General features: G+C 50.1%; 61 protein-coding genes. 31 read left to right on the top strand and 30 right to left on the bottom strand.

The annotated features are described in order from the left end of the window. Positions 1 to 339: 339 nt before the first annotated feature. Entirely contained in the window at positions 340 to 954 is a 615-nt protein-coding gene (gene tdk, locus AAIR21_RS22660) for a thymidine kinase (RefSeq protein ID WP_025203928.1), read from the top strand. A 65-nt stretch (positions 955 to 1019) separates the two neighbouring features. Here the strand turns inward: tdk and adhE are convergent, their stop codons facing one another. Then, positions 1020 to 3698 (bottom strand): bifunctional acetaldehyde-CoA/alcohol dehydrogenase, encoded by a 2679-nt coding sequence (gene adhE / locus AAIR21_RS22655; RefSeq protein ID WP_025203929.1) that lies wholly within the window; start codon positions 3696 to 3698, stop codon positions 1020 to 1022. A gap of 479 nt (positions 3699 to 4177) precedes the next feature. Between adhE and AAIR21_RS22650 the strand changes: the two genes are divergently transcribed. From AAIR21_RS22650 to AAIR21_RS22620, 7 genes are all read left to right on the top strand, one after another. Beyond that, complete coding sequence (locus tag AAIR21_RS22650) at positions 4178 to 4825, top strand: YchE family NAAT transporter (RefSeq protein ID WP_014170449.1); 648 nt, start codon at positions 4178 to 4180, stop codon at positions 4823 to 4825. Positions 4826 to 5597: 772 nt separating this feature from the next. Continuing rightward, positions 5598 to 7229, top strand: a complete 1632-nt coding sequence (gene oppA, locus AAIR21_RS22645) for an oligopeptide ABC transporter substrate-binding protein OppA (protein WP_020882381.1) — start codon at positions 5598 to 5600, stop codon at positions 7227 to 7229. Positions 7230 to 7312: 83 nt separating this feature from the next. Then, positions 7313 to 8233 (top strand): oligopeptide ABC transporter permease OppB, encoded by a 921-nt coding sequence (gene oppB, locus AAIR21_RS22640; RefSeq protein ID WP_014170447.1) that lies wholly within the window; start codon positions 7313 to 7315, stop codon positions 8231 to 8233. A gap of 14 nt (positions 8234 to 8247) precedes the next feature. After that, positions 8248 to 9156 (top strand): oligopeptide ABC transporter permease OppC, encoded by a 909-nt coding sequence (oppC, locus tag AAIR21_RS22635; protein ID WP_014170446.1) that lies wholly within the window; start codon positions 8248 to 8250, stop codon positions 9154 to 9156. Between the two features lie 11 nt (positions 9157 to 9167). Beyond that, complete coding sequence (locus AAIR21_RS22630; RefSeq protein ID WP_014170445.1) at positions 9168 to 10181, top strand: ABC transporter ATP-binding protein; 1014 nt, start codon at positions 9168 to 9170, stop codon at positions 10179 to 10181. Continuing rightward, the gene (gene oppF / locus AAIR21_RS22625) at positions 10178 to 11182 is read left to right on the top strand and encodes a murein tripeptide/oligopeptide ABC transporter ATP-binding protein OppF (protein ID WP_014170444.1); all 1005 of its coding nucleotides are present in this window, start codon (positions 10178 to 10180) and stop codon (positions 11180 to 11182) included. The genes AAIR21_RS22630 and oppF overlap by 4 nt, the downstream gene beginning before the upstream one ends. Before the next feature lie 14 nt (positions 11183 to 11196). Next, a complete protein-coding gene (locus tag AAIR21_RS22620; protein ID WP_044866074.1) occupies positions 11197 to 12066 on the top strand; it encodes an ion transporter in 870 nt (289 codons plus the stop codon). A 31-nt stretch (positions 12067 to 12097) separates the two neighbouring features. Here AAIR21_RS22620 and AAIR21_RS22615 read toward each other — a convergent pair whose 3' ends face one another. Together AAIR21_RS22615 and cls are read right to left on the bottom strand one after the other, a co-directional pair. Further along, positions 12098 to 12427 (bottom strand): HI1450 family dsDNA-mimic protein, encoded by a 330-nt coding sequence (locus AAIR21_RS22615; RefSeq protein ID WP_006810881.1) that lies wholly within the window; start codon positions 12425 to 12427, stop codon positions 12098 to 12100. Positions 12428 to 12460: 33 nt separating this feature from the next. Then, positions 12461 to 13921 (bottom strand): cardiolipin synthase, encoded by a 1461-nt coding sequence (cls, locus tag AAIR21_RS22610; RefSeq protein ID WP_025203931.1) that lies wholly within the window; start codon positions 13919 to 13921, stop codon positions 12461 to 12463. 144 nt (positions 13922 to 14065) lie between these two features. On the opposite strand from cls, the gene AAIR21_RS22605 reads away from it, so the two are divergent. The 4 genes from AAIR21_RS22605 to leuE all read left to right on the top strand — a co-directional run bounded on the left by AAIR21_RS22605 (position 14066) and on the right by leuE (position 15612). Further along, complete coding sequence (locus AAIR21_RS22605; protein WP_086463573.1) at positions 14066 to 14239, top strand: YciY family protein; 174 nt, start codon at positions 14066 to 14068, stop codon at positions 14237 to 14239. Positions 14240 to 14355: 116 nt separating this feature from the next. Then, a complete protein-coding gene (locus AAIR21_RS22600; RefSeq protein ID WP_014170440.1) occupies positions 14356 to 14484 on the top strand; it encodes a KPN_01571 family protein in 129 nt (42 codons plus the stop codon). 12 nt (positions 14485 to 14496) lie between these two features. Continuing rightward, positions 14497 to 14907 (top strand): Exc2 family lipoprotein, encoded by a 411-nt coding sequence (locus AAIR21_RS22595; RefSeq protein ID WP_025203932.1) that lies wholly within the window; start codon positions 14497 to 14499, stop codon positions 14905 to 14907. 69 nt (positions 14908 to 14976) lie between these two features. After that, complete coding sequence (gene leuE, locus AAIR21_RS22590) at positions 14977 to 15612, top strand: leucine efflux protein LeuE (protein WP_020882385.1); 636 nt, start codon at positions 14977 to 14979, stop codon at positions 15610 to 15612. Between the two features lie 35 nt (positions 15613 to 15647). Here the strand turns inward: leuE and AAIR21_RS22585 are convergent, their stop codons facing one another. After that, complete coding sequence (locus AAIR21_RS22585) at positions 15648 to 15944, bottom strand: YciI family protein (protein ID WP_014170437.1); 297 nt, start codon at positions 15942 to 15944, stop codon at positions 15648 to 15650. 221 nt (positions 15945 to 16165) lie between these two features. Here AAIR21_RS22585 and tonB point away from each other — a divergent pair, with 221 nt between their 5' ends. Further along, entirely contained in the window at positions 16166 to 16888 is a 723-nt protein-coding gene (gene tonB / locus AAIR21_RS22580; protein WP_025203933.1) for a TonB system transport protein TonB, read from the top strand. 38 nt (positions 16889 to 16926) lie between these two features. On the opposite strand, the gene yciA is transcribed toward tonB, so the two are convergent. From yciA to AAIR21_RS22560, 4 genes are all read right to left on the bottom strand, one after another. Continuing rightward, complete coding sequence (gene yciA / locus AAIR21_RS22575; protein ID WP_014170435.1) at positions 16927 to 17322, bottom strand: acyl-CoA thioester hydrolase YciA; 396 nt, start codon at positions 17320 to 17322, stop codon at positions 16927 to 16929. A gap of 104 nt (positions 17323 to 17426) precedes the next feature. After that, positions 17427 to 17966: a septation protein A gene (locus AAIR21_RS22570; RefSeq protein ID WP_020882387.1), complete on the bottom strand. Its 540-nt coding sequence runs from the start codon at positions 17964 to 17966 to the stop codon at positions 17427 to 17429. Positions 17967 to 18018: 52 nt separating this feature from the next. Beyond that, positions 18019 to 18762, bottom strand: coding sequence for a YciC family protein (locus AAIR21_RS22565; RefSeq protein WP_020882388.1), 744 nt, complete (start codon positions 18760 to 18762; stop codon positions 18019 to 18021). A 25-nt stretch (positions 18763 to 18787) separates the two neighbouring features. Further along, a complete protein-coding gene (locus AAIR21_RS22560; protein ID WP_032680849.1) occupies positions 18788 to 19192 on the bottom strand; it encodes a YkgJ family cysteine cluster protein in 405 nt (134 codons plus the stop codon). A gap of 282 nt (positions 19193 to 19474) precedes the next feature. Here AAIR21_RS22560 and ompW point away from each other — a divergent pair, with 282 nt between their 5' ends. Next, positions 19475 to 20107 carry an outer membrane protein OmpW gene (gene ompW, locus AAIR21_RS22555; RefSeq protein WP_014170432.1) on the top strand — a complete coding sequence of 211 codons (633 nt, stop codon included), beginning with the start codon at positions 19475 to 19477 and terminating at the stop codon, positions 20105 to 20107. A gap of 217 nt (positions 20108 to 20324) precedes the next feature. Here ompW and AAIR21_RS22550 read toward each other — a convergent pair whose 3' ends face one another. Beyond that, complete coding sequence (locus tag AAIR21_RS22550; RefSeq protein ID WP_305962069.1) at positions 20325 to 20531, bottom strand: hypothetical protein; 207 nt, start codon at positions 20529 to 20531, stop codon at positions 20325 to 20327. Positions 20532 to 20654: 123 nt separating this feature from the next. Here AAIR21_RS22550 and AAIR21_RS22545 point away from each other — a divergent pair, with 123 nt between their 5' ends. After that, positions 20655 to 20993 carry an energy transducer TonB gene (locus AAIR21_RS22545; RefSeq protein WP_183516272.1) on the top strand — a complete coding sequence of 113 codons (339 nt, stop codon included), beginning with the start codon at positions 20655 to 20657 and terminating at the stop codon, positions 20991 to 20993. 29 nt (positions 20994 to 21022) lie between these two features. Here the strand turns inward: AAIR21_RS22545 and uspF are convergent, their stop codons facing one another. The 4 genes from uspF to AAIR21_RS22525 all read right to left on the bottom strand — a co-directional run bounded on the left by uspF (position 21023) and on the right by AAIR21_RS22525 (position 23767). Then, the gene (uspF, locus tag AAIR21_RS22540; RefSeq protein WP_183516273.1) at positions 21023 to 21457 is read right to left on the bottom strand and encodes a universal stress protein UspF; all 435 of its coding nucleotides are present in this window, start codon (positions 21455 to 21457) and stop codon (positions 21023 to 21025) included. Positions 21458 to 21599: 142 nt separating this feature from the next. Continuing rightward, on the bottom strand, positions 21600 to 21833 hold the full coding sequence (yedF, locus tag AAIR21_RS22535; protein ID WP_014170428.1) for a sulfurtransferase-like selenium metabolism protein YedF: 234 nt from the start codon (positions 21831 to 21833) through the stop codon (positions 21600 to 21602). Beyond that, complete coding sequence (yedE, locus tag AAIR21_RS22530; protein WP_014170427.1) at positions 21830 to 23041, bottom strand: selenium metabolism membrane protein YedE/FdhT; 1212 nt, start codon at positions 23039 to 23041, stop codon at positions 21830 to 21832. Before yedE ends, yedF begins: the two co-directional genes overlap by 4 nt. A 177-nt stretch (positions 23042 to 23218) precedes the next feature. After that, positions 23219 to 23767, bottom strand: a complete 549-nt coding sequence (locus AAIR21_RS22525) for a TetR/AcrR family transcriptional regulator (protein WP_032681991.1) — start codon at positions 23765 to 23767, stop codon at positions 23219 to 23221. Positions 23768 to 24007: 240 nt separating this feature from the next. Between AAIR21_RS22525 and AAIR21_RS22520 the strand changes: the two genes are divergently transcribed. The 4 genes from AAIR21_RS22520 to AAIR21_RS22505 all read left to right on the top strand — a co-directional run bounded on the left by AAIR21_RS22520 (position 24008) and on the right by AAIR21_RS22505 (position 27135). Then, complete coding sequence (locus tag AAIR21_RS22520) at positions 24008 to 24787, top strand: SDR family NAD(P)-dependent oxidoreductase (RefSeq protein ID WP_183516274.1); 780 nt, start codon at positions 24008 to 24010, stop codon at positions 24785 to 24787. Positions 24788 to 24885: 98 nt separating this feature from the next. Further along, positions 24886 to 25704, top strand: coding sequence for an oxidoreductase (locus AAIR21_RS22515; protein WP_183516275.1), 819 nt, complete (start codon positions 24886 to 24888; stop codon positions 25702 to 25704). Positions 25705 to 25708: 4 nt separating this feature from the next. Then, complete coding sequence (locus tag AAIR21_RS22510; protein WP_032680854.1) at positions 25709 to 26119, top strand: hypothetical protein; 411 nt, start codon at positions 25709 to 25711, stop codon at positions 26117 to 26119. Beyond that, a complete protein-coding gene (locus AAIR21_RS22505) occupies positions 26116 to 27135 on the top strand; it encodes an NADP-dependent oxidoreductase (RefSeq protein WP_183516276.1) in 1020 nt (339 codons plus the stop codon). Before AAIR21_RS22510 ends, AAIR21_RS22505 begins: the two co-directional genes overlap by 4 nt. Before the next feature lie 87 nt (positions 27136 to 27222). On the opposite strand, the gene attM is transcribed toward AAIR21_RS22505, so the two are convergent. Beyond that, positions 27223 to 28014, bottom strand: coding sequence for an AttM family quorum-quenching N-acyl homoserine lactonase (attM, locus tag AAIR21_RS22500; protein ID WP_183516277.1), 792 nt, complete (start codon positions 28012 to 28014; stop codon positions 27223 to 27225). A 161-nt stretch (positions 28015 to 28175) separates the two neighbouring features. Between attM and AAIR21_RS22495 the strand changes: the two genes are divergently transcribed. Next, complete coding sequence (locus tag AAIR21_RS22495; RefSeq protein ID WP_286079664.1) at positions 28176 to 29075, top strand: LysR family transcriptional regulator; 900 nt, start codon at positions 28176 to 28178, stop codon at positions 29073 to 29075. Between the two features lie 160 nt (positions 29076 to 29235). On the opposite strand, the gene AAIR21_RS22490 is transcribed toward AAIR21_RS22495, so the two are convergent. Then, complete coding sequence (locus tag AAIR21_RS22490) at positions 29236 to 30138, bottom strand: LysR family transcriptional regulator (RefSeq protein WP_151712368.1); 903 nt, start codon at positions 30136 to 30138, stop codon at positions 29236 to 29238. A gap of 98 nt (positions 30139 to 30236) precedes the next feature. Here AAIR21_RS22490 and AAIR21_RS22485 point away from each other — a divergent pair, with 98 nt between their 5' ends. Beyond that, positions 30237 to 30959 (top strand): SDR family oxidoreductase, encoded by a 723-nt coding sequence (locus AAIR21_RS22485; protein ID WP_014170418.1) that lies wholly within the window; start codon positions 30237 to 30239, stop codon positions 30957 to 30959. A 142-nt stretch (positions 30960 to 31101) separates the two neighbouring features. On the opposite strand, the gene AAIR21_RS22480 is transcribed toward AAIR21_RS22485, so the two are convergent. From AAIR21_RS22480 to AAIR21_RS22470, 3 genes are all read right to left on the bottom strand, one after another. Beyond that, a complete protein-coding gene (locus AAIR21_RS22480; RefSeq protein ID WP_020882399.1) occupies positions 31102 to 31848 on the bottom strand; it encodes an SDR family oxidoreductase in 747 nt (248 codons plus the stop codon). A 102-nt stretch (positions 31849 to 31950) separates the two neighbouring features. Beyond that, entirely contained in the window at positions 31951 to 32832 is an 882-nt protein-coding gene (locus tag AAIR21_RS22475) for a helix-turn-helix domain-containing protein (protein ID WP_020882400.1), read from the bottom strand. Between the two features lie 18 nt (positions 32833 to 32850). After that, complete coding sequence (locus AAIR21_RS22470; RefSeq protein ID WP_071605444.1) at positions 32851 to 33516, bottom strand: NADPH-dependent F420 reductase; 666 nt, start codon at positions 33514 to 33516, stop codon at positions 32851 to 32853. A gap of 75 nt (positions 33517 to 33591) precedes the next feature. Between AAIR21_RS22470 and AAIR21_RS22465 the strand changes: the two genes are divergently transcribed. After that, on the top strand, positions 33592 to 34482 hold the full coding sequence (locus AAIR21_RS22465) for a LysR family transcriptional regulator (protein WP_434682350.1): 891 nt from the start codon (positions 33592 to 33594) through the stop codon (positions 34480 to 34482). A gap of 46 nt (positions 34483 to 34528) precedes the next feature. Here the strand turns inward: AAIR21_RS22465 and AAIR21_RS22460 are convergent, their stop codons facing one another. Then, positions 34529 to 35305: a MipA/OmpV family protein gene (locus tag AAIR21_RS22460; protein ID WP_020882403.1), complete on the bottom strand. Its 777-nt coding sequence runs from the start codon at positions 35303 to 35305 to the stop codon at positions 34529 to 34531. Positions 35306 to 35410: 105 nt separating this feature from the next. Between AAIR21_RS22460 and AAIR21_RS22455 the strand changes: the two genes are divergently transcribed. Continuing rightward, the gene (locus AAIR21_RS22455) at positions 35411 to 36097 is read left to right on the top strand and encodes a response regulator (RefSeq protein ID WP_183516281.1); all 687 of its coding nucleotides are present in this window, start codon (positions 35411 to 35413) and stop codon (positions 36095 to 36097) included. Then, positions 36094 to 37296: a sensor histidine kinase gene (locus tag AAIR21_RS22450; protein WP_020882405.1), complete on the top strand. Its 1203-nt coding sequence runs from the start codon at positions 36094 to 36096 to the stop codon at positions 37294 to 37296. The genes AAIR21_RS22455 and AAIR21_RS22450 overlap by 4 nt, the downstream gene beginning before the upstream one ends. A gap of 247 nt (positions 37297 to 37543) precedes the next feature. Here AAIR21_RS22450 and AAIR21_RS22445 read toward each other — a convergent pair whose 3' ends face one another. After that, positions 37544 to 38434, bottom strand: coding sequence for a GNAT family N-acetyltransferase (locus AAIR21_RS22445; protein ID WP_020882406.1), 891 nt, complete (start codon positions 38432 to 38434; stop codon positions 37544 to 37546). A 248-nt stretch (positions 38435 to 38682) separates the two neighbouring features. Between AAIR21_RS22445 and AAIR21_RS22440 the strand changes: the two genes are divergently transcribed. The 3 genes from AAIR21_RS22440 to AAIR21_RS22430 all read left to right on the top strand — a co-directional run bounded on the left by AAIR21_RS22440 (position 38683) and on the right by AAIR21_RS22430 (position 41162). Further along, positions 38683 to 39030, top strand: a complete 348-nt coding sequence (locus AAIR21_RS22440) for a MerR family transcriptional regulator (RefSeq protein WP_020882407.1) — start codon at positions 38683 to 38685, stop codon at positions 39028 to 39030. Positions 39031 to 39067: 37 nt separating this feature from the next. Beyond that, positions 39068 to 39820, top strand: a complete 753-nt coding sequence (locus AAIR21_RS22435; protein ID WP_183516282.1) for a glucose 1-dehydrogenase — start codon at positions 39068 to 39070, stop codon at positions 39818 to 39820. 136 nt (positions 39821 to 39956) lie between these two features. Then, positions 39957 to 41162, top strand: coding sequence for an NAD(P)/FAD-dependent oxidoreductase (locus AAIR21_RS22430; protein ID WP_183516283.1), 1206 nt, complete (start codon positions 39957 to 39959; stop codon positions 41160 to 41162). A gap of 39 nt (positions 41163 to 41201) precedes the next feature. On the opposite strand, the gene AAIR21_RS22425 is transcribed toward AAIR21_RS22430, so the two are convergent. After that, a complete protein-coding gene (locus AAIR21_RS22425) occupies positions 41202 to 42098 on the bottom strand; it encodes an AraC family transcriptional regulator (RefSeq protein WP_183516284.1) in 897 nt (298 codons plus the stop codon). A gap of 174 nt (positions 42099 to 42272) precedes the next feature. Between AAIR21_RS22425 and AAIR21_RS22420 the strand changes: the two genes are divergently transcribed. After that, the gene (locus AAIR21_RS22420) at positions 42273 to 43214 is read left to right on the top strand and encodes an MBL fold metallo-hydrolase (protein ID WP_073971023.1); all 942 of its coding nucleotides are present in this window, start codon (positions 42273 to 42275) and stop codon (positions 43212 to 43214) included. Positions 43215 to 43320: 106 nt separating this feature from the next. On the opposite strand, the gene AAIR21_RS22415 is transcribed toward AAIR21_RS22420, so the two are convergent. Beyond that, on the bottom strand, positions 43321 to 44088 hold the full coding sequence (locus AAIR21_RS22415) for an alpha/beta fold hydrolase (RefSeq protein ID WP_020882412.1): 768 nt from the start codon (positions 44086 to 44088) through the stop codon (positions 43321 to 43323). A gap of 75 nt (positions 44089 to 44163) precedes the next feature. Beyond that, a complete protein-coding gene (locus AAIR21_RS22410) occupies positions 44164 to 44985 on the bottom strand; it encodes an alpha/beta fold hydrolase (protein ID WP_014170403.1) in 822 nt (273 codons plus the stop codon). Positions 44986 to 45125: 140 nt separating this feature from the next. Here AAIR21_RS22410 and AAIR21_RS22405 point away from each other — a divergent pair, with 140 nt between their 5' ends. Continuing rightward, the gene (locus AAIR21_RS22405) at positions 45126 to 45605 is read left to right on the top strand and encodes a MarR family winged helix-turn-helix transcriptional regulator (protein WP_025203961.1); all 480 of its coding nucleotides are present in this window, start codon (positions 45126 to 45128) and stop codon (positions 45603 to 45605) included. Positions 45606 to 45786: 181 nt separating this feature from the next. Here the strand turns inward: AAIR21_RS22405 and AAIR21_RS22400 are convergent, their stop codons facing one another. The 4 genes from AAIR21_RS22400 to AAIR21_RS22385 all read right to left on the bottom strand — a co-directional run bounded on the left by AAIR21_RS22400 (position 45787) and on the right by AAIR21_RS22385 (position 49906). Beyond that, on the bottom strand, positions 45787 to 46935 hold the full coding sequence (locus tag AAIR21_RS22400) for an MFS transporter (RefSeq protein WP_040017661.1): 1149 nt from the start codon (positions 46933 to 46935) through the stop codon (positions 45787 to 45789). A gap of 62 nt (positions 46936 to 46997) precedes the next feature. Continuing rightward, positions 46998 to 47981 carry an adenosine deaminase gene (gene add, locus AAIR21_RS22395; protein ID WP_040017659.1) on the bottom strand — a complete coding sequence of 328 codons (984 nt, stop codon included), beginning with the start codon at positions 47979 to 47981 and terminating at the stop codon, positions 46998 to 47000. Then, a complete protein-coding gene (locus AAIR21_RS22390) occupies positions 47971 to 48936 on the bottom strand; it encodes a nucleoside hydrolase (protein WP_044867516.1) in 966 nt (321 codons plus the stop codon). The genes add and AAIR21_RS22390 overlap by 11 nt, the downstream gene beginning before the upstream one ends. Positions 48937 to 49240: 304 nt before the next feature. Beyond that, complete coding sequence (locus tag AAIR21_RS22385; RefSeq protein WP_020882419.1) at positions 49241 to 49906, bottom strand: Crp/Fnr family transcriptional regulator; 666 nt, start codon at positions 49904 to 49906, stop codon at positions 49241 to 49243. 254 nt (positions 49907 to 50160) lie between these two features. On the opposite strand from AAIR21_RS22385, the gene AAIR21_RS22380 reads away from it, so the two are divergent. Further along, positions 50161 to 50694, top strand: coding sequence for a hypothetical protein (locus AAIR21_RS22380; RefSeq protein ID WP_025203966.1), 534 nt, complete (start codon positions 50161 to 50163; stop codon positions 50692 to 50694). Positions 50695 to 51011: 317 nt separating this feature from the next. Here the strand turns inward: AAIR21_RS22380 and AAIR21_RS22375 are convergent, their stop codons facing one another. After that, the gene (locus AAIR21_RS22375; RefSeq protein ID WP_073397467.1) at positions 51012 to 51617 is read right to left on the bottom strand and encodes a transporter; all 606 of its coding nucleotides are present in this window, start codon (positions 51615 to 51617) and stop codon (positions 51012 to 51014) included. Between the two features lie 589 nt (positions 51618 to 52206). Between AAIR21_RS22375 and cspE the strand changes: the two genes are divergently transcribed. After that, complete coding sequence (gene cspE, locus AAIR21_RS22370) at positions 52207 to 52419, top strand: transcription antiterminator/RNA stability regulator CspE (RefSeq protein ID WP_014170400.1); 213 nt, start codon at positions 52207 to 52209, stop codon at positions 52417 to 52419. Positions 52420 to 52585: 166 nt separating this feature from the next. Here cspE and AAIR21_RS22365 read toward each other — a convergent pair whose 3' ends face one another. Next, positions 52586 to 53842 carry a mechanosensitive ion channel family protein gene (locus AAIR21_RS22365; protein ID WP_020882422.1) on the bottom strand — a complete coding sequence of 419 codons (1257 nt, stop codon included), beginning with the start codon at positions 53840 to 53842 and terminating at the stop codon, positions 52586 to 52588. Between the two features lie 314 nt (positions 53843 to 54156). After that, a complete protein-coding gene (locus AAIR21_RS22360; RefSeq protein WP_014170398.1) occupies positions 54157 to 55026 on the bottom strand; it encodes an aldo/keto reductase in 870 nt (289 codons plus the stop codon). Positions 55027 to 55093 lie beyond the last annotated feature (67 nt).

Below are 55093 nucleotides of genomic sequence, written 5' to 3'. Positions count from 1 at the left end.
TGTGACATTTGCCTCAGGAATTATAGTTGCGGCGGATAAATATCAGCCTTTTGTATTAGTTTACACCGGGTATGTTAAGGCAGAAATAGTTAATAAATAGTGAATTTTAATGAACGATGATTCCACTATAAAATGAAGTGTTATGTTTGGCTGACCCTATAACATATTGGCTGGGCTGGATGCGTTTACTTCATGTTTTAACGCATTATTTTTACAAAATGCCGGCGGTAAACCTCGCGCTGAACCGCATAGTCTGTGCGTCGTATCGCTGATAACCAGACAAAATATGGTACAATGAATCATCGGTAATATTACACATTGATTAGGGTTTTACGGCCAATGGCACAACTTTATTTCTACTATTCGGCAATGAATGCCGGGAAATCGACAGCGCTACTGCAATCCTCATACAATTACCAGGAACGTGGGATGCGTACCGTTGTTTATACGGCTGAAATTGACGACCGCTTTGGTGCAGGGAAGGTGAGTTCCAGAATAGGCCTCTCATCGCCTGCGAGGCTGTTTAACCCGCAAACTGACCTGCTGGAGGATATCCGCACAGCGCATGCTTCACAGCCCATCCATTGTGTTCTGGTTGATGAAAGCCAGTTTCTGACGCGTGAGCAAGTTCATGCGCTTTCAGAGGTTGTCGATGAGCTTGATATTCCCGTTCTGTGCTATGGGTTGCGCACTGACTTTCGTGGTGAGCTATTTGCCGGCAGCCAGTATTTACTTGCGTGGTCGGATAAACTCGTTGAACTTAAAACCATCTGTTTTTGCGGCCGTAAAGCCAGCATGGTGCTTCGCCTCGACCAGGCCGGAAAACCCTATGCTGATGGCGAGCAGGTGGTCATAGGAGGCAATGAGCGCTACGTATCGGTGTGCCGTAAGCATTATAAGGAAGCGTTGATTGTCGGCTCACTGACGGCGCTTCAGCCTGACAACCGCAAATAATCCTTCATAGTAAAATGCAGACATAAAAAAACCCGCCAGAGGCGGGTTTTTTATCAGGCTGTCAGTTACGCGTTTTTCTTCGCTTTCTTGTCAGCTTTAATGACAGGTGCGTCTACTTTCACAGCAACAGTGTCATTTTCTTTGAACTCGCGGCCGTAGAAGGTATCCAGCAGGATCTGTTTCAGCTCAGAGATCAGCGGGTAGCGCGGGTTGGCACCGGTACACTGGTCATCGAATGCATCTTCAGACAGCTTATCAACATGCGCGAGGAAGTCAGCTTCCTGAACGCCCGCTTCACGGATAGATTTAGGAATACCCAGCTCAGCTTTAAGACTTTCCAGCCATGCCAGCAGTTTCTCAATCTTCGCCGCAGTACGGTCGCCCGGTGCGCTCAGACCCAGGTGGTCTGCGATTTCAGCGTAACGACGACGTGCCTGTGGACGGTCGTACTGGCTGAAAGCAGTCTGCTTGGTTGGGTTGTCGTTCGCGTTATAACGGATAACGTTGCTGATCAACAGGGCGTTCGCCAGACCGTGAGGAATGTGGAACTGTGAACCCAGTTTGTGTGCCATTGAGTGGCAAACACCCAGGAAGGCGTTAGCAAACGCGATACCGGCGATGGTTGCTGCACTGTGAACACGTTCACGGGCAACCGGGTTTTTAGACCCTTCATTATAAGACGCTGGCAGGTTTTCTTTCAGCAGTTTCAGAGCCTGCAGAGCCTGACCGTCAGAGAACTCAGAAGCCAGGACGGAAACGTAAGCTTCCAGGGCGTGAGTCACTGCATCCAGACCACCGAACGCACAGAGTGATTTCGGCATTTCCATGACCAGGTTGGCATCAACGATAGCCATGTCTGGCGTCAGCGCGTAGTCAGCCAGTGGGTATTTCTGACCGGTTGCATCGTCGGTTACAACGGCAAACGGCGTGACTTCTGAACCTGTACCGGAAGTGGTGGTAACGGCGATCATTTTCGCTTTTACGCCCATTTTCGGGAACTTGTAGATACGTTTACGGATGTCCATAAAGCGCAGCGCCAGTTCTTCGAAGTGTGTTTCTGGGTGCTCGTACATAACCCACATGATTTTCGCGGCGTCCATTGGGGAACCACCACCCAGTGCGATGATCACATCGGGTTTGAAGGAGTTCGCCAGTTCAGCACCTTTACGCACTACGGTCAGGGTTGGGTCAGCTTCAACTTCAAAGAACACTTCAGTTTCAACGCCAGCCGCTTTCAGAACAGAAGTGATCTGATCTGCGTAGCCGTTGTTGAACAGGAAACGGTCAGTCACGATGAGCGCACGTTTGTGGCCATCAGTAATCACTTCATCCAGCGCGATTGGCAGAGAGCCACGGCGGAAGTAGATAGATTTCGGAAGTTTGTGCCACAACATGTTTTCAGCTCGCTTAGCAACGGTTTTCTTGTTGATCAGGTGTTTTGGACCAACGTTTTCAGAGATGGAGTTACCACCCCAGGAACCACAACCCAGAGTCAGGGAAGGTGCGAGTTTGAAGTTGTACAGGTCACCGATACCACCCTGAGAAGCCGGGGTGTTAATCAGGATGCGCGCAGTTTTCATCATCTGACCGAAGTGAGCAACGCGCTCTGGCTGGTTATCCTGGTCGGTGTACAGGCAAGAGGTATGACCGATACCCCCCATTGCAACCAGTTTCTCCGCTTTTACTACCGCGTCTTCGAAATCTTTCGCACGGTACATAGCAAGCGTAGGCGAGAGTTTTTCGTGAGCGAACGGTTCGCTTTCGTCGACAACTTTAACTTCGCCGATCAGAATCTTGGTGGTTGCCGGAACGGTAAAGCCGGCGAGTTCAGCGATTTTATAGGCTGGCTGACCAACGATGGCGGCGTTCAGTGCGCCGTTTTTCAGAATGATATCCTGAACGGCTTTCAGCTCTTTGCCCTGCAGCATGTAGCCGCCGTGGCTGGCGAAACGTTCGCGAACCGCATCATAGACGGAATCTACAACAACAACGGACTGTTCAGACGCACAGATAACACCGTTGTCGAAGGTTTTAGACATCAGTACAGATGCAACAGCACGTTTAATATCGGCCGTTTCGTCGATAACAACAGGCGTGTTACCCGCACCTACACCGATAGCCGGTTTACCGGAGCTGTATGCTGCTTTAACCATGCCAGGACCACCGGTTGCCAGGATCAGGTTAATGTCCGGGTGGTGCATCAGGGCGTTAGACAGTTCAACAGACGGTTGGTCGATCCAGCCGATCAGATCTTTTGGCGCACCCGCAGCGATAGCAGCCTGCAGCACGATATCCGCTGCTTTGTTGGTAGCATCTTTAGCACGTGGGTGAGGGGAGAAGATGATTGCGTTACGGGTCTTCAGGCTGATCAGCGATTTGAAGATGGCAGTAGACGTTGGGTTAGTCGTTGGAACGATACCGCAAATAATACCGATAGGTTCAGCAATGGTGATGGTACCGAAGGTATGATCTTCAGCCAGGACGCCGCAAGTCTTCTCATCTTTATAGGCGTTATAGATATACTCTGAAGCAAAGTGGTTTTTGATCACTTTATCTTCAACGATACCCATGCCGGATTCAGCAACGGCCATTTTAGCGAGAGGGATTCGAGCATCTGCAGCAGCCAGAGCGGCCGCGCGGAAGATTTTATCAACCTGTTCTTGGGTGAAATTGGCGTATTCACGCTGGGCTTTTTTCACGCGCTCGACGAGTGCGTTCAGTTCAGCGATATTAGTAACAGCCATAATGCTCTCCTGATAATGTTTAAACTCTTTTAGTAAACCAGCGCTCGATACGTCTGACAGTATAGACAGAGCCACTACGACTTGCGTTAGATAAAGTAAAACAAAGAGTTACTTTATGCTCTGGCGCGCTAACTTACTAAAAGAGCCTTACCTTAACATCATCCCTTTGTGACAGGTGACCTTCCTGGGGGGCGTAATCAAGATTACTCACTTCTGAGTACGAAAATCATGATCTGCGTCAATTTTTCCCCAAGCTGATACCTTTCAGCAGGGTTATTTATTGTAGATATTTCCAGTGTTAAATAATTAAGTAACTATTGGAAGTGATGCTATCACTGATTCTACATCTGTTTAACATCCTGAAAGGATAACGTTTAGGCACAGATTTCTGGTGAAGTATGCTCATAAAAAGCGTATCTTCAGCGCGATTTTTCATGACAAAGTGTCAGTCCCGGGCATGTGCATAAGCGGAGCAAAACGTGATCCAAACGCTCTTTGATTTTCCAACGTATTTTAAATTTTTTATTGGTCTGTTTGCCCTGGTCAACCCGGTAGGGATCATCCCTGTCTTCATTAGTATGACCAGTTACCAGACGGCGGCGGCCAGGAACAAAACCAACCTCACCGCTAACCTGTCAGTGGCCATTATCTTGCTCACCTCGCTTTTCCTGGGTGATGCCATTCTCCAGCTGTTCGGCATTTCAATTGATTCTTTCCGCATCGCGGGTGGCATCCTGGTGGTGACCATTGCCATGTCGATGATCAGCGGTAAGCTGGGTGAGGATAAGCAGAACAAACAGGAGAAATCAGAAACCGCCATTCGCGAAAGTATCGGCGTGGTCCCGCTTGCGTTGCCTTTAATGGCAGGGCCTGGGGCGATCAGTTCCACCATTGTCTGGGGGACACGTTACCATAGCCTGATGCACCTGATTGGTTTTTCTGTCGCCATCGCTATCTTCGCACTGTGTTGTTGGGGTGTTTTCCGCATGGCACCCTGGCTGGTGCGCTGGCTGGGGCAAACGGGCATCAACGTTATTACGCGTATCATGGGGCTGTTGTTGATGGCGTTAGGCATCGAATTTATTGTCACCGGTATTAAAAGCATTTTCCCCGGCTTACTGCACTAATATTTCAAATGAAAGAACGGGGCCTGAGGCTCCGTTTTTTTACGTGATTATCAGCAAATCATATAACTAAAGTTGAAATGCTCACATATCATAATAAATTCTACTAATAATCCGCTTTTCTTATATTTCAATAAGTTATCAATTTGCCTCGTGCCTCTCTGCGCATAAAACCTTCAATCGATCTGTTATTTTACTCACATGATACTCTGGGGCTTGCTGAGTCATAACCGAAATGATATTAGTAATTTCAACGTTCCCCTAGAGGAATGTGCTAAATAATAATCAGTTGTTAAATTTTTGTACAAAACCACTCGATGATAGCGCAGCGACGCGCTTGTAGAGAATGTTTTCTCTATCATATTGAATACCAATGTTTTTATGCGGTATTTGATGTCAGGCAGGGCTGCCCCCCGAGATACGGTACTCACCGTAAAAGAGAATTGCTTAACAAATTTGCAAAATGTATTGGCGCGCGTTTACGCCATTTGATACTTTCCGGCCTAATATTTTGCAGCATAAAACAAGCAGATGAGAATTATTTTCATATAGTCCTCTTCTCAGATATCCAGCGCAGGCCTCAGACAGGGGAGACCTGTGAAGAATCGACGCAAGACGGCCATACGAGCGGTCAGTAATAAAAAAGTCGGTGATAGCAAGAAGTAAAAAGAAGAACCTGACAGCAGCAAAAAAAACTCCTGCGCTGTACAGGCCCCAACAGGGGATTACACAGCTGGCGAAGGCCAGTAATTATAATGAGTGGAGTACCAACACAATGTCCATCATCACAAAAAAAAATCTGGTAGCGGCGGGGATTTTAACTGCGCTAATCGCGGGCAACGCTGCAATGGCTGCGGACGTTCCTGCAGGCGTTCAACTGGCGGAGAAACAGACGCTGGTTCGTAACAACGGTGCGGAAGTTCAGTCTCTTGACCCGCACAAAATTGAAGGTGTTCCGGAGTCTAACGTCAACCGCGACCTGTTCGAAGGCTTGCTGGTGACCGACGTAGACGGCCACCCGGCACCGGGTGTGGCGGAAAAATGGGAAAATAAAGATTTCAAAGTCTGGACCTTCCATCTTCGTAAAGATGCGAAATGGTCCGACGGTACGCCGGTTACCGCCGAAGATTTCGTATATAGCTGGCAGCGTCTGGCGAATCCAACCACCGCCTCTCCGTATGCGAGCTACCTGCAATATGGCCACATCGCCAATATTGATGACATCATCGCCGGTAAAAAACCGGTCACCGACCTGGGTGTGAAAGCGATTGATGCCAATACCTTTGAAGTGACGTTGAGCGAGCCTGTTCCGTACTTCTACAAATTACTGGTTCACCCGTCCGTTTCCCCGGTACCAAAATCCGCGGTGGAAAAATTTGGTGAAAAATGGACCCAGCCTGCCAATATCGTGACCAACGGTGCTTATAAACTGAAAGACTGGGTGGTCAACGAACGTATGGTTCTGGAGCGTAACCCGCAGTACTGGGATAACGCGAAAACCGTCATCAATCAGGTAACCTACCTGCCAATCTCTTCGGAAGTCACTGACGTTAACCGTTACCGCAGCGGCGAAATCGACATGACCTATAACAACATGCCGATTGAACTGTTCCAGAAGCTGAAAAAAGAGATCCCGAAAGAAGTGCATGTTGATCCGTATCTCTGCACTTACTACTACGAAATCAACAACCAGAAAGCACCTTTCACCGATGTGCGCGTGCGTACAGCGCTGAAGCTGGCACTGGATCGCGATATTATCGTGAACAAAGTGAAAAACCAGGGCGACCTGCCGGCATACAGCTATACCCCTCCTTATACCGACGGTATGAAACTGGTTGAGCCTGAGTGGTTCAAGTGGTCACAGGAAAAACGTAACGAAGAAGCGAAAAAACTGCTGGCTGAAGCCGGTTATACCGCTGACAAGCCGCTGACGTTTAACCTGCTGTACAACACGTCTGACCTGCATAAAAAACTGGCTATCGCCGTCGCGTCTATCTGGAAGAAAAACCTGGGCGTGAACGTGAAGCTGGAAAACCAGGAGTGGAAAACCTTCCTGGATACCCGTCATCAGGGGACGTTCGACGTGGCGCGTGCCGGCTGGTGTGCGGACTATAACGAACCAACATCCTTCCTGAACACCATGCTGAGCGACAGTTCGAATAACACCGCGCACTATAAGAGCCCGGCATTCGATAAGATCATTACTGATACGCTGAAAGTCACAGACGATGCGCAGCGCGCTGATCTGTACGCGAAATCAGAAGAGCAGCTCGATAAAGACTCTGCAATCGTACCGGTCTATTACTACGTTAACGCCCGCCTGGTGAAACCGTGGGTAGGGGGTTATACCGGTAAAGACCCGTTGGATAATATTTCCGTTAAGAATCTTTATATTATCAAGCATTAATGGCAATACGTGGGGCAGGCCTGGCTTGCCCCACTGTGTCTACTTTGTAACATTCATCAGGCACACGCCAGAAGGTACGGGCAATGTTGAAATTTATCCTGCGTCGCTGCTTAGAAGCGATACCAACGTTATTTATTCTAATTACGATTTCCTTCTTTATGATGCGTCTCGCGCCGGGAAGTCCATTTACCGGTGAACGTACGCTGCCACCGGAAGTGATGGCCAATATCGAAGCGAAGTATCACTTAAACGATCCTATCTCCACGCAGTACTTCAACTATCTGAAGCAACTGGCGCACGGTGATTTTGGGCCGTCATTCAAATACAAAGACTATTCCGTTAACGACCTGGTGGCGTCCAGCTTCCCTGTATCGGCGAAACTGGGTGCTGCGGCATTCATCCTTGCCGTCGTTCTCGGCGTCACCGCGGGCGTTATTGCCGCGCTCAAACAAAATACCAAATGGGATTATACCGTAATGGGGGTGGCGATGACCGGGGTGGTTATACCCAGCTTCGTTGTCGCGCCATTACTGGTGATGATATTTGCCATTACGCTGAAATGGCTGCCCGGGGGCGGCTGGAATGGCGGGGCGCTGAAGTTCATGATTTTGCCAATGGTGGCTCTTTCCCTGGCTTATATCGCCAGTATCGCGCGTATCACCCGCGGTTCCATGATTGAAGTCCTGCACTCGAACTTCATCCGTACAGCGCGTGCGAAAGGGCTGCCGATGCGCCGGATTATATTCCGCCATGCACTCAAGCCTGCGCTCCTGCCCGTGCTCTCCTACCTGGGGCCGGCATTCGTTGGGATCATCACCGGCTCAATGGTTATCGAAACCATCTACGGTCTGCCGGGCATTGGTCAACTGTTCGTTAATGGCGCGCTGAACCGCGACTATTCACTGGTACTGAGCCTGACAATCCTCGTCGGCGCACTGACCATTTTGTTTAACGCTATCGTCGATGTGCTGTATGCCGTTATCGACCCGAAAATCCGTTACTGATACTGGAGCACGCCATGATGTTGAGTAAGAAAAACAGCGAGGCGCTGGAAAACTTCAGTGAAAAACTGGAAGTAGAAGGTCGTAGCCTCTGGCAAGACGCCCGTCGTCGCTTTATGCATAACCGTGCCGCGGTCGCCAGTCTGGTTGTTCTGGTGCTTATCGCGCTGTTTGTCACCCTGGCGCCGATTCTGTCGCAATTTACCTATTTCGACACCGACTGGGGCATGATGTCCAGCGCACCCGATATGACGTCCGGGCACTATTTTGGTACGGATTCCTCAGGGCGCGACCTGCTGGTGCGTGTCGCTATCGGTGGCCGCATTTCGCTGATGGTCGGTATTGCTGCCGCCCTGGTGGCGGTGATCGTGGGTACGCTTTACGGCTCACTCTCAGGCTACCTTGGCGGTAAAGTGGACTCCGTCATGATGCGTATGCTGGAAATCTTAAACTCCTTCCCGTTCATGTTCTTCGTTATCCTGCTGGTGACCTTCTTTGGCCAGAATATCCTGTTGATCTTCGTGGCAATCGGGATGGTGTCCTGGCTGGATATGGCGCGAATCGTTCGTGGTCAGACGCTGAGTCTTAAGCGTAAAGAGTTTATCGAAGCGGCGCAGGTGGGCGGTGTCTCCACCGGTAATATTGTGGTTCGCCATATCGTTCCTAACGTGCTCGGCGTGGTGGTGGTATATGCCTCGCTGCTGGTACCAAGCATGATCTTGTTTGAATCTTTCCTGAGCTTCCTGGGTCTGGGTACACAAGAGCCACTGAGCAGCTGGGGCGCGCTTCTGAGTGATGGTGCAAACTCAATGGAAGTCTCACCGTGGTTGCTTCTGTACCCGGCGGGCTTCCTGGTCGTCACCCTGTTTTGTTTCAACTTTATCGGCGATGGCCTGCGTGATGCCCTCGACCCGAAAGACCGTTAAGGAGCGCCGTCATGACGATTATTGAAACGGCCACTGCGCCACAGGCGCAACAGCAGGGTAACCTTCTGCTGGACGTAAAAGACCTCCGCGTGACCTTTAAAACGCCGGATGGCGATGTGACCGCCGTGAACGATCTCAACTTCAACCTGCGTGCGGGTGAAACGCTGGGGATTGTGGGCGAGTCGGGTTCCGGTAAATCCCAAACCGCCTTTGCGTTGATGGGGCTGCTGGCGTCTAACGGTGTCATTGGCGGTTCCGCCAAATTCAACGGGCGTGAGATCCTCAACCTGCCGGAATACGAGCTGAACAAGCTGCGCGCTGAGCAGATTTCGATGATATTCCAGGACCCGATGACCTCGCTGAACCCGTATATGCGTGTCGGCGAGCAGCTGATGGAAGTGCTGATGCTGCACAAAGGCCTGGGCAAAGCGGAAGCCTTCGAGGAGTCCGTCAAAATGCTCGACGCGGTGAAAATGCCGGAAGCGCGCAAGCGTATGCGCATGTTCCCGCATGAGTTCTCCGGCGGTATGCGTCAGCGTGTCATGATTGCGATGGCGCTGATGTGCCGGCCAAAACTGCTGATTGCCGATGAACCGACCACCGCGCTTGATGTGACCGTCCAGGCACAGATCATGACGCTGCTGAACGAGCTTAAGCGTGAGTTCAACACCGCGATTATCATGATCACTCACGATCTGGGCGTAGTGGCCGGTATCTGTGACAAGGTACTGGTGATGTATGCAGGCCGCACCATGGAATATGGTAAGGCGCGCGACGTGTTCTACCAGCCTGCACACCCTTACTCCATTGGTCTGCTGAATGCGGTGCCGCGCCTCGATGCAGAAGGGGAATCCCTGCTGACCATTCCTGGCAACCCGCCAAACCTGCTGCGCCTGCCGAAAGGCTGTCCGTTCCAGCCACGCTGCCCGCACGCGATGGAAATCTGCAATACCGCGCCGCCGCTGGAAGAGTTTGCACCAGGCCGTCTGCGCGCCTGCTTTAAGCCGCAGGAGGATCTGGTATGAACGCATTAGATGAAAAAAGAAATGTCCTGCTCGAAATTGCTGACCTTAAGGTGCATTTCGACATTAAAGACGGAAAACAGTGGTTCTGGCAGCCGCCGAAAACCCTGAAAGCGGTCGATGGCGTAACGCTTCGTCTGTATGAAGGGGAAACTCTGGGGGTGGTGGGTGAGTCCGGTTGCGGTAAATCCACGTTTGCGCGTGCCATCATAGGCCTCGTGAAAGCCACCGACGGCAAAGTTGCCTGGCTGGGTAAAGATCTGCTGGGCATGAAGCCAGACGAGTGGCGCGATGTCCGTAGCGACATCCAGATGATTTTCCAGGATCCGCTGGCCTCATTGAACCCGCGTATGACCATCGGGGAGATCATTGCTGAGCCACTGCGGACCTATCATCCGAAGATGCCGCGTCAGGAAGTACGCGACCGTGTGAAGGCAATGATGATGAAAGTGGGCTTGTTGCCTAACCTCGTCAACCGTTACCCGCACGAATTCTCCGGTGGTCAGTGCCAGCGTATCGGTATCGCCCGTGCACTGATCCTTGAGCCGAAGCTGATTATCTGTGACGAGCCCGTCTCGGCGCTGGACGTCTCTATTCAGGCGCAGGTGGTTAACCTGCTGCAGAAACTGCAACGTGAAATGGGGCTGTCGCTGATTTTCATTGCGCATGATCTCGCGGTGGTGAAACACATTTCTGACCGCGTACTGGTGATGTATCTTGGCCATGCGGTGGAATTAGGGACTTACGATGAGGTGTACCATAACCCATTGCACCCCTATACCCGGGCACTGATGTCTGCGGTACCGATTCCCGATCCGGATCTGGAAAAAAATAAAACCATCCAGCTTCTGGAAGGTGAATTACCGTCCCCGATTAACCCGCCGTCCGGTTGTGTATTCCGTACGCGATGCCCGATGGCCGGGCCGGAATGTGCAAAAACACGTCCGGTTCTGGAGGGCAGTTTCCGACATGCGGTTTCCTGCCTGAAAGTAGACCCGTTATAATCGCAAGGGCTGACATGATGTCAGCCCTTATTATTTGCGAGGTTAACGTGTCGCGATTATTCACCTCCGTCCGTCGGCGGCTCTATCATCTTTTATTCGATCCTGAAACGGTAACCGGACGGCGTTTTGAAGCCCTCTGCGCCCTGTTTGCGCTGCTCAGCGTGGTGATCATTTTTATCGAATCGGGCGTCGGAACGCAGTATCACCTGACGCTGGAAGAATGGCATCTTTTTGTCTGGCTGGAGCTGGTCATTACGCTGGTCTTTACCGCTGAATATTTCCTGCGGGTATTCTGTTGGCCTAACCCGGCCAAATATGTCTTCAGCTTCTGGGGATTTATTGATTTGGCCACGATCCTGCCGCTCTATGTCATGTGGCTATGGCCAGAAATCAGTCTGAGCTATGTTTTTGCCTGGCGAGCGATGCGCGTTATTCGGGTGTTACGCATTCTTAAACTGCTGCGGTTTATGCCGTCATTGCGGATATTCTGGAGTGCCATCGTCAGCGCGCGGCATCAGCTGATCCTGTTCTATTCATTTATTGCCATCGTCATGGTGATATTCGGCGCGCTGATGTATTTGATAGAAGGGCCGAAGAATGGCTTCTCAACGCTGAATGCTTCTGTTTATTGGGCGATTGTGACCGTCACAACCGTTGGCTATGGTGATATAGCCCCTCACACTCCGCTGGGACGGATTGTCGCCTCGGTACTGATTCTGATTGGTTATTCGGTGATTGCGGTCCCGACAGGGCTCATTACTACGCACATGAGCAGCGCCTTTCAGAACCGTAAGGCGCAACGAAAATGCCCGAAATGTCACCAGGGTGAACATGAACACAGCGCGCGGTTTTGTAATCAGTGCGGAAGTGAGTTACCGGATTAAATAAAAAAGGCTGCAATCGCAGCCTTTTTTATTATTCGCGCCAGAGAATATGACACAGCTTGTGGTCTTTCTCGCGACACAGCAGGACGCGGGCGAAGATGTCGTTAATTTCACCGCCATCTTCATCGGCCAGGCCAATCACCACTTCGGCAAAGAAGTCAGGATTGAGGTCGAAATCCACATGTTCAGCCCAGTCTTCAGAAGGGTCGAACAACTCGGCGCCCCCGCGCTCTTCAAACTGGAGATTAAAAAGGATCACGTCTGCGGGATCGAGGTTATCAACCGCCAGTTCGAGAAAAATGTCATAGGCCTGTTCGAGCGTTTCGTCTTCGGTCAGGCGATTGTTCAGATCCATTTCCATGATGACTACCTGTTTAACATCGTTGGGCACGTTTTACAGCAACGGACTAAAGAAGTAAAACAGTCGTTCGGTAATTCTCTGCCACAGCGGGCGTTTAACCCACAGTCTGGCATCCAGCAGTCGCGAGCGGGAGATATAATCATCCTGGACCGCGGCCAGATCGCCGCCAAAGCCGGCATCATCGATCACCAGTGTGATTTCAAAGTTCAGCCACAGACTGCGCATATCCAGGTTAACCGTACCTACCAGACTTAACTCGCCGTCGACAAGCACGCTCTTGGTATGGAGTAATCCGCCTTCAAACTGGTAGATTTTCACCCCCGCAGCCAGCAGTTCACTGAAGAATGCCCGGCTGGCCCAGCCCACCAGAAGCGAGTCATTTTTGCGTGGCAAGATGATACTCACATCGACACCGCGCTGTGCCGCGGTACAGATGGCGTGCAGCAGGTCATCGCTGGGAACAAAGTAGGGGGTGGTCATGATCAAATATTCACGCGCTGCGTAAGTGGCCGTCAGCAACGCCTGATGGATCAAGTCCTCCGGGAAGCCCGGTCCGGAAGCGATAGTATGGATGGTGTGCCCGCTGGCCTCTTCAAATGGCATGATATTGCCATCCGGTGGCGGCGGCAGGATACGTTTCCCGGTTTCTATCTCCCAGTCGCAGGAATAAACGATACCCATCGAGGTGGCAATGGGCCCCTCCATTCTCGCCATCAGGTCTACCCACTGCCCGACACCCGAGTCCTGCTTGAAGAACCGCGGGTCAACCATGTTCATGCTGCCGGTATAGGCAATATAGTTGTCGATCATGATCATTTTACGGTGCTGGCGAAGGTCCATCCGGCGCAGAAATACACGCAAGAGATTGACCTTCAGCGCCTCAACCACTTCAATACCGGCATTACGCATCATGCCCGCCCAGGGGCTACGGAAGAAGGCGACGCTGCCAGCGGAATCCAGCAACAGTCGGCAATGAATGCCCCGACGCGCAGCGGCCATCAGCGATTCAGCAACCTGATCGGCCATGCCGCCAGGCTGCCAGATATAGAACACCATCTCGATATTATGGCGAGCCAGTTGAATATCGCGGATGAGGGCCTGCATGACGTCATCCGAGGAGGTCAGCAACTGGAGCTGGTTGCCCTTAACGCCGCCAATACCCTGACGGAGTTCGCACAGCTTAAACAGCGAGGAGGCAACACTGCTGTTCTCCTCGGCAAAGATATGTTTGCAGGCTTTGAGATCGTGGAGCCATTTGGCGGTTGAAGGCCACATGGCGCGGGCACGCTCGGCACGGCGTTTACCCAGATGTAGCTCACCGAAAGAGAGATAGGCAATAATCCCCACCAGCGGCAGGATGTAGATTATCAGCAGCCAGGCCATGGCAGAGGGTACGGCTCTGCGCTTCATCAGGATGCGCAAAGTCACACCCGCGATTAACAGCCAGTATCCCAGAATGACCAGCCAACTCACCACGGTGTAGAAGGTTGTCATAGGTAAAAAAATCCTTTTGAAAGCGTATTGTTATGAGTGTACGCATCAGGAATCATCTGGCAAATAAAAACGCCAGTTAAAAGCGCTGGTTTGCTGCGGGGTTGGGTTTATAATGGGGTTTCTGTTAGAGAAAGAGTTGTAAACATGAAGCGCAGTAGAACAGAAGTAGGGCGCTGGCGCATGTTGCGACAGGTGAGTCGTCGCAAGGCTCGTTGGCTGGAAGCACAATCCCGCCGCAATATGCGTATACACGCCATCAGAAAATGTGGAATGACCAGACACCGTAACGCGTTGCTGTTCGCTACACAGGTTATCTGAGAACCATCAGGGCACCGTTAAGGTGCCCACTGTTTTTCAGGCTATCATTTTTCGCAGTCTCTCCCCCGATTCATTCCGCGATATACTCCGCCCTCTTAATCTTATGCATTTCAAAGATGAATCCTTATCTCTGGGTATTTATTGTGCTGCTTGCGCTGGATGCGATCAGGGAAAACGCAGGATTATCGTCATTATCCGCGTTGATTAATTTACTGCTCAGCGGGATATCGCACTGGATAAACTAAAAAGGAAAAGAGATGAACGGAAAAGTGGTTGCTGCCCTTCTTGGGATTGCCGTGTTGAGCGGTTGTGCCAGCAGTAAAACGTCACCGGAAAGGCATGCTTATTATTTCGTGTCGCATAAAACCAATTTTACTGGCGGCAATTTTACGTCAAGTGTATCGCAAAATTATCGTCTGAATGTCCCTCAGTTCCGTGAGCTGTATGAGCAGGGGAAAACCGATCGCGCTGCAGGACGCACACTGTCTGAGGCAAACCAGTACGCCCAAAGCATTCGCGATCAACTGAAGAATCAGGCGAAAACGGAGCATGCTTTCGACGGTAATACCGCGGATAAATGGACGTCTCAAATGGAAGAGAAGGACGCCGTTTTATTTGGCAACGAACTGGCTGCGACTTATCTTGATGGCTATAACGGCGTACAATAGCGTCTGATTTTGGGGATATCGTATTTGCAGCGATATTCCCGTCGTTTTTTTTAGCAAAAGGAGGGAGAGGTGTTTGCGGAGTTTGGTGTACTTAATTTCTGGACCTATGTTGTAGGGGCATTTTTTATCGTGCTGGTGCCTGGACCGAACACATTGTTTGTACTGAAAACCGGTATTGGGCACGGTGTTAAAAAAGGGTATCTCGCCGCCACTGGCGTATTTATCGGTGATGCAGTGCTGATGTTTCTGGCCTGGGCGGGCGTCGCAGCATTAATCCAGACGACCCCGGTTCTGTTTAATATTGTGCGCTACCTCGGTGCTTTTTATCTCCTGTGGCTCGGCGGCAAAATGCTCTGGTCAGTCATCACCCGTCAGAAGAATACCCATGAGAGCGGAACCGAGCCTGCGAGCATGATCATGAAACGCTCGCTGGTGCTGAGCCTGACGAATCCAAAGGCTATTTTGTTCTATGTCTCGTTCTTTGTGCAGTTCATCGATGTGAATGCGAAAAACACGGGCACGTCTTTCCTGATCCTCGCGACCACGCTGGAGCTGATTAGCTTTATGTATATGAGCTTCCTGATCTTCTCTGGTGCGTTTGTCACGCGTTATCTGAAAACCAAAAAGAAACTGGCAAAGCTGGGGAACGGGCTGATTGGGCTGCTGTTTGTCGGATTTGCGGCGCGCTTAGCGTCACTGCACTAAAGAGATGAGTGGCTCCTTTCGGAGCCACTCTTGCATCAAAACACTTTCTTGTACGGGCGAACCGTCACCTTCGCATAGACACCTGCGGCAACGTACGGGTCTGCATCAGCCCAGGCCTGAGCCGCTTCCAGGGATTCAAACTCGGCGATCACCGTGGAGCCCGCGAAACCGGCAGCGCCAGGGTCATTGCTGTCTACCGCAGGCATTGGACCCGCGGTCAGTAATCGACCTTCATCCTGGAGCAGTTGTAGACGCGCCAGATGGGCAGGGCGAACGGACTGGCGTTTTTCGAGGGAATCAGCGACATCTTCAGAGTAAATCACGTAAAGCACGGTGAAGCTCCTTAACCATTAAAAGTGTCAGTAACGTTATGTGAAAGGGCAACTGACTGCAATGTAAAGATAAAAACAATGTTAAAACCCTGATCTGAATGCGCCTTTTTTGGCCTCTCTTGCGCTTAAATTGCGCCAGGACAAAGTGTCTTATTGAATATGATTGCTATTTGCATTTAAAATCAGTGTTCGGTTTTTTAACGTTGATGATTATGACTTCGATGACCCTTGATTTACCTCGCCGCTTTCCCTGGCCGACGCTGCTTTCTGTCGTTATTCACGGTGCTGTCGTGGCGGGTTTGCTTTATACCTCGGTTCATCAGGTTGTTGAAATGCCAGCGCCCGCACAGCCTATTTCTGTGACGATGGTCTCGCCAGCGGATCTCGAACCGCCGCAGGTTGCGCCTCCGCCGCCACAGCCCGTCGCCGAACCGGAACCCGAACCTGAACCTGTGCCGGAACCGCCAAAAGAAGCTCCGGTGGTGATCCACAAACCCGAGCCGAAGCCGAAACCTAAGCCGAAGCCAAAACCGGTGAAGAAGGTAGAAGAACGTCCAAAACGCGAAACGCGTCCGGTTGAACCCCGCGCTACTCAGACGGTAGAAAACGCAGCACCTTCGCGTCCGGTGATGAATAACACCACGACGACAGCCAAACCGACAGTCACCGCACCCGCGGGACCGCGTGCGGTCAGCCGTAATCAGCCGCAGTATCCGGCTCGTGCTCAGGCATTACGTATTGAGGGCCGTGTACGGGTGAAATTCGATGTTACGCCGGAAGGGCGTGTTGAGAACGTGGAAATACTGTCCGCGCAGCCGTCTAATATGTTCGAGAGAGAAGTGAAAACGGCGATGCGCAGATGGCGTTATGAAGCCGGTAAACCGGGCAACGGACTGATCGTGAATATTGTATTCCGCCTGAATGGCGGGGCACAGATGGAATAAAAAAAAGCCTCCGCAAGGAGGCTTTTTTTACCGGGCAATCAGGCCTGAGGAAGCGGTCGGGGTTTACCTTCGTTGTCCACGGCCACATAAATAAACAGCGCTTCTGTCGCTTTATAACGCTGTCCAATGGGTTCGGACGAGACCTTTTTCACCCACACTTCGATGTTAATGGAGATGGAGGTATTGCCACGTTTTACGCAACGCGCGTAACAGCAAACCACATCACCCACTGCAACCGGGCGCAGGAAGGTCATGCCATCCACTCTCACCGTCACTACCCGGCCATGTGCAATCTCTTTTGCCAGAATAGCGCCGCCCATATCCATTTGCGACATCAGCCAGCCGCCAAAAATATCGCCATTGGCATTGGTGTCAGCGGGCATTGCCAGTGTGCGTAAAACCAGTTCGCCCTGAGGGGCGTTATTTGTTGTCATTGTTTTAACTCGTAACTGAAGACTTCAGGCGGGATGCTACTATGATTTCAGGCTGGAGAGAATAGACCAGAACGCCTGCTGCACACGTTCTGGTCGGTGAACGATCAGTGCTGGTCGTCCTGTGGCATGTGGCGATAGATATAAACGCCACTTAACAGCGTGAAGATGAGCGTCAGAGCCGTCAGGCCAAAGACCTTGAAGTTGACCCAGATATTCTGCGGCAGCCAGAAAGCAATATAGATATTGGCAAGACCACAGAGAATAAAGAAGATCGCCCAGGCGATATTCAGTCGGGACCACACTTCCTGAGGCAGCGTCAGCTCTTTGCCCAGCATGCGCTGGATCAGTGGCTTCTTCATCACCCACTGGCTAATCAGTAACGCACCCGCAAACAGAGCGTAAATCACCGTGACTTTCCATTTGATGAATTCATCGTTGTGGAAGAACAGGGTGAGTCCACCAAACACCGCGACCAGGACGAAGGTCACCAGCGCCATTTTTTCAACTTTACGGTAGCGAACCCAGCTGTAGATCAGCACAACCGCTGTGGCCACGATCAGTGCAGTCGTGGCGGCATAAATGTCATACAGCTTGTAGAAAGCGAAAAAGACCACGAGCGGTAAAAAATCAAGAAACTGCTTCATTCTGTGATTCCATCTTCTGTGTAGGGCCGGGCTGACGTTCCCGGCCACAGGATTACTGACGAATTAACATATACAGGCGGAACAGATAGACCAGCAGTACCGCTGAAATGAGGTTGCTCAGCGTATTTGCCACCACCGCGCCAACATTTGGCGTGAGTACCGCAAAATTCGGGGCAAACAGCAGCAGGAGCGTTTTCGCCAACAGCCAGCCGATAACAGCCGGTGCCACCAGGCGTATATTTGCCCAGGCGAGCCGGATGCTGCTGCGCATCGCGGTAAAGATCCCCAGTTTATCCTGCACGACCATTACCGGCGCGAAAGAGAGCACGATAGCCAGTAATACACCCGGCACGACGACCAGCATAATCCCCATCTGCACCAGCATGGTGGTTAAAAAGATGAGGATAAACAGCTTCGGTAATACCGGCGCGCTGGCACCAATCGCCCGCAGGGCGCTGACGCGCTGACCGGCGGAAACCAGCTGAATCATCAGCAGAACGCCACCTGCCAGAATCGCATTGCCGATAAGACCAGAGAATGTCGAAGCAGCGGAAGCCCGCAGCAGGATTTGTTGCTGCTCCGGCGTCATGTTTTGTACCAGTTCAAACAACCCCACGCTATCTGCAAGGTTGTCGCCCTGGCTCAGGCTGGCAATCTGTTCGTCACTTGGCGAGAACGCATGACCAAGCACCACTGTAATGAAGGCGCATAGCAACGCGATCAGTAAAAAGGTTAAGAACTGATTGCGGAAAAAGTTTCCCGTGTCACGGTAGACAGACTTCGCCGTGATAGACATGCACTCTCCTTGAGTATTGCAGGTGTTAATTAGCCGGCAATTGTACACCGGATAACACTGTCGTGGCAGCATCAAGGCTTGTATGGAAAAGCATATCTTTGTAAAGCGGCGGTAATCCAAAGCGCGCACGGGCACGATTACAGGCTTCATTGACCTGCCCATCCTCACCTGACATGGAAAATTCCCGGCACGGGCTGGGGCGGTGCTCGTAGATAGAGCACCGGGTGGACACCCCAGGTTCACCTTGAAGCGCAGCGCATCGGCACGGTTTTTGGTTGGTGCCGCTCATGCAGCGCAGAAAAGGCGTTAACGGTTCAGTGAGATGAACCGGAACGGTACCGCCGCCATCGCTGGCTTCGGCCCAGTAGAAAGAGACTCGAAAATACGCACAACAGGCTCCGCACGTCATGCACGGGTTAACATCACTCATGGCACACCTGCAAAAGAAGAACGCATCAAATCAACTTGTGAGAGCGCTAAATTATCCAGCCGCGAGAGGAAGAGCAAGAGGGTGAAAAGAGAAAATTTTGTAACGCCGAAATGCCAGAAATTGACATGACGACAACTTATTGCTTTACGGTGTGTCACCAAAAATTAACCCAGATCAATGAATGTTAACTTACTGGTTTTAATGTGATCTGTAGCAGATTACTTATTACTCATTTGTGAGTATATTCTCCTCCGCGACTAAAACCACAACGATGGAGCGGATATGAAAAAATTAGCGGTGGCAGCCCTTGTATTAAGCAGTCTCTCTGGCGGCGCGTATGCGCATGAAGCAGGTGAATTCTTTATTCGTGCCGGTTCGGCAACGGTGCGTCCAACAGAAGGCTCTGATAGCGTTTTGGGTATGGGCGGTTTTAACGTCAGCAACAATACCCAGCTCGGTTTGACCTTTACGTATATGGCGACGGAGAACATTGGTGTTGAGCTTCTGGCAGCAACGCCATTCCGTCATCGCGTTGGTTTAGGGCCAACCGGGGATATCGCGACGGTGCACCATTTACCGCCAACACTGATGGCGCAGTGGTACTTTGGTGATGCTAACAGTAAGGTGCGTCCGTATATTGGGGCAGGGGTGAACTACACCACCTTCTTCGACGAGAAATTTAACGATACCGGTAAAGAAGCCGGGCTTACCGATCTCAGCCTGAAAGACTCGTGGGGTGTTGCGGGGCAGGTGGGGCTGGACTATCTGATTAACCGTGACTGGTTAATTAACGCCTCGGTCTGGTACATGGACATTGATACCGACGTTCGCTTTAAAGCGGGCGGTGAACAGCAAAGTATCAGCACTCGCCTCGATCCGTGGGTGTTTATGTTCTCCGCGGGTTATCGTTTCTGATTTATCCCCTGAGACTGGCCTGGTTATGGCCAGTCTTGCTTCGGGGGGCGATTAAGGTTGCCCCTCCATATTCCAGCGTGCTGAACTCATCTCATCAAATACATGCCAAACCGTTAACGGCGGAAATATTGCCCGTTTAGCCGCGTCAGCCAACGCCTGACCATAACCTATTTACACCATCCCTAAAGTCGAGGTGCAGGTTGCACCGATTACCGCTTCATGCGTGAGGATCGGTCAGGGCGGCGTCCAGTGATTGCTCAATGGCGCAGGCCTGTAGCCCGTGGATATTGTTATCCAAGACTTTACCGGAACGCTTATAAGTACAGGCATCGGGGGCACGTTGTTTGTGACAGCGTTTAGGGGGAAGGGGAACACATCCGGCAAGCACAGCAGTAATACACACTGACGGAAGAATTTGATTCATGAGAAAGTCCATTTATGAAAGTTATTCCGCAAGCAGGCTATCGGAGTTGGGAGGAGATTAATGCCAGATGCCGCAATATACTGTTCTCGAAAAGCGAGACGTTAAATTTTACAGGACATAATATTGAAAAGAATAATTATTGCGGCTGCGGTTACGCTCATTTCTGGCTGCCATCAACAGCCCATGCAACCTGAACCGGCGCAGAAACCGTGCAATGGAACAACGAATAAGCCTTTCCCTGCCATGCCCGTAAAGGCACAGGCGCTGGGCATTGAGGGTAACGTTGTTTTCTCTTTTTCTGTGGGCGACGATGGTCATCCATACGATATACGTATTGTCTCTGCACAGCCTGAAGGGGTGTTTGAACGCGAAACGCTGCGTGCCGTGCAAATATGGTGTTTATCACCGAATAAAAGCCGTCAAACAGAAACGGTCACTTTCACAGTAAATAAGCCCCGATAGCCCGGGGCTTATCTTTCCTCGCAGGCACGCTAACGCACCACCAGCACCGGGCATTTTGCGTGGCGCACGACGACCGCAGCGTTAGAGCCTAACAGATAGGTCGAAATATCAGGTCGATGAGACGCAATAATTATCAGGTCTGCATTGATACTCTCAGCCAGTTTCAGTATCTGATCTTTAGGCGTGCCAGAAATGGCGTGGGTCTGAATGCGGTCGGCCGGTAAATTGAACTGCTTAATGATCTCATTCAATTTCGCCAGCGCCTCCTGCTGCATTTCTTCCAGTTTTGGCATCTCAACGGAATAGGCCAGCCCAAGAGAGGAATAGTAGGGGAAAGAAGGAACGACAGTCAGAAAATGCACTTTGCCGTTACTGATTGCTGCGTTCGCCTGAGCATAGGGAATCACCTGTTCGGTCAGGCGACGCTCTGAAATATCGACAGGAACGAGAATTGACGCAAACATGCCACACCTCCTGTTTGTTTTATATCCACTTTAAGTGTAGTTCCGGGGGTGAACAGAGGGCTGCTTTTACCGCCAAAGTGGGACGTAAGGCGGATTTTTGGGGCAGGAAAGACGCCCCGGTTAAGGAGCGTCTGTGGCGGGATTATTTCTGTATCAAATAACGAATGGTTGGCCCATCCTGTTGAATATCCAGCACGGTGTAACCGTGGTTTTTAGCATCCAGAGGAATGTTGTTGATGGACTGCGGGCAGTCGCTCACCACCTCCAGAATTTCTCCTTTCCTGAGCTGAGGCAGGGCTTCCAGCGTGGCGACAGCGGGATAAGGGCAGGGTTCGCCCACCATATCCAGACGATAGTCAGGCACGATCTCTTTCATGCGGCATTCTCCTGCGTTTCATTTTTGACAGCAGCACGGCGGAAGAACCGTTTCTCCTGCGCAATCACCAGTAAAAAAGCGACCAGCAGCAGGGCGTACGTCACTAACAGGCCACCGAGCGGGCCGAACGTGCTGAGCAGGTTGACCTTATCCCAGTTCGTCGCGAGGACAGGAGAAAGGGAGTCCCAGTAGTACGCGAGGAGAGTTGACCCGAGCACGTTCCCCAGACCAACCCACCAGTAATGCACCTGACCTTCAACGGCACGGTACATCCAGCCGGTTTCACAACCGCCAGCCAGCACAATCCCGAAGCCAAACAGCAGGCCGCCAATCACCGCATTCGGGCCGGCCCACATGATTTTCGGTTCAACACCTAACTGAACATAGCTGAAGATGCCGATAGCACTCACCGCCATCCCGGCAATAATCGCTTTTGCCATCATTGTTCGCCCGGTGATCCACATATCGCGAAACGCTGAAGTAAAGCAGATCTGCGCGCGTTCAATAAGCAAACCAAAGCCCACGCCAAACAGCATTGCCAGACCCAGTTTAGGTTGATTGAGCGCTGTACACAGTGCCCATGCCACCATGGCGAAAAAGACCAGCATCCCCAGGCGGAAACGACGGTGTGCCTGAGCCGGTTTTTGCGTCAGCGGCGATGCGGCGCTGACTTTAACCATCCTGACGGGAATACGGAACAGCGGCAAAAGGGTAAATTTTGCGCCAAAGTAAGAACCGATGGCGGTAGCGACGGCAAAGAACCAGGCATGTAGCGAAAACTGTGGGATACCGGTAAAGAAGGCGGCAAGGTTACAGCCCATCGCCAGGCGCGCACCGAAACCGGCAATCATGCCGCCGATGACCGCCTGTACGATGCGGATCCGACTTTTTGGCATTCTCAGCTTAACGTTGTTTGCCCACAGCGCGGCGGCAAAACATCCGCCGAACATGCCGATGATCATCATCCCGTCGATGCGGGTCAGCGGAGTGCCTTCCAGATGAATGAGCTTAAAGTAACCCCACTCTTCAGCATGCACACCGGCAAGCTGCAGCAGCTGTCCACCCCAGCGGGTAAACTCGCCGGTTACAGCCCAGAATGTACCGGTAATGCCGAAATAGTAAGTAGACAGGATCCCCGCTGCGATAACGGCGGGTACAGGTGACCAGAACTTAACCAGGTAAGTCTGTTTGAAGTATTGCCATGACATGAGTAAGCCTCTGAACTCAGAAGGTATATTTGGATTTAACGGGCTGGAATATATAACTTTTTTTCTTTCTCCAAAACCTCTCCAAAACTTTTCTCCAAAATACCTACCTTTTTTATGACCTCCATCATCAAATCTTCCTGATATCTCCTGGCAATCACTCACCCGGCTGCAAAATATTCACTCTTTTCGCGGCTCCTCACGCAGAATACGCGAGCGGCAGACATCCAGAATTTCGTCAGCGAGCGCAGAATTATCCGGGCAGGCACGGGACAACACCAGAGCACCGACAAGATGTGCAAAGGTGTCTATCAGGTCAGCACGTGAGACATTTTCGTCGCTTAACATTGCCAACTGGCGTTCAACCCCAGCCGCAAATGTCTCTTTGATGGACTCGGACTGACGGGCGGTGTCGGTGCCCAGGGCAGACATCACACAACCCCTGGCCATATCATCGCGATGCTGTCGGGAGAGGTAATATTCAATGAATTTTTCTCGGTCCACACCCGCCAGGTTTTCCGCGGCGTGTACAAAACCACAGTTCATGGCTTCTGACATCAGGTCAGCCTTTGAACCAAAGTGCTTATAAAACCCGCCGTGGGTTAAACCCGCCGCAGACATCAGCTCCGCCACGCCCACGCCGTCATAGCCGCGCTCACGAAAAAGTTCTGATGCCGTTTCAACAATGCGCATCCGGTTTTCCCGAACCTGCTCTTTTGACACTTTCATGCGTTCCCGCCCCCATACAAAACAAGGCTCAATTATACATTGATGATGATCATAATCAAACCAGTTGACTTTATAGATTATGATCATCATCATTAAATCCATGTTCCCGACGGCGCTTCGCAGAGGTATGCGCGCTCCGTCAGTCTGACTGAGATCAGCAAAGAGAGCCGGACATATCCCCGGATTTACCTGCATCGAACAGTGCAGATTCTGTTCAACATTTAATAAAGAAGATCACATATGACGAAAACTTCAGTTCTCATTACAGGCGCATCGACGGGTATTGGTGCTGTTTATGCGCAAAGATTTGCGAGCCGTGGACATGACCTGGTTCTGGTTGCCCGCGATAAAACAAAATTAGACGCACTCGCCGAGCGTCTGCGACAGGAGAAGGGCGTTTCTGTTGATGTTCTGCCAGCCGATCTCACTCAGGCAGCGGATTTAGCGAAGGTGGAAGCTCGTCTTCGTGAAGACGAAAAAATAGGGGTGCTGATTAACAACGCAGGCATGGCACAGTCGGGCAATTTTACCGGCCAGACGCCTGAGGCAATTGAGCGTCTTATCGCCCTGAACGTCACTGCGCTGACGAGGCTTGCGAGTGCCGCGGCGCCACGGTTTGTCAAAACCGGAGAAGGCGCAATCGTCAATATCAGCTCCGTCGTTGGGCTCGCCCCGGAATTTGCCATGACGGTTTACGGTGCCACCAAAGCCTTTGTGCTTTTCCTGTCGCAGGGATTGCATATTGAGCTCTCCTCCGCGGGCGTTTACGTCCAGGCGGTACTTCCGGCTGGCACTTACACCGAAATCTGGGAACGTGCAGGTATTGATATCAGTAAGGCACCCGAGATGATGGAAGTGGGTCAGTTAGTTGACGCAGCCCTGGCCGGCTTTGATCGTCGCGAACTCGTCACCATCCCTCCTTTACAAAATGCTGCCCACTGGGATGACCTGGAGACGGCGCGTCAGGCTCTGCTGGCGGATATCAATCAGGCTAAAGCGGCAGAACGGTACACAGTGTAGCCACGGGGATTCGGCATAACCCTATGCCGCGTTGTTTCCCTGCAGCGTGTTGTTGCGCTGCAGGGTGAGCAGGACTCCATCAAGAGAGCGTAGTGAGAATGACAAAAAAACGTGTAGCACTGGTGACCGGAGCTTCTTCGGGGATCGGTGAGGCGTCGGCTAAAAAACTGCTGGCCGCGGGGTATAGGGTCTATGGCACCAGCCGGCGCGGTGCGCAGGCAGGTACACATCCCTTTGCGTTATTAACGCTTGATGTGACGGACGATGCGTCCGTGAGCGCCGCCATTGAGGCGTTACTGCACCTGGAAGGGCGGATAGATTTGCTGGTGAATAATGCGGGCTTTGGGGTTGCTCCTGCGGCCGCGGAAGAAAGTTCGATTGATCAGGCCAGGCGTATTTTCGACACCAACTTTCTTGGCCTGGTCAGAATGACGCGGGCAGTGATCCCGCACATGCGCCGTCAGGGCAGTGGGCGCATCATCAACATTGGTTCGATATTAGGGATTGTCCCGCTACCTTACGTGGCACTGTATGCAGCCAGTAAGCATGCGGTTGAAGGGTATACGGGCGCGCTGGACCATGAACTGCGCACACAGGGTATCAGGGTTTCCGTGATCGAGCCGGCCTATACAAAGACACAGTTCGACGCAAACAATGTAGAACCTGACGCGAAGCTAGAAGAATATGAACCGCTCCGGGCTAAGCTGAACAACGTCGTCAGCAAGGCAATGGACGAGGCGGAACGTCCGGAAGTGGTGGCTGATGTGGTGGTAAAGGCTGCCCAGTCTTTACGGCCTAAGGTGCGTTATACGGCGGGCACGCTGGCGGGGAAACTGAATTTCATTCGCCGCTTTGCGCCTGCTTCACTTCTGGACAGGGTAGTACGCAACAGTCTTCAGCTCGACGCGAAAGAATAAGAATATGAAATTTTCTCAACTGGCTATTCTGACTGCCGGGTTGTTTTTCATCCTGGCGGCGATATGGATGTTCTGCCCGCAACTGCTGTTAACGCAGTGGGGAATCACGCCAACACCGGGAACTGATGTGCTCGGCCATCGCTCTGCCGCCCTGTACGCGGGCCTGGGGGTGATGTGTTTATTCGCCAGGCACGCAGAGCCCTCGCTGGCCCGCTATGCCCTGGCAGCAGGGATCGGTACGTTATGTTTGATTTTAGCCGTGTCCGGCGTTGTTGAGTGGTATGCAGGACACGTTAATGGGCAGATCGTTATTGCAGTATTTATCGAGCTATTCCTGGGTATCGCTTTTTTACTCAGCAACAGCGTTGGTAAGAAACACGCCACCGGCAAACCCGGCAGAGTAAAAGACAAATGAATAAGAAGACGATGAAAGCATTTACGTTCAAACGCTATGGTAAATCCCCTGAACTGGGATTCGACGACGTCGATTTTCCGTCCCCTGGTGATGATGAAATTCTGGTCAAAGTGTATGCAGTAGGTCTGAACCCGATCGATAACATGATCCCGACCGGCATGTTCAAACGTGTTCTGCATTTCAGTCTCCCCGCGACGTTGGGCAGCGACGTGTCCGGCGTTGTCGTTGCCACAGGACGTCGCGTGACGCGTTTCAAAGCAGGCGACGAGGTGTTTGCCAGTATTTTTGACAGGGGAACGGGTTCGCTTGCTGAGTTTGTGCGGGTGCCAGAAAACCTTGCAGCGTTAAAACCCGCCACCCTGGATTTCGTACAGGCAGCGTCGCTTCCGATGGTCAGTCTCACCTCCTGGCAAGCGCTGACGGAACGCGCGAAGCTGCGAGCGGGGCAGAAAGTATTTATCCCGGCCGGCTCCGGTGGAATTGGCAGTTTTGCTATCCAACTGGCAAAACACCTTGGCGCAACGGTAGGGACGACAACCAGCACCGCCAACATTGACTGGGTGAGCCGCCTTGGTGCAGATGAGGTGGTTGACTATAAAAAGCAGGAATTCGAAAAAGTGCTGAGCGGCTACGATATTGTCCTCGGGACTATCAGAGGTGACGCGATTGAGAAATCCACCCAAATCCTTAAACCGGGAGGGAAGATAGTTTCCCTGATCGGGCCGTTAGATACGGCTTTCGCACGGGAAAGACACCTCAATGTTTTCCTGCGTTTTGTATTAGGACTGTTGAGCCGCAAAATCATGCAACTATCAAAAAAACGAGGATTAACCTATTCGTTTCTCTTTGTCCGCCCTGATGGCAGCCAGCTTAGCCAAATCGCTGAACTCATGGACGCTCAACACATCAAGCCTGTTATCGACAACGTTTTCCCCTTTGACGAAACTGGCGACGCCTTCGCCTATCTGGCTCGCGGGCATGCAAAGGGGAAAGTGGTGGTTAAAATTCATGAGTGATAGCAACGAAGGCTTGCCTCTGCGCTAAGCATAAATGACCAGGGTTATCGCCTCAGGGAAGAGGTATAGTCACTATCACCGTTCGTATCAGTTATAGCCTTCCGTCTTCATCGCATAATGCGGCCAGATATCAGGATCGTGCCCGGGAATAATTTCCGCATTATGCATCTGGGTAACCACTCTTAGTTTTGCCACCGATCGTGCCACCTGACTGGCCGATGTCATCAAGCCAGGCAGGGCTTTATCCTGAAAATGGTCAAGCGTATAGGCAGCATCTATCGCCAGGGTGAACGATTTTCCACTCGGCAGGGAGACGACAAAAGATTGATGACCCGGGGAGTGGCCTGGCGTGTAAATGATTTTCAGAACGCCATCGCCATACAGATCAAAACCGTCATCGGCATCTCCTGCCAGAAACTGCCATTTGAGACCTTCGCGATGAAAATCTTTCCGACAGTAGGCCCCGGCGGTAAACCAGTCCGGTGAAAAGGCATAGTCGTACTCAGCACGCTGCACAAGATGAGTGGCTTCAGGAAAGCGGCCAATCGCACCGGTATGGTCAGAATGGAGGTGGGAGAGTAAAACATAACGCACCGATTCTGGCCTTATTCCGAGCTTCGCCAGTTGTCTTCTACAGCCCTGGTTTGTATCCATGATGGGGTGATACTGGTCAACAGTCGGTCCCCAGTAGGCGCGGGGATCCTTCAGCCCTTCCACCGCAAGACCACCGTCAATCACAACATTCCCCTGCGGATGCGTCAGTAAAAACCAGGGGACAGGTATAATGTAGTCGGAGCCTTCACCCTGATTCATCCTGATATCGTGATATTTACAACGCTGATAGCCCGACTGGAACATATAAAGCCTGATATCTGACATGCTTCTTTTCCCGTAAAAAATGAAATCTTCTGTGCGCCATAGCTAGAACAGCCGTGGACGCACAGATTTTCATTAACAGAAGGGCCTGGCAGTAGAGGGGCGGGACCACTTTCATTTATCGGTTTTACCAATATAATCGGTGAATGGATTTACTTACGGCAATGCGTATTTTCATTCGGGTGGTTGAGCGCGGAAGCATGTCTGCCGCTGCGCGCGATCTCGGCATCGGACAGCCGGCGGTCAGTGAAAGGATAGAGCGTCTGGAAGCTCATCTTAATACCCGCCTGCTGCGACGTCACACGCGCCGAATGTCTCTCACCAATAGCGGGACGCTGTTCTATGAACGGAGCAAAAGCGCCGTTGCAGCGGCTGACCATGCGCTGGCAATCGTGGATAATGGTGAAGCAATTAGTGGAACCCTGCGCATTGCCGCACCCTATGGAGCCGGGGAAGAGTTACTTATGCCCGCCCTGCTTAAACTGCAATTGGCCTATCCGGGCATAAACATAGATCTGGTGCTCAGTGACAGAGTGACGGACCCGGTCACCGAAGGTGTGGATATCTCGCTACGTCTTGGTGAGACGGGGGAAGGATTTTATGTTGCCCGCCCGTTGGGGAAAATTGAGCGGTTGCTGGTGGCTTCTCCCGAATATTTGCAGCGTTATGATATGCCCCGTACACCGGGTGAGCTCGCCCGACATGCGTTTGCTCGTGTTTCGGGCCTGTTTATGAATAACCATGTGACGCTGATCGCGCCTGACAACGCGTTACTCACCGTCCCTGTGAGAATAACATTCACTTCCAGCCACTGGCGACCGTTACGTACTGTGCTTCTGGCAGGAAAGGCAATCGGGGTATTGCAGTCTCCGGTTTGCCGACAGGAGATTGCCGACGGGCATCTCGTACCTGTGTTACCCGACTACCTTGTTCCTTCATTCCCTGCATATCTACTTTATCCCCCGGCTAATATCATCTCCGCTGAAACACGAGCATGTGTCGCTTTCCTTGAAAACGAACTTCGCACAAGCCTTACGCGCTCGGTAACAAAAGGGCAGCCATAGTTCTCAAGCTGGAATACGAGGCTGTTAAATGAACGTTGAACAAAATTTCTTGCCTGCCTGAGGTACACCCCGGTTAATGGCTTGCCCAGTCGAGCATGCGTCATTCGCTGCTACGGTGCGGCAACTCTCCGGCAGCTAAATATTCTGCGCGGGTTTGAAACTACTGCAGTGACGTCTTCCCCCACTGCCTGACGTGTTCAATCAGAGCCCGCAGCTTGGGGGCCATATTTCGACGTTGCGGGAAGTACAGATAAAACCCAGGAAAAGGCGGAAGAAAATCATCCAGTAATGAAACAAGCTGTCCTTTTTCAATAAATGGCCTGAATGTTTCATAGGTTGCAAAGGTAATTCCTCCCCCCGCCAGTGCGAGCCTGAGCATGAGACGGAGATCGTTGGTGGTGATATGCGGTTCAACCGCCACGTCGAAAGGTCTTCCCGCTTCCTCAAATTCCCAGCGATAGGGCGCGACGTCTGGCGATGGGCGCCAGCCGATACAGCGATGGCGGATAAGCTCTCGCGGATGGCGCGGTGCGCTGTGGGCCGCCAGATACGTTGGTGATGCCACCACCACTTCCCGTTGCTGTCCCGTCAGAGGGACAGCAATCATGTCTTTTTCGATCACGTCACCGAGCCTTACGCCGGCATCAAAGCCCGCTGCCACGATATCAAATTCGTCATCCGACACGACGATATCGATGGTGACGGCAGGGTTAGCGGCTGCAAATGACGCGAGCAGAGGGCCTGAAAGAAATTCTTCTGCAATTGAGGTGACAGCAATTTTCAGATGCCCCCGCGGCCCGTTGTCAGAGAGAACGTCTTCGCACGCCGCGTCAATCGTTGATAGCGGTATGGACAACGATTTTCGCAGCCGTTCTCCCGCTTCAGTCAGGTTTACCGAACGCGTGGTGCGCATGACAAGCAGGGTCCCGAACGTATCCTCCAGGCGTCTGATACCCTGGCTGACCGCCGACCTCGTCACGCCAAGACGTTCGGCGGCAGCGCTGAAGCTATGTTCCTCTGCGACAGCCAGAAACAGAGGTAAAAGATTAAGGTCAATTTTCATTGTTTAGATTTGCTAACCAGTGTGTACACCAGTGGCAGGATACACGAAACAATGCCCTCGTTCTATTATCCCTCTGAACTCAACTGAAGGAGTAAATCATGGATAAAGTCATCTTGATCACCGGTGCATCCAGCGGTATCGGAGAGGGTATTGCACGAGAGCTTGGCAATGCAGGCGCGAAGTTATTACTTGGGGCACGCAGGAAAGATCGTATTGAAGCTATCGCTGCAGAAATCCGCAGTACAGGCGGGCATGCTGAAGCCTGCGAGCTGGATGTCACAAATCGCCAGTCGATGTCTGATTTCGTGCAGGCGGCATTGACTACGTGGGGGCGTATTGACGTTCTGATCAACAACGCGGGAATAATGCCCCTTTCTCCGCTGGCAGCGGGTAAATATGATGAATGGGAACGTACCATTGATGTGAATATCAAGGGCGTACTATGGGGGATTGGCGCCGTGCTTCCCACCATGGAAGCGCAGGGCTCCGGTCAGATAATCAATATTGGCTCTATCGGCGCGCTCTCTGTGGTGCCGACAGCCGCCGTCTATTGCGCCACAAAGTTCGCCGTTCGGGCGATTTCAGATGGCTTGCGACAGGAAAGCGCCAGCATCCGTGTCACCTGCGTCAACCCCGGTGTGGTGGAAAGCGAACTTGCCTCGACCATTACTCATCCGGAAACGCAGGCGGCAATGGAGGTATACCGTTCCATTGCACTCCAGCCGGCTGATATTGCCCGCGCTGTTCGGCAAGTGATTGAAGCGCCTGAAAATGTTGATACAACAGAAATCACGATTCGACCTACCGCGTCTGCGAACTGACCTGGCTAACGCATATTCACCACGAAAGCTGCCTGTAAGGCAGCTTTTTTTTGTCGTGTCACAGAGTGCAGGGTGAAAATTGTATGTGTATTGAAAAGGTCATAACGCGGGCCAGACAACCGGTGTGGCCCGCATGGCAAACTTACCACTGCTGCTCTGTGGGCATGATGAACAATTCTGCCACGTCGACATGATCCGGCGCGCGCAGCACATAAAGGATGGAATCAGCAATATCCTCTGACTTCAGGAACGTCATGTGTTCCTTCAGGTTTTCCATCTGTGCACGGTAGTTTTCGTCAGTAATGTGCTCGAATAATTCACTTTCAACCGCGCCTGGCTGAAGTGAGGTTACGCGAATATTGTATTGAGACGAAAGCTCCATGCGTAATACATCTGAAAATGCGGCTACCGCATGTTTCGTCGCGCAATATACCCCGAGTCCAGCGAACGTTTTTCTGCCCGCAATCGAGGACGTATTGATGATATGCCCTGACTTTTGCGCTTGCATCACAGGGAGTACCGCGGCAACCGTGTTCATTAAGCCCTTAATATTGACATCAACCATACGATGCCACTCCTCCAGTTTGAGACTGGCGATGTCTGAAATGGGCATGAGTCCGGCATTGTTGAAGGCGATATCAATGTGGCCATAGGCGTCGTGCAGTTTCTTCACGCCGTCGAAGACTGACGCCTGGTCAGTCACATCCATTTCCAGCGCAATGGCTTCTCCGCCGAAGGCCTTGATTTCTGACACCAGCGCCTGGAGACGATCCCGGCGGCGGGCCGCGAGCCCCACTTTGACCCCCTCTCTGGCCAATTTAATGGCGGTGGCTGCGCCGATACCGCTTGATGCACCGGTCACGATGGCTGATTTACCGTTGAGTTCCATGATTAATCCTCTTATGCGTTTGTTTCAGCGCTTCAGCAAAGAACATCTGAAGTTCGGGTCAATCATGTCTGCAAATGGCACTCTCTTCGCGCGGTGGTTTGCTCACACTGTCGGTGTTTTGCTACGCATATTTTCGTGGCGATACTGAGAGGGCGAAATACCGGTGTGCTTGCGGAATATGGCAGCAAAATGGCTGGGGCTGTTGTAGCCCACGGTCAGGGCGATGCTGATCATCGAATCCTCTGTCTCGGACAACAGGCGGCGCGCCTCTTCCATTCGCAAGCGGATAAAATAATGGGAAGGCGAAAGCCCGGTAGACTGTTTAAAGACCCGGCTGAAATGGAATTCGCTAAGCTCGGCAAGGCCAGCCAGACGTGCTAAGTCAAAGGGGTGAGCCAGCTCTTCATGCATCGCCTTAAATACCCGGTGTAATTTATATGCCTGCAACCCGCCGTGGTGTCGCTTTGCCGATGTCCGGTAAGCACGGGAGAGATGTACGGCAAGGGCTTGAGCGATACCCTGGATGTAAGGTCCACTGGGTGGGTGCTGAAAATAAAGCTCTGCGCGCATAAGTTCCAGCAGGGCTGACAGTGTTTCATCGCGTTCGCCCGACACTTCCCGCAGCTCAATGTCCTGCATCATGGACACACCAATATAGACGTGCATAACGATGAAAGGGCAGTCTGGCTCAGCTTGCCATCTCATCTCTGTCGGAGAGGTGTCGGTCGTGAGAAAAAAATCACCTGCGGTAACGTGGTTTTCTGACCACTCTCCGCCCAGAGGCCGTTCTTCAACGACGGCCCGTCCAGAGAGTATCCAGACAATAAAAGGCTCTGGCACGGCCGGGATAATAACGTTGTCCTGCCTCTGTCGACGCGCCAGAATTTGAATGAAGACATCCCGGGAAGATTGTGCCCGATGTTCCTTGAGCAATTCGCCCGGAATGTACGCTTCGAATGATTCAGCGGAAGTACGTTGAGCCATATTCGTCAATAACGTCTCTTAAGCCAGTTTCACAAGGTTTAGCGCGGGAAGGGGACCACCCGGGAATTGTTGCAGATATCCCCCCATCTCAAGACCCCCTAAGTCTATACTGGCGAAGCCCATTCGGGTGGCTAATTCCTCAACGTCCGCTTTTGCATCAGCGTGGTCGCCGGACATAAAGACCACGCGGCGCCCGCCAGATTGGGACGGGTCTTGCGCAAGAACGTTTGCCAGAAGCGTGTTGAAGGCTTTGACGACTCGGGCTCCCGCTGCCCATTCTGAAACGCGCTGGGATGAATTTTTACCCCCCAGATCTGCAAGGGTGTAGCCCGGCAAAAGTACCGGGTTAGTCGCGTCAATCAGAATACGACCCTCCCAGTTCACCCCACTTAATGCGGCCTCGGTTCTGTTCCAGTTGGTACTTATAAAAACGATTTCGGCTTCGGCAGCCTGTTGTACCGTTCCGGCGCGAGCTTTGTCGCCTAATGCCTCAACCACTTCAGCCAGGCTGTCCGGGCCACGACTGTTACTGAGGATGACATTCACGCCTGCGTTGACCAGCTGGTGGGCAAAAGCTTTTCCGATGGCGCCTGCACCAATAATGCCGACAGTATTTGTTTTCATAATTTGTTTCCTTAAATGAACAGATGCGTTGATGTGTTTGGCTACGTTGCTTGAGAACATGAAAGGAGAATAGTGCTCACCGATCTATCTGTGTAGCCTATATAATTAGATGGTATACATCTAAAGGGGCGATACATGCTGGATGGTATGTCGATTGATCAACTGCGTACTTTCATTGCTGCAGTTGATGAAGGCAGTTTCTCGGCCGCAGGTCGCAAACTTCGCCGGGCGCAGTCCGTCGTTAGCGCTACGCTGGCAAATCTGGAATCTCAGGTAGGCTTTCCTTTATTTGAGCGAACGGGACGTTACCCGAAACTGACGGAGGCGGGGGTAGCCTTACTGGAGGCCGCACGCCATACGCTTGCGGGAATGGACGCGTTTAAGGCTAAGGCGCGTATCCTGGCAGAAGGCCTGGAACCCGAACTCGCCGTGTCTGTGGATGTGATGTTCCCGATAGAGATCCTGACCGCAGTCGTGAAGGAATTTCATCTGGCCTTTCCCGGCACACCGTTGCGTCTTTATGTTGAGGCGCTGGGGGCGGTACTTCAGCCGTTGCTGGCCGGCAACTGCTGGGTCGCGATTATCGGCTCGCTACCGGATGTTCCGACCGGGTGTGCCTCTGAGTGCCTGCTCAGTGTTCCTGCCGTGGCTGTGGTCTCACCCGATCATCCTTTGGCTAAAATGGCTGGCCCAATTCTTCGGCCGGCTATGGAGAACGCTGTGCAGCTTGTATTGGCTGACCGCTCATCACTCACGGCGGGGCGCAACTTTGGCGTAATGTCGGCTAAGACGTGGCGTTTGGGTGACATGGGGGCAAAACATGCATTCTTGCGTGCGGGCCTCGGTTGGGGTTATATGCCTTTGCCTATGGTTGAGGACGATCTTGCTCATGGCAGACTGGTTATCCTGAACCTGGAGATGCAGCCTGATGTTGGCCCTGGTTTTTCCATGCATGCGGTACATATGACGCAATATCCTCCAGGGCCAGCCGGACGCTGGTTTATTAATAAGCTTAAAACGCAGTAAACCAGGTTATCTGGCGGTCAGAGCACCAGATAACCGATATCCTGCATCAGAATATATAAAATGCCCCGACGGTAAAGAGAAGATATTCATCCTTTTGCACAATGGGGCTGCTGCTTACACGGTCTGCAAGCGTGATATACCCTAAATCCGCATAGCCGGACCAGTTATCATTAAATGTGTGTTGCCAGTTAATATCGTAATTCACACTGTTTAATCCGCTACCCGCGTTGAAAGGCCTATATCCGGAATGGGTACTCTGATTTTCATTCACCCCAAACCAGGTATTATTATACCGTGCGTCGCCGTATTTTCTTTCGGTACTGATTAGCAGAGTATCTGTGTCGTTAGCAAAAAGAACGACATTAAGTTTAATTTTATATTGCATTCCCTGGCTTTCCGTCAGCGGTGCCGTAATATTTCCCTCAAAGCCTATCCAGGGCGCCATCCACCATCCTGCCGTGGTGGTGGTATTCATTACGGTATTAATCTTACCCATACCTTTAAGTTTATCAGAGCCTTCCTGAAGCCAGGCGTTTCCGCTATCCGTGCGGCCAAGGGAATACCCCAGAGCTTGCCCCAGGTAAACGCCATTACTGAACTGATGGGAATAGACAATGCCTTTGTCGGTATTGACGGACCAGTCATCGTAAGTCCATCCGAAATACGGCAGCGTATTGACATCATATTTATTCGAGCCGGTATATTCAGGCGCATATTGTGAACCCACGCCAATCGTGACATAAGATGCTTTTTTATCTGATGATGCCTGTGAAGCGAACGATGCTGCGATGAGTGTTACTAAGGCGATTTTTATTTCCTTCATAAAACTTCCTGAATGAATTATGCTTATATCTATGAATTGCGGAGTATGCGGGCGGTCAATCAATATTCCTGCAAGATTTAATCAAGATTCCATCAAGGTGCGAATGTGAAACGTGTTTTAATTATTGAAGACGATTTGGATGCCGCGAATGTGCTTGAGGCTTACCTTAAGCGCGATCAGTTTCAGACCTCTTCGGCCAGCAGCGGTAACCGGGGGCTCGAACTGGCATTCAGCTGGAAGCCCGACATTATTTTGCTGGATGTGATGTTACCCGGCATGAGCGGGAACGATGTTCTGCTGGCCCTGCGCCGGCGCAGTGATATTCCCGTGATTATGATCACCGCCATCCGCGACGGCAGCGACAAAATCAGCGCCCTGCGATTTGGCGCGGATGACTATGTGGTGAAGCCCTATAACCCGGGTGAGGTGGTCGCCAGAGTCCATGCTGTACTCCGTCGTTATTCCGGCGAGCGCAGCAGCACGCTTATTGAGTACCGGGGACTGCAGGCAGATACAGAGTCCATGACAGTAAGCGTTGATAGCGAGAACGGGCAACGGACAGCGCTGGATTTAACGCCGACGGAACTGTTGCTGCTGATGACATTTCTTAAGTCACCGAATAAGGCTTTCACCCGTCAGGCGCTTCTTGAAGCGTGTCTCCCAGAAAGTGAAGCCCTGGAGCGCGTTGTGGACACGCATATCTATAACTTGCGAAAAAAACTCGAGTCAGCGGGGCAGACTGATTTGCTGATAAACGTAAGAGGGATCGGTTACCGATTTGCAAATGCATGAAAAAGTTTACGTTATCTCCACGAGGCGAACCGAGTACGCTGTGGAACTGGATATGCAAGCGGCTGATATCCCTGGCAGTCGGAAGTATTATTCTTATTGCCTTTTTTATGTGGGTGCGATTTTTTGTTGAAAACAAATGGCACGCCTACCGGATGCCAGAGGCCGTCAGGGCTGAACTCTCAGTTCTGAGCAAGCACCCTGAACAGAACATCAACCGCTATCATGAAATTATCGACACCTGGTATGGGCTGTCCTACTCAGATCCGACGATGGGGATTAAGGACTGGGTGATTCTTGGCATCCTGGTTCTGATATTCATACCGATTATTTTTATGCTTACGCTGAAAACAGCGCGCCCCATATCCCATCATATTAGCCGGCTTGCCGGTGCGGCACGGTCTGTTGCTGAAGGCGGGTTTGGGACCCGCGTGCCCGTCCCGGACAATCTGCCGCTTGAATTGCGAAGCCTCAGCGAGAACTTTAACGGGATGTCGATGCAGCTGGAACGCTACGAGAAAGATTTGAAAAAATCGCATGTGATCATGGCACATGAATTGCGCTCGCCGCTGACGGCTGCCATCGGTCGTCTGCAGGGCATTATGGACGGCGTATTTGAACCCAGTCAGGCCCAGTTGAACATGATCATGCAGCAGATGAATGATTTAAACAGACTGGTTGACGATCTGCATCTGTTAAAACTGGCTGATGCCAACCAGCTGAATTTGAGCCTGGTATCAACCAGCCTGGACCAGATAATCCGTGAGAAAGTGGCATGGACGATGCCTTCAGCCCAAAGGGTGGGAGTGAACATTATCTACCATGAGGGGGAATCTGTGACCTGTCGGGTTGATCCGTACCGGATAGGCCAGGTCTTTTTGATCCTGATGGACAATGCTCTGCGTTACGCTGCGGAAGGGGGCATCCTGGATATTCGTTATCATGTCAGCGATAAAAAGGTATCCGTTATTTTCCGCGACAACGGTCCGGCAGTCCCGGACGCACTGCTTGAAACCATATTTTCACCGTTTGTGCGTGAGGAGCAGTCCCGTTCACGACATACCGGTGGGTCCGGGCTTGGGCTCTCTATTGCCCGAGCGATATGCGAGGCTCATCGCGGTACTATCTTTGCAGAACGGAATGCCAGCGGAGGGCTATCGTTCACGATGACGATACCGCTAAGCGAAAAGGAACAGCATTGACGGTTCCTTAACAAAGGGTGAACTGAATCTTGTAAAAATTGAGTTTAAATACATGGTAAACGGGGGTTTACCATGTCACCTGAATTACTTCTCTCTCTGCTTTCTGCCTTTCGTAAAATGGTACGCTGTGGATGTTTTTTACTGTACATCTCACCGGTGATTGTCATATTTCAGGTTATCATTATTATTTTATTGGATGCGCCGAAAGGAGATAAATAATTGTTGAGGGAAGGGCGGCGAATACCGTTCAAAGAACCAATGATTTACCTGTAGGCTGGGTTTCGGCCCAAAGCAGTTTATAGTCCCATTTTTTATCGTACAATCCGATTGAAAATTGCATTGCCTTATTTTCATTGCGACACACTTCTCGTGCATCAACAATATTTTTCCACATGAGCAGACTTCCTGGGCTGAATGCGGTGATCGACGGGTCAATCCCTCCGTTAGGAACATCAAAATACAGGCTTTTTTCACTACGGGCACACAGTACGAGATCTATCGCAATGGGGGCACCTTCAAAGAAAAGTACATTGCCGGTGACCATATGTGGCAGGGCGGTTAACAGTTCAGTGATGTTTTTCCTGTTATAGCATCTGACGCTGTCAGCAAAACGCAGCCTGAAAAGATGCACGTAAATATCAGCAATATCCGCCGGTGACATCTCTCTGAGCGGGATGCATTCTCCGCCCGCAGTCAGCATTTTTTTTAGCTCTCCGTTTCTTTTTTTCACCGTTTTACCTGAGAAAGACGTTTTAATCAGGCAAACCTTACGTTTTTCACGAAAAGCATAGGTGGCATTTATTATATTCCCACGCAGCGATGAAGACAGCCGGTTTGTTTTTACTGGCAGAACGATTTTTTGATCGGCAGCCATGGGGATAATAATTTCATCATAAGATACCGGGTAATCGCGCCAGACATTCAGGCCGAAGGTATTTTCATCACTGGTAAAGTACGCTGCGGTGACCTCGCCATCGCGTCGGTAATGCCAGAATGCGAAATCTTTTTCCTTCTTCTGCATAAAGAAATTGATAATGTCGGGATGAGTATTAACACTGCCGCCGTACTTATAATAAGCCGCCTGGTAATGCGTGAAGTTTGAACGTTCCCATCCAAAAAGCGAATGTCTGAAGCCCATTATTGTTTCTCCTTGCAATCTCATCAGAGGGCGCTGTCAGCGCCGGGCAGTTCTGTCTGAACAGGCTGATTATCCCGACCGTTAATCAATAAACGGTCAAGGCAAAATCAAGATTGCTGCAATCTTCGTTGGCGGAGTTAATTTTTCCTGTCTCAGGAAATATCTGCTTACATTCCAGCTAACGCTATGCTCTTTACATTGACACTAGTGTCAATGTTGTAGAGTGCATCTATGACGAGGAGAAAGGTATGCGACCATCTGAACTGGCGGCGCTCACTGGCGTCAGCACCCGAGTGCTAAGACATTATGAAGCTAAAGGACTGATTGTTTCTCAGCGGTTGGACAACGGTTATCGGAATTACGACGCGAAAGACGTCGAGAAAGTGAGATGGATAATCTCGCTTTTAAAATGTGGGTTCAGTACCCGACAGATTGCAGAGCTGGAAAAGTTTTCTCAGGTAAGCGACATGGATGATGCGCGTTTTATCCAGTGTCTGGCGCAGCACAGAGAAAAACTTCGGGCACTGGACACGCTTATCGAATTACTTAATGAACGCAGAAATACACTTGCCACGCGTATTCACGCCTACGAGTGATCGCTCTGTCTGAGCAGTAATAACAGGAAATATCATCATGAAACAGTTAGACAATAAAGTCGCGTTAATTACCGGAGGCAGTAGCGGTATCGGGCTGGCCACGGCTAAACGGTTTAGTGAAGAAGGTGCAAAGGTGATTATCACTGGCAGGAATGCAGAAACCCTGCAGCAGGCGATGAATGAACTCGGTGACGATAATGCACTGTCAATACAACACGATAACGGTGACATACGAAGCCATGAAAACCTCTTTCGCATTATTAACGAAAAGTACGGCAAGCTGGATGTGATGTTTGCAAATGCCGGCGTTATTGTGCTTTCCGATTTCCCGGCCTCCACCGAAGATGATTTTAATACGCAGTTTGATATCAACGTAAAAGGGACGTTTTTCGCCGTGCAACAGGCCCTCCCGTTAATGTCCGACGGTGGCTCGATAATATTAACGTCCTCCATTGCGCATTATAAAGGGTTCGATGGACACAATATCTATGCCGCCTCAAAAGCCGCGCTGCGATCTTTTGCCCGCAGCTGGACGACCGACCTTAAAGGCCGTGGGATCCGCGTGAATTGCCTGAGCCCAGGACCCGTCGCCACACCGATTATCAGTAAAATGGGCGTTTCCCTGAGCGATCGCGAGATTTTTGACGCCAGCATCGCAAGTCGTATTCCGTTAGGTCGATTAGGCAAGCCTGACGAGGTTGCCGCGGCAGCGCTGTTTCTTGCATCGGATGAAAGCAGTTTTATTTCGGGTATCGACCTGTCTGTCGATGGCGGGATGGGACAAATTTAGCGGCGCGCGAAACGCTGATAAAAAAACATCAAATTTGATTAAAGCACATCAATTTTGCTAGAGCAGGCAGGTTTGACTTTCACTACTCTTGGTGCGGTAACGACATTTTCATCATCCGCTGTTAACAGGTATCGCTATGAAAAAACGTATTATTATTGCCGGTTCGGGTTTTGCAGGTATGTGGGCCGCCATTTCAGCAGCAAGGCTGGTACATATGGAAAAGGCAAATGATCGGATTGAGATTTTTTTGGTTTCTCCGGAACCCGCATTAACCATTCGTCCAAGATTGTATGAAGCCGTACTGGAAAATATGGCACCCTCTATTCTGCGTGTTCTTGAGGCTGCGGGTGTGCACTATATTGCCGGTTATGTCACCGATATTGATGCAGAAAATAAAACTATCTCGGTAAAAAAAGAGAGTGGCGAAACCTCAGTTAATTTTGACAGTTTTGTGCTGGCCACCGGAAGCCAGGCATTTCACCCGGAACTGCCGGGGATCACGGAATACAGTTTTGACGTGAACTCATTGAATGCTGCTCATGAACTGGAGCAACACCTCATGTCGTTAGCTTCAGAGCCTGATTCTGCCGCACGAAATACTGTTGTTGTCGCCGGTGGGGGCCTGACCGGGCTTGAGACCGTCACTGAAATGCCGGAACGCCTCAGAGACCTCTTGGGTTCGGAGCGCCATTTGCAGGTTATTATTGTGGACAGTTCGAACAAAATTGGTCAGGCGATGGGCGAGGATGCCTGTGAGATCATCAATCAGGCGCTGGCCAGTAATGGCGTGACTGTACGAACGGGCGTCAGAGTGCGCGCAATCAACGCTGAGGGGGTGATGCTTTCGGACGATGAATTTATCCCCAGCAAAACGGTGATATGGACGGCGGGAATGCGGGCCAGCGCGTTAGCCGGGCTCATCCCGGGCGACCACGATAATCTGGGTCGTGTTATAGGGGATGCGTATCTGCGGGCACCTGGCGCCAGGGGGATCTTCGTTACCGGCGATACCGTAAAAGTCCCTACGGATGATGAAGGTAATTATAACGTCATGTCCTGCCAGCATGCGATGAGCCTGGGGCGCGTCGCCGGTCATAACGCGGCAGCAGAAATACTGGGATTACCGCTGCATCCTTACAGCCAGCCAAAATATGTTACCTGTCTTGATCTGGGCAAATGGGGGGCGGTCTACACGGAAGGCTGGGATCATCAGGTTATGTACCAGGGCATGGAAGCGAAAAAAATAAAGCAGGAAATTAATACTCAGTGGATTTATCCGCCAGAACCCGACAGAGAGAAAATGTTTTCTGTTGCTAACCCTGATTATATTATTGTTCCGTAACAGGGTATCTCTATTGATGCTGCCTGGCGGCTGGCAGCATCAACGCGTGTTCTTTTTTTCACGCCATTGACCGGGGGTCAAGCCTGTTATTTTTCTGAAGGCCTGGGTAAATGCATTTTGCGAGCCATAGCCGCTTTCAATGGCAATTTCTGTAATCAGTTTATCGGTGTGTTGTAACTCGTGGAAAGCGCGTTCCATTACGCGCTGCTTAAGCCACCCGTACGGGGTTAAGCCGGTACTGTTTTTAAAGGCACGGCAGAAATGAGCTGAGGAAACTCCCAGCTCAAGAGCCAGTGATTTAATCGTGACATCACCTATCGGGCTGTTATCCAGTTTTTCCAGCGCCATTTTTAATGCGCGCGAAGACAATACTCCTTGCGACTGGCCTGCGGCTGTCAGCGTGTTGGAGTGGTTTTTTATTAACTGTAATATTAATGACAGTGTTAAGTGTTCGCAGAGCAGTTGGTTAATTTTGTTATTGTCCGAAATGATTTCCGCAACGGCCAGCGTAATTTTTGATGCCGTCTCATCAAAATGCGCTGTGCGTAAGATTAACTCTGCAGTGGGTATCTCCATTTGATTCAGAAGATCGGCGAAAATATTATCAGGAATATATAAATGCATAACATCTACAAGACCAGCAATATCCCAGCGAGATGTACTTCCCTGAGGAATTGTCGTGATGGCGCCTTTCCGGATCGTGTTTTTGACGATTTTATTTTCTGTTTTTCGCTCAACCCGCTGCATATGTCCAACGTGAGCAATAATCACATGTTGATCGAGTGGCGGGATAGTTTCATGCAATGGCCCATGCGGCCAGTGATAACAGCGAATTTGCAGCGCATCTCCACTGTCGATGCCTAATTCAGGTCGGTTCTTTAATACCTGAGCCATTTTATGAACGGCATCTTCAAGAGGAATGTCATGATTTTTCATGAGTATACCTGTTAATAACAGTGGGCATCATAAGAGTATAGCGATGTTTTAACCCTGTTTCATTGTGTTCTGTCTGCATGTTTATTTTTGATGATGGGAAATAACAGAGGGGAAAAAGTCATTTCTACGGTGTGTATACCCTTAAATCGATTAATTATGTTGTCCGGAGGAAATATGGCGATATCTAAGAATGATGCAGCGTCGTTAGCACCTGTTAATGGTACCTCGCATGTGGAAGCCGTTTATGAAAAGGTGCCATCACGTTATGCACTACAGGTCGGTAAGATTGATGTTCTGGTGATCAGTGACGGCGTGTTGTCATTACCTGGACCCATGTTGGGTCATAACGCGGAGGCCTCCGAACGTACCCACTGGTTTGAAGATAAGTTTCTGCCTGCCGATTTTCTCGACTGGGCATTAAATGTGGTTCTCGTGCATAGCGGTGACCGGACGATCCTGGTTGATGCAGGGATGGGGGAGGCTTTCCCTGATTTACCCCGCGCCGGGCGAACGGTTAACCGCCTGGCGTCAGCGGGGATAGATCTTGCCAGCGTCACGGATGTGATTATCACGCATCTGCATATGGATCACGTTGGTGGGCTGCTTATTGAGGGTGTGAAAGCGCGCATGCGGTCAGATCTTCGCATTCATGTCGCTGCTGCTGAGGTGGAATTTTGGCGTGACCCCGATTTTTCACAGGTTTCCATGCCGCCTGGTTTCCCGGAAGCGCTGCGCCAAACCGCTACCCAATTTTTGCAAGCGTACCAGACTCAACTGCATACATTCGAAGATGAATACGAGGTTGCACCCGGCGTGCGTGTTGTTCGTACAGGCGGGCATACTCCCGGACACAGCGTGGTAAGGCTGGCCTCTGAGGGGGAACGACTCACCTTTGCCGGCGATGCTATTTTCCAGGTTGGGTTTGAACATCCTGACTGGTTCAATGGTTTCGACCATTATCCCGAAGAAGCGGCACAGATTCGCATTCGTCTGTTGCAGGAACTGGCAGATAACAGGGAGTCATTGATCGCTACTCATCTCTCATTCCCGTCTGTCTGCCATGTTGCTGTCGACGGCGATACGTTCCGTTGCATTCCGGGTCCTTGGGATTATTAAGAATACCGCTGATGTCATTTTCACGGATACCGGCAGGAACATAAGAGGCATTACATATACGGCCATCCCTCAGACGAGGGATGGCGTTCAGGGGGGAGAGCGATGTTTACTTCGCCGCTTCCTCAATAAGTGTGGCAACGTCCTGCGGATGAGAAACCATCACGACATGGGATGCGCCCTTGATCACCACGGTGTGTTTTGAGCCCGCGCGTTCAGCCATGAATCGCAAACCCTGGGCGGGGATATTCTTGTCGCCGTCACCGTAAATAAAGTAAGAGGGCAGTTTTTTCCAGGCAGGCGCACCTGACTTTTCAGTTAAAGCCGCTTCGGTAATCGGTCTTTGCCCTGCGGCCATCAGCGCTGCCTCTTTAGCTGAAACGTCATGTGCGAATTGCTGGTGGAACTTCGCCTGGTCGATGGAGAGATCGACGCTACCATCAGCCAGCTTCACCGGTGCGGCGAGCGCCTGGCCAAGCGTGCCGCCAGGGAATTTTCCGGCCAGGTCGGCCGCCGCTTCACCGGCATCCGGAGCAAATGCGGCGACATACACCAGCGATTTCACATTGTTTGTATCACGGGCCGCGTTCGTAATGACCTGGCCACCATAGGAATGGCCGACAAGGACGACCGGCCCCTTAATATTGTTCACCACGGAAGAGACGTAAGCCGCATCAGTCGAAACACTGCGCAGCGGATTCGCCGCAGCGACGACGTTATACCCGTCCTTTTGCAGGATTTGGGTAACGCCATTCCAGCTAGAAGAGTCGGCAAAGGCACCATGAACCAGGACAACAGTCGGCTTAGCGGTTTCTGCAATAGCGCTGGCAGACAGCAAAACGGTGGCAACGGCAAGGGAGGCAGCAAATTTGGACATGATCGTTCCTCTTTTCAATTCAGTTTAAAGGCTATGCGTATGATGGTTGCGGCCTGTCTGGAACAGGCCACCTTGTTAGCTGCGAATAAAGGCCAGTACGTCAGCGTTAAAGCGATCGGCTTCTGTCTCCGCCAGTCCATGTGAACCACCGGCATATATCGTCAGCGTCGCATTCGCGACGATCTCAGCGGCGCGGTGTGCAGATGCCTTAATGGGGACAATCTGGTCGTCGTCGCCATGAATAATCAGGGTAGGGCGATCAATCTGCTGCAGGTCGTGTGTGTAATCGACTTCAGAGAACTCATGGATGCAGTCATATTGCCCCTTAATACCGCCCTGCAGGCCGATTCTGCGGAAGTTTTCCCGCAACCCGTCATTGGTGGGGACATGGTCACGGTTGAAGCCATAGAACGGAACCGTCAGGTCGAAGTAAAACTGTGAGCGGTTTTTGGCCGTGCCTTCGCGGATGGCATCAAACACCTCCATCGGGGTGCCGTCAGGATTGGCATCCGTCCGGAGCATCAGAGGAGGGACAGCGCCGACCAGAACGACTTTAGCCACACGTGAGGTACCATGACGACCGATATAATGTGCAACTTCGCCGCCCCCTGTTGAGTGACCCACTAAAATCAGATCCTTCAGATCCAGCGCCTCAATCAGCTCAGCGAGATCGTCCGCATACTGATCCATATTGTTACCGTGGAAAGTCTGGTCCGAACGCCCGTGGCTGCGACGGTCGTGTGCGATGACCCGGAAACCCTTCTGGCTGAAAAACAGCATCTGCTGATCCCAGGCATCAGACGATAACGGCCATCCATGAGCGAAGAGGATAGGCTGACCTGAACCCCAGTCTTTGTAGAAAATGCCTGTTCCGTCTGTGGTGGTGAAAGTTGTCATTTCGTTCTCCTGTCATGTGTTGTGCTATTAGTTTGTGTACGACTTGTTTGTGTGCAAATGAATATGGCAGCCCTTTTTGCCTTTGTCAATCGCTTGCAATTAAATCGTATGCAAATTATTTTAGGGGGACTGGAGGACATATGACTAAACACACTACTTCCGAGGATTCCCTGCCCGATGTGCACGGCATGCTCTGTTTCTCTCTTTACTCAGCGGGACATGCTTTTACCCAGCTCTATCGTCCCATGCTCGATAAGCTTGGCCTGACCTATCCCCAGTATCTGGTGATGGTCACCTTGTGGAATCAGGATGGGCGAACAGTGAAGGAACTGAGTGGAATTCTTTTTCTTGAGTCCAGCACGCTGACCCCTTTACTGAAACGGCTGGAGACTGCGGGGTTGATCACCCGGACACGCAATCCGAAGGATGAGCGCGAAGTGCTTATCCACCTAACGGAGAAGGGTGAGGCGCTGAAAAGCGAGACCAGCACTATCACGCGCTGTATTGTGGATACCCTTGGGATGGACGCCGACATCATTGCTGACATCAAAGCATCAGTTGATAAGATCCGTGACAAGATCCACCGTGCGCAGAAACCGGACGCCGATGACCTATCCTGATTGAGGCGGATTCGGGTTCCTGATAAGTGTACGTCTGGTGACTGACAAGACAGGTACCGGGGAGTTACTTTGCTTTAACTGCCGGGGTGGGCGGGTGCAATGTCCGCTGCGCCCCGAAGCGACTCTTCAACAGCGTTCATGCACTGCTGTAAAGAATATTGACTTACCCATTGTTGTTTATTCACTGGCGGTTCAGTTTTGGCAATAACACAAAAAGCAAAAATGACAGTAAGAACATGGCGGTGACTGACATGGCAAGAGGGGTGAGCCCACCCGTAATAAAATGTCCAGTTATGAGTGACCCCAGCGCAGTCGTTATGAAGGTGAGGAAAATCATAAGCGCAGATCCTCTGGCATCATTACTGCCTGCAGAAACGATACCCCTGTAGAAGGCGACGGGGCCCCTTAACCCCAGCGCAAAACCCATTGGCGTAAAGAGTATGGTCATAACAAAAGCCCGGCTTCCGTTCAGGAAACCATATCCCGATAGCGCGAAGGCGCTGAGCAATGCCATAAGCGTGCCGGCAAGAATTACTTTTTCATGGCTAAAACGTTCAGCCAATCCCGGAGAAATGTTGGCGGCGATGATGTAACCTCCTACGTTCAACATTTGCATAAGGATGAAGTCATTCAGGTTCCCGCCCATGGAAAGGATAATGACGCTTGGTGCTCCGAATACGAACGTTATCAGACCGCCAACGGCCAAAGCCTGGCTCAATGCATAGCGAAGATAAACAGCATTTTTCAATAATTGTACGTACGTTCCAGGCGTGTGCTGGCCTGGGTTTCGTTCTGGTCCCTTTGCAAACCTTATCATTACAGCTAAAGCCATCGTCAGTACGCCCAGAGAGATAAACGTGATTCTCCAGTTAAAGAACTGCAGGATAAGTGTACCTACTACAGGGGCTATCGCCGGAACTAATGCCTGTATGCTCCCTAACAATCCAATTGCCCGGGCTGCCTTCCGATGAGGAAACAAACCTCTAATAAATCCAGGGATGAAAACTGATGCTGCAGCAGAAGCCATCCCTTGTATAAATCGTAATATTAAAAGAAGTGTTATTTCTGGAGCATACGCGCAACCAAAAGAAGTTAGTGAAAATAAAAGTAGCGCAAAGAAGAGCATCCTGATTTTGCTGAAGCGATCGGCCAGGTTACCAAATAGTAATAAACCACAGGCATTACCTGCTACATATATGGAGAGTATCCTTTGTGATATCTCCGATGAGATATTAAAGACTGTAGCAAAAAGTGGAATAGCAGGCAAAACCATATCGGTGCCGGCGGCGGTAGACATCGCACAGAGTATTAGATACAAAAATGTGGTCATGTTATTTCATATTCGATGTAATGAGCGCTCATGCCTGTTGTTTAAATGTATGTCTGGGATTATCACCCCGTAAGATTGGCTTTGAGTTGTTTCTTCAGCGGTAGCGAGGCAAAACATGCGTCAATAGCATTGATATTGCAAACCAGAAATTCTTCTGTGTCCCATCCAAAAACATGATGTAATAGTTGATATTCTTTATCCAGTGAGGTGTTGGCAACGGTTCTGGCATCAGTATTAATGCTTAATGAAATGCCTTCACGAAAAAGCGCATTAACAGGGTGCTCTTCAATAGAAGGATAAATATTACAGACAATGTTACAACCCGGGCAAATCTCCAGATGGATATGCTCTTCAAGCAACCGATCTAGTGTCGCTCTGTCAGCAATGCTTCTGACGCCATGTCCGATGCGAGAAACTTTCAGTTTATTAAGCGTTTCATTTACGCTGACGAAATCCTTAGCCTCTCCTGCATGTGCGATACAGTTGCCTCCATGCTGGCGTACATAATTAAACGCCTCAACATGGTTATCCAGCGGATAGCGGGCTTCATCAGCTGCAAGGTCAAGCGCGACAACCCCATAATGCAGGTATTTTGTCACCAGTCTTGCCGTCTCAAGGCTCTGTTCTGCCGTAAAATGACGCAGTGTACATAATATTAAATTGGCTTTGATATCAAAAATATGGCTATTTATCTGCATGGCATCCAGGACGGTTTCAATGACCTCTTCAGCCGTAAGATATTGATTAAGATGTAAGAGTGGCGCAAAGCGTAACTCAGCATAAATTACCCCATCAGCATGGAGTTGATCAAACATGTCTTCGACGGCCTGACGTAATGCAGTGTGGGTTTGTAATAAGCTCAGCTGCGGAGAAATTCTTCTTAAAAAATCTCCCAGGTCAGTACATTGACTCGGTGCGATAAAATTCGACTGAAATACTTTAAGATTCAGTGCAGGCATCAGCATTTTTGCGCAATGATAGCTAATACAAGTATCCAAATGAACGTGAAGCTCAATTTTCGGAATCCTTCGGGAATTAAAATGCATCTAAAGTTCCTCTATACATCATTGCGGAGTCTGCGAGTAACGAGAATAATTTCTCTTTGAACATACCACTTTTTATTTTAAGTATAATTCTGGCATTAGGTGCTTTCCCTGTAAGGTTTGTCGCATCGATAACATAATGTCCATACGATGACTCACATTTGTACTCCACCCAGGAATAACGGGAAAACGCCTCCTCTACAATATCAGGAAAAAGCGCTACTGCCATGGTGGTGGGGTCTGGCAAATCAAAACCCTTGCGTACCGTTCGGCCTGCATTAAACTCCATCAAGGATTTGTTGCATCTTACGGCGAACTGACCCAAGGGGCTCAGTTGATTGAGGTATGCTATATCATCTTCATTAATGAAAGCTTCTCCCATGCCTATTTCCCACCCAACGACTGTCATAGGGAGCCCTGATTGCATCACTATATTAGCGGCTTCCGCATCAACAAAAAAATTGAACTCAGCCAGAGGCGTGATATTTCCCGAAGTAAGGCCGGCACCGCCCATGATATAAACATGTTTAATTTTTTTCGCAAGCGTTGGTTCCTTCAGTACTGCCATTGCCAGATTAGTCAGAGGTCCCAGGGTAACGATCTCAAGTTCACCTTTGAATTTTTCTGCATAAAGAAGAATCGCATCTACCGCATGAAGTGATTCCGACTTTAGGGTGGTGGGGGGATTTTCCATATTACCCATACCATCTTTGCCATGAATATGGTGAGAAGTGAAGTGGGTTTTAAAAAGCGGCTTTGTCATTCCGGAAAATACAGGAGGAGCATATGTTCCGGCTTTTTCAATACTCACTAATGCGTTTTGAACACACTGTTCGATCTCACAGTTACCAACGACTACTGTTATTGCTTCAACCCTAACGGTACGCTCTCTGAGTGCCATCACAATAGCGACTGCGTCATCAGAAGCGGTATCAGTATCAATAAGTAATTTTCTCATAGTATTTCTCTCAGTAAGGAAGCTTGTCACGAGATAAGATGACGAACAATGCATCCAAAAAAAAGGACATCTATCTCTTTTTAGTGGACATGCCAGTCGGTCTCGCTTCAATAACGATTAGTATTCTGAGCGCTAACTTCGCTAAGATATTTGTGAAAAAATCGTGTGCCATAGTTTTTATATATGGTTAGTGCTTTTATAAAATAAAAAACTTGTGATTAAAAAAGGCTTCATATAAATGAACCATCTTCCGATGGCGTTGAAAGCGGCTGTGGTAGAATGTGGTGCGAAGGTTATTTGCAGATTACTCTGGCTTTAATAATTCACTGTCTTTCACTATAATCGTTTTATTCTTGAGTTCTATGATTTGATTTTCTTGTAACTCTGCTAAAACTCGATTGAGATGTCTCACCGAAATGGAAAGAAATGATGCGACCAATTCTCTTCGCTCAAGCCTGATAACGGAACCATGTTTATTATATTCATTCATGAGGTAATTTGACACTCTCTGTAATGAACTTAAACACATAGTGGTTTTTAATTGAGAAGAGATGAATAATTTATTTGCAAGTTGTTGGCAAAGAAAACGAAGAAAAACTGGCTCATTTAATCCAATAGTATTTATATAGTTAAGTGAAAAATAAACTATCGTTGACGTCTTAAGGATCTTTACTGTACTCAGATTTCTGCTGGTGCTATCATGTTGGAAAATTTCAATGGCACCAATCACAGAGAGAGGTTCTTCTATACAAAAAGTAATATCTTTACCATCTTTAGATAAATGCTCTATTTGTACCTTACCTTTAATTAAACAGTAAACTCCCGATGGGGAATCTCCTTGGTGGAGTAAAATCTCTCCCTTATTAAAAATCAGTAATTTAGCTCTGCTGAGTATGTCATCTGGTAAAATGAATTTAAGTTTAGAGTTCAGAATGTCAGAATGTGATAAATCTATTTGTAATGATTTCATAAAGGTGACTCAACGCTTTGTTTGTGAATTATTATAGATTGTGCATGAAATAATCTCAAGTCATATGCCTGGCATCCCCAGGTTAGCCTGTCAGCGATGATATTTCTGGCGCATCTATACCATTTTCTCAAATCGTCATCAACTCTTATAATAAAACTCCTTTCGAAAAAAGGACATGCGTCCTTTTTTTTCGATAAAGCGTTTTTTATACTCAAGGTAAATGGTCTGAGAGTTATTTTATTCGGGGCGGTTTTATGCATTCAGCAACCACTATCGTTACTTTTAGCGGCAAGAAAATTGATTTTCTTAATCTCAGTATAAATGATATAGATATAATTGATATCGCTAAGGGCTTGTCAAATGAATGCCGTTTTGGTGGGCAATGCGAAAGTTTCTATTCAGTGGCTCAGCATTCCGTTCTGGTAAGTTATTTAACGCCAGTGCATTTAGCTCTGGAAGGGCTTCTTCATGATGCCACCGAGGCTTACATAAAAGATTTCCCTTCTCCTTTAAAAAAATGTATGCCGCAGTATATAAACCTTGAGAAAGAAATTGAGTCATTGATCAGAGTGAAATTTAATATTTCCTCCTGTAAAGCCTCAGAAGTTAAGCATGCTGATCGGATCATGCTCGCTACTGAAGCGAGGGATCTGGGTATGGAAAAGGTATTAGACTATCCTTCCCTGCGAGATATATCACCATCGGTTATAATTAAAGTCGTTCCGATGCTACCGAAAGCGGCATTTAGTGCATTTCTTGAAAGATTCGCCGAATTAATAGAGCGTTAAGATGTTAGTCTGCGAATTCACATATAATCACGTGAATTTTTGCTGCGAGGGAGATTGACTTCACCATTAAAAATCTGAAGAAGAGATTTTTGATGTTGTTTTTTTATCTTCATCTGTTCAACGACTATTGATTCTTTTTCACTTTATAAGGGCATTACCTGAACACGGAGCACGCGGATGGCGTTAAGAGAGAAGTAACGTATTATATTGGGCGCTACAACGTTTGCTTTTGAGAATAGAAGTCCGCTCTCCCTGTGGCGTTCAACTCATCGTCACAGGAAGATTGGCGTGTTTATCGTGCTCTCTAAATACCAGAATCATTTCTGGCGGGGGAGCGACCGGAAAGAGCAGTAGTACCCTACAGATGCTATAAGGCAGAGCATATACCCGAATGACTCGCTGCCTTCCTCCACGACATTTTTGACCACCCTGACGTAGCTTTGATCAAGTATCGCGTACCATAACCCGTGCATTCCAAACAGCCGGGAGAAGACCAGGACTGCCAACAGACCACTGAGCATCACGCCGTACCACGGGGTACGGGTATAGTGTGCGAGTTGTGTAAGGGTAAGACGATAATGGATAACGGGATAAAGCAAAGCACAAACGGCGGAAAGCAGTGCAAACCATACCCAACTTCCGTGAGCCAGAAGATCGAAAAATGCATCCAGTTCTCGAATCAGCATGGAGAGGAAAAAGCCGCCAATCAGGATGTTGCAATAGCGCATGAATGCCCATTTCTTCGCCAGCAGGAAGTGTATAAATACGATGCCCCCTAAAACTGATTCCTGCACAATTTCGGTCAGCGATATCTCCGGTATATCCAGGTTAAATAAATAGATATCCGCCCACAGGCAAATCACGGGCACAGAGCAGGCTGCTGACGCGAAAAGAAAGAAGAAAAAGCTTTTGAGCACAGACATTAACACCACCACTTTCATTCAAAACACCTATGATAAGTGGCTTCGAACGAAAATCTATTTCACTTTGTGCGCTATAGGCATGAATTTTAAGCATTTTGAGCTACTTAGCGAGGGCGCATTACCTTTCCACCTCAGACTTCAGCCTTGCATCAGAAATCCAGGTGGAAAGTCGCCTGAGCGATGTAATCCCATGCCACACGAGTTCAGCCTCTGGTTGAGCAGTCACGCGCATACGATGACCCATCGTCAGACGGGTATCCACCCTCAAAAGGGGCGGTATGCTTTAGCTAAACAGGGCGTGAATACGCTGTTCCAGCGCCTTAATTTTCATAGCCATTCAGCCGTCCGGGTGTTTAAGTGGTTATAATAAAAAATAAAAACTTTGCTTAAAATTTTTTTCTGTGCCTAAATAGCGTCATCGGTTTGGAATACAGACCTTATTAAAGCAGTTTAGTAAAGCAGTCCTCAGTTCAGGTGTTATCAATAGATACTCTTCTTCGTGAGCCTCCTCCTAAGTGCCAAATAAGTTACTCTCTAAATACAGGCCATCATCGCCGCGCTTAGTGGCTCAAAAAATAAGGAATTATCTATGTCTAATAAAATGACTGGTTTAGTAAAATGGTTTAACTCTGATAAAGGTTTTGGCTTTATCACTCCTGACGACGGCAGCAAAGATGTATTCGTACACTTCTCTGCTATTCAGAGCGACAGCTACAAATCTCTTGATGAAGGCCAGAAAGTGTCCTTCACCATTGAAAATGGCGCTAAAGGCCCAGCAGCGGGTAACGTTTCTCCGCTGTAAGTCGCGCACATTGTCGGTGAGCCTTACGATAGCGATGAAGACGCGAGTCTGAGCAGTTAAGCTTCACCGATAATAAAAAAACCCGCCGAGTGCGGGTTTTTTTATGGCTTCAGGATGGTGATAGGCTGTCTATTATTCCGTTTGACCGGCCTGTTTTCAAAAAAGCTTAACCTTCACCCGGAGGTGGGGTGCGGTCCCGAAGGCTGTGTTCCTGTGATAAACGCCAGAAATCATGTCCTGCCGGATACTGATATAAGCGGAGCGAGAATTGACCGGCGACAGCGGTGATGTATTCAAATATCGCTGACTGAGTATTCTCATACTCCATCCACAGTACGGAAGAGGTAAAGCAATAAATTTCCAGGGGAATACCCGACGGCGTAGGCTTCAGCGTTCTCACCACAATATACATATCTTTGATAATATCAGGCCGATCGGCGAGCCAGGCCATCAGGTAGTGCCGAAAGAGCGTTAAATTTGTCAGGCCATTATCCATAAACCAACTGTCCGGTACGCCCATGGGATCACGTCCGTCGATGAGTTTTGCCAGCGGTTCATTCGTGCCGCGCAGGGCCAGCATCGGGGCCAGCGTTTCCTGCGTGAGAAATGTAACGGAGTGCTGATCGATTGTGGTGCTGCGCATAATCCGGCGCGCGCCTGACGAAAACATGGCCTGCCAGTTGGTATACGTTTCGGTCAGAAAGTTTTTGGTCGGGATACGCGAGATCGTGTTATCCCAGTTACGGATAGTAATGGTGTGCAGCGCAATGTCGGTCACTTCGCCACTCAGGTTTTTATCGGGCATTTCAATCCAGTCCCCCAACTGCAGGACGTCATTTGACGAAAGCTGGATATTGGCAACGAGCGAAAGCAGGGTATGCTGAAAGACTAACATCAGCACGGCCGCCACGGCCCCGAGGCTGGAAATAATAATCGCGGGGGATTTATTCGACATGACGGCAAGGATCATGATCGCGGCGATGACGTGAATAAATATTTTCCCTATCTGGATATAGCCTTTGATAGAGTGATTTTTGCGCTTCGTCTTGCGTAAATATGAGCTGTTGACAATATCCAGCATCTCATTGAAGAAAACCGACAGAAAAATAAAGAATAAAATCCCACAAATGGTATTTATTGCCGTCACCAGCGATGCAGGCATATTGGGCATAAACTGCAGGACGTAATAAACGATAATAACCGGAATGAAATTCGACAGCTTTTCGGCTATGCGACGATCTTTTTCCAGCGGGACATCCTGTTTATGGCTGGCAAAGAAGACCTTACGGACGATTTTTATGAGCAGGAATTTGCACATCAGGTGCGCAAAGAAACCTGAGATGACCAACAGAATAAGATTAAATCCAATGGCCAGAGCCGGATTGCTTTCTATAAATGTTAATAAATAATCCAAGTACACCATCGCTTATCGCCTGAATAAGTATGCCAGTTTGTATTAACCTTATTCAAAAGATAAATACAAAGATTTAACCAAATCATATAATGGCATATCCGGTACAGACAAGTCCACGACCTGAATCCTAAGTCGCACAGACCTATTTTGTTTCGGTCGGTAACTTTATTTCCAGAACCGTTCCAGGCAATAAAAGCAGACGATGTCCACCTTCAGCATTTGGATCGCTAAAACATATATCCTCTCCCTGTTCGGTACCGAAGCAGGGAGAGGGGCGTTACATTCTCTGCAGAAGTGGAAGAGGGTGGCACGCCGCGTCGCGCTTAGTCGTGGATTTTTACACCCAGACACCCGCGAACAAACTCAGGGTTAAAGTGTTTAACCGCATCGCCAACATAGCCTAAGTCGAGCGAACTGATTTGTGCCATTTCGGCATCGCTCAGGGAGAAGTCCCAGATAGCCAGGTTCTCTTCAATCCGGTTCTGGTGCGTGGATTTAGGAATGACGGTAACGCCACGTTGCACATTCCAGCGCAGAATGATCTGAGCGATGGTTTTTTGATGCGCTTCGGCAATCCCCTTGAGCATTTCATTTTCGTACGGTTTGTGCCTTCCGCCGCCAAGTGGTGCCCAGGCTTCTGGCTGAACGTTGTAATATTTCATGGTCTCAAGCGCGTCAGATTGCGCAAAGTAAGGGTGTAATTCCACCTGATTTACCATGGGCTTAATTCTGACCGTTTCACAGAAATTGGTGAGCACGTGGGCGTAGAAATTAGACACGCCAATCGCTTTTAGCTTTCCGGCATCATACGCATCTTCCAAAGCCCGCCACGCGCTGAAATAATCGCGCATTGCCTGATGCAATAAGTAGAGATCGAAATAGTCTAATCCCGATTTTTTTAACGAGGCCTCAATACCGGCTTTGGCGGTCTCGTAGCTTGCCATGTCCTGCACCCACAGCTTAGAGGTAATAAATAACTCCTCGCGGGTACACAGACCTTCAGCGATGGCTTCACGAACGGCATCGCCCACGGCGTCTTCATTGCCGTACACTGCTGCGGTATCAATGAGGCGATAGCCTGTACGAATGGCGCTCAGCACTGACTGTTTACATTCTTCTTTATCGGTGACCTGAAAAACACCAAAACCCGCCATCGGCATTCTGAGGTTGTTGCTTAATACTGTATATTCCACTGAAGAGTCCCTCGTAAGCGTTAAGCGAGCGCCGTATTGACGGTGAGATCTATGTTCCAGGGCAGTA

It is taken from the genome of Enterobacter sp. PTB, assembly GCF_051130085.1.
Classification (GTDB): Bacteria; Pseudomonadota; Gammaproteobacteria; order Enterobacterales; family Enterobacteriaceae; genus Enterobacter; species Enterobacter ludwigii.
Note: the sequence above shows the minus strand (reverse complement) of the source record. Positions and strands in the feature narration are given on the sequence as shown.

Bases quoted from the DNA above. Each gene is read 5' to 3' on its own strand.
- tdk (WP_025203928.1), top strand. From the start codon at position 340: ATGGCACAACTTTATTTCTACTATTCGGCAATGAATGCCGGGAAATCG.
- adhE (WP_025203929.1), bottom strand. From the start codon at position 3,698: ATGGCTGTTACTAATATCGCTGAACTGAACGCACTCGTCGAGCGCGTG.
- oppA (WP_020882381.1), top strand. From the start codon at position 5,598: ATGTCCATCATCACAAAAAAAAATCTGGTAGCGGCGGGGATTTTAACT.
- oppB (WP_014170447.1), top strand. From the start codon at position 7,313: ATGTTGAAATTTATCCTGCGTCGCTGCTTAGAAGCGATACCAACGTTA.
- oppC (WP_014170446.1), top strand. From the start codon at position 8,248: ATGATGTTGAGTAAGAAAAACAGCGAGGCGCTGGAAAACTTCAGTGAA.
- AAIR21_RS22630 (WP_014170445.1), top strand. From the start codon at position 9,168: ATGACGATTATTGAAACGGCCACTGCGCCACAGGCGCAACAGCAGGGT.
- oppF (WP_014170444.1), top strand. From the start codon at position 10,178: ATGAACGCATTAGATGAAAAAAGAAATGTCCTGCTCGAAATTGCTGAC.
- AAIR21_RS22620 (WP_044866074.1), top strand. From the start codon at position 11,197: ATGATGTCAGCCCTTATTATTTGCGAGGTTAACGTGTCGCGATTATTC.
- AAIR21_RS22615 (WP_006810881.1), bottom strand. From the start codon at position 12,427: ATGGAAATGGATCTGAACAATCGCCTGACCGAAGACGAAACGCTCGAA.
- cls (WP_025203931.1), bottom strand. From the start codon at position 13,921: ATGACAACCTTCTACACCGTGGTGAGTTGGCTGGTCATTCTGGGATAC.
- AAIR21_RS22605 (WP_086463573.1), top strand. From the start codon at position 14,066: ATGAAGCGCAGTAGAACAGAAGTAGGGCGCTGGCGCATGTTGCGACAG.
- AAIR21_RS22600 (WP_014170440.1), top strand. From the start codon at position 14,356: ATGAATCCTTATCTCTGGGTATTTATTGTGCTGCTTGCGCTGGATGCG.
- AAIR21_RS22595 (WP_025203932.1), top strand. From the start codon at position 14,497: ATGAACGGAAAAGTGGTTGCTGCCCTTCTTGGGATTGCCGTGTTGAGC.
- tonB (WP_025203933.1), top strand. From the start codon at position 16,166: ATGACCCTTGATTTACCTCGCCGCTTTCCCTGGCCGACGCTGCTTTCT.
- yciA (WP_014170435.1), bottom strand. From the start codon at position 17,322: ATGACAACAAATAACGCCCCTCAGGGCGAACTGGTTTTACGCACACTG.
- AAIR21_RS22570 (WP_020882387.1), bottom strand. From the start codon at position 17,966: ATGAAGCAGTTTCTTGATTTTTTACCGCTCGTGGTCTTTTTCGCTTTC.
- AAIR21_RS22565 (WP_020882388.1), bottom strand. From the start codon at position 18,762: ATGTCTATCACGGCGAAGTCTGTCTACCGTGACACGGGAAACTTTTTC.
- AAIR21_RS22560 (WP_032680849.1), bottom strand. From the start codon at position 19,192: ATGAGTGATGTTAACCCGTGCATGACGTGCGGAGCCTGTTGTGCGTAT.
- ompW (WP_014170432.1), top strand. From the start codon at position 19,475: ATGAAAAAATTAGCGGTGGCAGCCCTTGTATTAAGCAGTCTCTCTGGC.
- AAIR21_RS22550 (WP_305962069.1), bottom strand. From the start codon at position 20,531: ATGAATCAAATTCTTCCGTCAGTGTGTATTACTGCTGTGCTTGCCGGA.
- uspF (WP_183516273.1), bottom strand. From the start codon at position 21,457: ATGTTTGCGTCAATTCTCGTTCCTGTCGATATTTCAGAGCGTCGCCTG.
- yedF (WP_014170428.1), bottom strand. From the start codon at position 21,833: ATGAAAGAGATCGTGCCTGACTATCGTCTGGATATGGTGGGCGAACCC.
- yedE (WP_014170427.1), bottom strand. From the start codon at position 23,041: ATGTCATGGCAATACTTCAAACAGACTTACCTGGTTAAGTTCTGGTCA.
- AAIR21_RS22525 (WP_032681991.1), bottom strand. From the start codon at position 23,767: ATGAAAGTGTCAAAAGAGCAGGTTCGGGAAAACCGGATGCGCATTGTT.
- AAIR21_RS22520 (WP_183516274.1), top strand. From the start codon at position 24,008: ATGACGAAAACTTCAGTTCTCATTACAGGCGCATCGACGGGTATTGGT.
- AAIR21_RS22515 (WP_183516275.1), top strand. From the start codon at position 24,886: ATGACAAAAAAACGTGTAGCACTGGTGACCGGAGCTTCTTCGGGGATC.
- AAIR21_RS22510 (WP_032680854.1), top strand. From the start codon at position 25,709: ATGAAATTTTCTCAACTGGCTATTCTGACTGCCGGGTTGTTTTTCATC.
- AAIR21_RS22505 (WP_183516276.1), top strand. From the start codon at position 26,116: ATGAATAAGAAGACGATGAAAGCATTTACGTTCAAACGCTATGGTAAA.
- attM (WP_183516277.1), bottom strand. From the start codon at position 28,014: ATGTCAGATATCAGGCTTTATATGTTCCAGTCGGGCTATCAGCGTTGT.
- AAIR21_RS22495 (WP_286079664.1), top strand. From the start codon at position 28,176: ATGCGTATTTTCATTCGGGTGGTTGAGCGCGGAAGCATGTCTGCCGCT.
- AAIR21_RS22490 (WP_151712368.1), bottom strand. From the start codon at position 30,138: ATGAAAATTGACCTTAATCTTTTACCTCTGTTTCTGGCTGTCGCAGAG.
- AAIR21_RS22485 (WP_014170418.1), top strand. From the start codon at position 30,237: ATGGATAAAGTCATCTTGATCACCGGTGCATCCAGCGGTATCGGAGAG.
- AAIR21_RS22480 (WP_020882399.1), bottom strand. From the start codon at position 31,848: ATGGAACTCAACGGTAAATCAGCCATCGTGACCGGTGCATCAAGCGGT.
- AAIR21_RS22475 (WP_020882400.1), bottom strand. From the start codon at position 32,832: ATGGCTCAACGTACTTCCGCTGAATCATTCGAAGCGTACATTCCGGGC.
- AAIR21_RS22470 (WP_071605444.1), bottom strand. From the start codon at position 33,516: ATGTTCTCAAGCAACGTAGCCAAACACATCAACGCATCTGTTCATTTA.
- AAIR21_RS22465 (WP_434682350.1), top strand. From the start codon at position 33,592: ATGCTGGATGGTATGTCGATTGATCAACTGCGTACTTTCATTGCTGCA.
- AAIR21_RS22460 (WP_020882403.1), bottom strand. From the start codon at position 35,305: ATGAAGGAAATAAAAATCGCCTTAGTAACACTCATCGCAGCATCGTTC.
- AAIR21_RS22450 (WP_020882405.1), top strand. From the start codon at position 36,094: ATGAAAAAGTTTACGTTATCTCCACGAGGCGAACCGAGTACGCTGTGG.
- AAIR21_RS22445 (WP_020882406.1), bottom strand. From the start codon at position 38,434: ATGGGCTTCAGACATTCGCTTTTTGGATGGGAACGTTCAAACTTCACG.
- AAIR21_RS22440 (WP_020882407.1), top strand. From the start codon at position 38,683: ATGCGACCATCTGAACTGGCGGCGCTCACTGGCGTCAGCACCCGAGTG.
- AAIR21_RS22435 (WP_183516282.1), top strand. From the start codon at position 39,068: ATGAAACAGTTAGACAATAAAGTCGCGTTAATTACCGGAGGCAGTAGC.
- AAIR21_RS22430 (WP_183516283.1), top strand. From the start codon at position 39,957: ATGAAAAAACGTATTATTATTGCCGGTTCGGGTTTTGCAGGTATGTGG.
- AAIR21_RS22425 (WP_183516284.1), bottom strand. From the start codon at position 42,098: ATGAAAAATCATGACATTCCTCTTGAAGATGCCGTTCATAAAATGGCT.
- AAIR21_RS22420 (WP_073971023.1), top strand. From the start codon at position 42,273: ATGGCGATATCTAAGAATGATGCAGCGTCGTTAGCACCTGTTAATGGT.
- AAIR21_RS22415 (WP_020882412.1), bottom strand. From the start codon at position 44,088: ATGTCCAAATTTGCTGCCTCCCTTGCCGTTGCCACCGTTTTGCTGTCT.
- AAIR21_RS22410 (WP_014170403.1), bottom strand. From the start codon at position 44,985: ATGACAACTTTCACCACCACAGACGGAACAGGCATTTTCTACAAAGAC.
- AAIR21_RS22405 (WP_025203961.1), top strand. From the start codon at position 45,126: ATGACTAAACACACTACTTCCGAGGATTCCCTGCCCGATGTGCACGGC.
- AAIR21_RS22400 (WP_040017661.1), bottom strand. From the start codon at position 46,935: ATGACCACATTTTTGTATCTAATACTCTGTGCGATGTCTACCGCCGCC.
- add (WP_040017659.1), bottom strand. From the start codon at position 47,981: ATGCATTTTAATTCCCGAAGGATTCCGAAAATTGAGCTTCACGTTCAT.
- AAIR21_RS22390 (WP_044867516.1), bottom strand. From the start codon at position 48,936: ATGAGAAAATTACTTATTGATACTGATACCGCTTCTGATGACGCAGTC.
- AAIR21_RS22385 (WP_020882419.1), bottom strand. From the start codon at position 49,906: ATGAAATCATTACAAATAGATTTATCACATTCTGACATTCTGAACTCT.
- AAIR21_RS22380 (WP_025203966.1), top strand. From the start codon at position 50,161: ATGCATTCAGCAACCACTATCGTTACTTTTAGCGGCAAGAAAATTGAT.
- AAIR21_RS22375 (WP_073397467.1), bottom strand. From the start codon at position 51,617: ATGTCTGTGCTCAAAAGCTTTTTCTTCTTTCTTTTCGCGTCAGCAGCC.
- cspE (WP_014170400.1), top strand. From the start codon at position 52,207: ATGTCTAATAAAATGACTGGTTTAGTAAAATGGTTTAACTCTGATAAA.
- AAIR21_RS22365 (WP_020882422.1), bottom strand. From the start codon at position 53,842: ATGGTGTACTTGGATTATTTATTAACATTTATAGAAAGCAATCCGGCT.